At 61.5% G+C, this 57671-nt stretch carries 52 protein-coding genes (1 of these 52 only partly in view); 21 read left to right on the top strand and 31 right to left on the bottom strand.

The features are described 5' to 3' along the window. Window positions 1-79: 79 nt before the first annotated feature. Window positions 80-1093, top strand: a complete 1014-nt coding sequence (locus AC07R0_RS20535) for a hypothetical protein (RefSeq protein WP_495106226.1) — start codon at window positions 80-82, stop codon at window positions 1091-1093. A 71-nt stretch (window positions 1094-1164) separates the two neighbouring features. On the opposite strand, the gene AC07R0_RS20530 is transcribed toward AC07R0_RS20535, so the two are convergent. Further along, window positions 1165-1485 carry a hypothetical protein gene (locus AC07R0_RS20530; protein WP_495106225.1) on the bottom strand — a complete coding sequence of 107 codons (321 nt, stop codon included), beginning with the start codon at window positions 1483-1485 and terminating at the stop codon, window positions 1165-1167. A gap of 173 nt (window positions 1486-1658) precedes the next feature. On the opposite strand from AC07R0_RS20530, the gene AC07R0_RS20525 reads away from it, so the two are divergent. Then, on the top strand, window positions 1659-3170 hold the full coding sequence (locus AC07R0_RS20525; RefSeq protein ID WP_495106224.1) for an aminotransferase-like domain-containing protein: 1512 nt from the start codon (window positions 1659-1661) through the stop codon (window positions 3168-3170). 36 nt (window positions 3171-3206) lie between these two features. Here the strand turns inward: AC07R0_RS20525 and AC07R0_RS20520 are convergent, their stop codons facing one another. Then, window positions 3207-3677: a MarR family winged helix-turn-helix transcriptional regulator gene (locus AC07R0_RS20520; protein ID WP_495106223.1), complete on the bottom strand. Its 471-nt coding sequence runs from the start codon at window positions 3675-3677 to the stop codon at window positions 3207-3209. A 63-nt stretch (window positions 3678-3740) separates the two neighbouring features. Here AC07R0_RS20520 and AC07R0_RS20515 point away from each other — a divergent pair, with 63 nt between their 5' ends. Beyond that, window positions 3741-5255, top strand: coding sequence for an FAD-dependent oxidoreductase (locus AC07R0_RS20515; RefSeq protein ID WP_495106222.1), 1515 nt, complete (start codon window positions 3741-3743; stop codon window positions 5253-5255). Further along, a complete protein-coding gene (locus AC07R0_RS20510) occupies window positions 5248-6000 on the top strand; it encodes a nitroreductase family protein (protein WP_495106221.1) in 753 nt (250 codons plus the stop codon). The genes AC07R0_RS20515 and AC07R0_RS20510 overlap by 8 nt, the downstream gene beginning before the upstream one ends. An 11-nt stretch (window positions 6001-6011) precedes the next feature. Here AC07R0_RS20510 and AC07R0_RS20505 read toward each other — a convergent pair whose 3' ends face one another. After that, a complete protein-coding gene (locus AC07R0_RS20505; protein ID WP_495106220.1) occupies window positions 6012-6905 on the bottom strand; it encodes a LysR family transcriptional regulator in 894 nt (297 codons plus the stop codon). On the opposite strand from AC07R0_RS20505, the gene AC07R0_RS20500 reads away from it, so the two are divergent. The 6 genes from AC07R0_RS20500 to AC07R0_RS20475 all read left to right on the top strand — a co-directional run bounded on the left by AC07R0_RS20500 (window position 6898) and on the right by AC07R0_RS20475 (window position 14349). Next, window positions 6898-7587 carry a GNAT family N-acetyltransferase gene (locus tag AC07R0_RS20500; protein WP_495106219.1) on the top strand — a complete coding sequence of 230 codons (690 nt, stop codon included), beginning with the start codon at window positions 6898-6900 and terminating at the stop codon, window positions 7585-7587. The two genes, AC07R0_RS20505 and AC07R0_RS20500, sit on opposite strands and share 8 nt — an antisense overlap. Before the next feature lie 119 nt (window positions 7588-7706). Beyond that, window positions 7707-8798, top strand: a complete 1092-nt coding sequence (locus AC07R0_RS20495; RefSeq protein WP_495075483.1) for a branched-chain amino acid ABC transporter permease — start codon at window positions 7707-7709, stop codon at window positions 8796-8798. A 489-nt stretch (window positions 8799-9287) separates the two neighbouring features. Further along, window positions 9288-9920: a LemA family protein gene (locus AC07R0_RS20490; RefSeq protein ID WP_495097400.1), complete on the top strand. Its 633-nt coding sequence runs from the start codon at window positions 9288-9290 to the stop codon at window positions 9918-9920. After that, a complete protein-coding gene (locus AC07R0_RS20485; RefSeq protein ID WP_495106218.1) occupies window positions 9917-10780 on the top strand; it encodes a TPM domain-containing protein in 864 nt (287 codons plus the stop codon). Before AC07R0_RS20490 ends, AC07R0_RS20485 begins: the two co-directional genes overlap by 4 nt. A gap of 2 nt (window positions 10781-10782) precedes the next feature. Next, window positions 10783-11283, top strand: coding sequence for a TPM domain-containing protein (locus tag AC07R0_RS20480; RefSeq protein ID WP_495106217.1), 501 nt, complete (start codon window positions 10783-10785; stop codon window positions 11281-11283). Window positions 11284-11778: 495 nt separating this feature from the next. Next, complete coding sequence (locus AC07R0_RS20475; RefSeq protein ID WP_495106216.1) at window positions 11779-14349, top strand: PAS domain-containing protein; 2571 nt, start codon at window positions 11779-11781, stop codon at window positions 14347-14349. Between the two features lie 71 nt (window positions 14350-14420). Here the strand turns inward: AC07R0_RS20475 and AC07R0_RS20470 are convergent, their stop codons facing one another. The 5 genes from AC07R0_RS20470 to AC07R0_RS20450 form a co-directional block, all read right to left on the bottom strand. Continuing rightward, window positions 14421-15323: an SMP-30/gluconolactonase/LRE family protein gene (locus AC07R0_RS20470; protein WP_495106215.1), complete on the bottom strand. Its 903-nt coding sequence runs from the start codon at window positions 15321-15323 to the stop codon at window positions 14421-14423. Further along, window positions 15320-16081: an SDR family NAD(P)-dependent oxidoreductase gene (locus tag AC07R0_RS20465; RefSeq protein WP_495097395.1), complete on the bottom strand. Its 762-nt coding sequence runs from the start codon at window positions 16079-16081 to the stop codon at window positions 15320-15322. Before AC07R0_RS20465 ends, AC07R0_RS20470 begins: the two co-directional genes overlap by 4 nt. A 41-nt stretch (window positions 16082-16122) precedes the next feature. After that, the gene (locus tag AC07R0_RS20460) at window positions 16123-18279 is read right to left on the bottom strand and encodes an alpha-galactosidase (protein ID WP_495106214.1); all 2157 of its coding nucleotides are present in this window, start codon (window positions 18277-18279) and stop codon (window positions 16123-16125) included. A gap of 12 nt (window positions 18280-18291) precedes the next feature. Further along, complete coding sequence (locus tag AC07R0_RS20455; protein ID WP_495106213.1) at window positions 18292-20022, bottom strand: IlvD/Edd family dehydratase; 1731 nt, start codon at window positions 20020-20022, stop codon at window positions 18292-18294. Between the two features lie 79 nt (window positions 20023-20101). Next, window positions 20102-20785 carry a FadR/GntR family transcriptional regulator gene (locus AC07R0_RS20450; RefSeq protein ID WP_495097392.1) on the bottom strand — a complete coding sequence of 228 codons (684 nt, stop codon included), beginning with the start codon at window positions 20783-20785 and terminating at the stop codon, window positions 20102-20104. A gap of 157 nt (window positions 20786-20942) precedes the next feature. Between AC07R0_RS20450 and AC07R0_RS20445 the strand changes: the two genes are divergently transcribed. Genes AC07R0_RS20445 through AC07R0_RS20435 form a run of 3 tightly spaced genes read left to right on the top strand, consistent with a single transcriptional unit; the run spans window position 20943 to window position 22795 of the window. Next, window positions 20943-21863 (top strand): 2-dehydro-3-deoxygalactonokinase, encoded by a 921-nt coding sequence (locus AC07R0_RS20445; protein WP_495106212.1) that lies wholly within the window; start codon window positions 20943-20945, stop codon window positions 21861-21863. Window positions 21864-21865: 2 nt separating this feature from the next. Continuing rightward, the gene (locus AC07R0_RS20440) at window positions 21866-22483 is read left to right on the top strand and encodes a 2-dehydro-3-deoxy-6-phosphogalactonate aldolase (protein ID WP_495106211.1); all 618 of its coding nucleotides are present in this window, start codon (window positions 21866-21868) and stop codon (window positions 22481-22483) included. Between the two features lie 54 nt (window positions 22484-22537). Then, window positions 22538-22795: a hypothetical protein gene (locus AC07R0_RS20435; RefSeq protein ID WP_495075249.1), complete on the top strand. Its 258-nt coding sequence runs from the start codon at window positions 22538-22540 to the stop codon at window positions 22793-22795. A gap of 19 nt (window positions 22796-22814) precedes the next feature. Here AC07R0_RS20435 and AC07R0_RS20430 read toward each other — a convergent pair whose 3' ends face one another. Next, complete coding sequence (locus AC07R0_RS20430) at window positions 22815-23729, bottom strand: LysR family transcriptional regulator (protein WP_495075248.1); 915 nt, start codon at window positions 23727-23729, stop codon at window positions 22815-22817. A 125-nt stretch (window positions 23730-23854) separates the two neighbouring features. On the opposite strand from AC07R0_RS20430, the gene AC07R0_RS20425 reads away from it, so the two are divergent. Both AC07R0_RS20425 and AC07R0_RS20420 read left to right on the top strand, forming a co-directional pair. Beyond that, a complete protein-coding gene (locus AC07R0_RS20425; protein WP_495106210.1) occupies window positions 23855-24703 on the top strand; it encodes a DODA-type extradiol aromatic ring-opening family dioxygenase in 849 nt (282 codons plus the stop codon). Between the two features lie 51 nt (window positions 24704-24754). Next, complete coding sequence (locus tag AC07R0_RS20420) at window positions 24755-25657, top strand: NADP-dependent oxidoreductase (protein ID WP_495106209.1); 903 nt, start codon at window positions 24755-24757, stop codon at window positions 25655-25657. 80 nt (window positions 25658-25737) lie between these two features. On the opposite strand, the gene AC07R0_RS20415 is transcribed toward AC07R0_RS20420, so the two are convergent. The 5 genes from AC07R0_RS20415 to AC07R0_RS20395 all read right to left on the bottom strand — a co-directional run bounded on the left by AC07R0_RS20415 (window position 25738) and on the right by AC07R0_RS20395 (window position 29389). Beyond that, window positions 25738-26718 carry an ABC transporter substrate-binding protein gene (locus AC07R0_RS20415; protein ID WP_495106208.1) on the bottom strand — a complete coding sequence of 327 codons (981 nt, stop codon included), beginning with the start codon at window positions 26716-26718 and terminating at the stop codon, window positions 25738-25740. Beyond that, a complete protein-coding gene (locus tag AC07R0_RS20410) occupies window positions 26715-27242 on the bottom strand; it encodes an Mpo1 family 2-hydroxy fatty acid dioxygenase (protein ID WP_495106207.1) in 528 nt (175 codons plus the stop codon). Before AC07R0_RS20410 ends, AC07R0_RS20415 begins: the two co-directional genes overlap by 4 nt. Before the next feature lie 94 nt (window positions 27243-27336). Continuing rightward, a complete protein-coding gene (locus tag AC07R0_RS20405) occupies window positions 27337-28257 on the bottom strand; it encodes a lactate/malate family dehydrogenase (RefSeq protein ID WP_495106206.1) in 921 nt (306 codons plus the stop codon). Window positions 28258-28275: 18 nt separating this feature from the next. Beyond that, window positions 28276-28701 carry a TIGR02594 family protein gene (locus tag AC07R0_RS20400; protein ID WP_495106205.1) on the bottom strand — a complete coding sequence of 142 codons (426 nt, stop codon included), beginning with the start codon at window positions 28699-28701 and terminating at the stop codon, window positions 28276-28278. Between the two features lies 1 nt (window position 28702). Continuing rightward, window positions 28703-29389, bottom strand: coding sequence for an SOS response-associated peptidase (locus AC07R0_RS20395; protein WP_495106204.1), 687 nt, complete (start codon window positions 29387-29389; stop codon window positions 28703-28705). 182 nt (window positions 29390-29571) lie between these two features. Here AC07R0_RS20395 and AC07R0_RS20390 point away from each other — a divergent pair, with 182 nt between their 5' ends. Further along, on the top strand, window positions 29572-30576 hold the full coding sequence (locus tag AC07R0_RS20390; RefSeq protein WP_495106203.1) for a TorF family putative porin: 1005 nt from the start codon (window positions 29572-29574) through the stop codon (window positions 30574-30576). Between the two features lie 191 nt (window positions 30577-30767). Here the strand turns inward: AC07R0_RS20390 and AC07R0_RS20385 are convergent, their stop codons facing one another. The 6 genes from AC07R0_RS20385 to AC07R0_RS20360 all read right to left on the bottom strand — a co-directional run bounded on the left by AC07R0_RS20385 (window position 30768) and on the right by AC07R0_RS20360 (window position 37371). Next, the gene (locus AC07R0_RS20385; RefSeq protein ID WP_495106202.1) at window positions 30768-32513 is read right to left on the bottom strand and encodes a methyl-accepting chemotaxis protein; all 1746 of its coding nucleotides are present in this window, start codon (window positions 32511-32513) and stop codon (window positions 30768-30770) included. A 376-nt stretch (window positions 32514-32889) separates the two neighbouring features. Further along, entirely contained in the window at window positions 32890-33351 is a 462-nt protein-coding gene (locus tag AC07R0_RS20380) for a hypothetical protein (RefSeq protein ID WP_495106201.1), read from the bottom strand. A 72-nt stretch (window positions 33352-33423) separates the two neighbouring features. Then, window positions 33424-33825, bottom strand: a complete 402-nt coding sequence (locus AC07R0_RS20375) for a c-type cytochrome (protein ID WP_495106200.1) — start codon at window positions 33823-33825, stop codon at window positions 33424-33426. A 17-nt stretch (window positions 33826-33842) separates the two neighbouring features. Next, window positions 33843-35192 (bottom strand): hypothetical protein, encoded by a 1350-nt coding sequence (locus AC07R0_RS20370; RefSeq protein ID WP_495106199.1) that lies wholly within the window; start codon window positions 35190-35192, stop codon window positions 33843-33845. 122 nt (window positions 35193-35314) lie between these two features. Next, complete coding sequence (locus AC07R0_RS20365) at window positions 35315-35869, bottom strand: cytochrome b (RefSeq protein ID WP_495106198.1); 555 nt, start codon at window positions 35867-35869, stop codon at window positions 35315-35317. 419 nt (window positions 35870-36288) lie between these two features. Then, window positions 36289-37371: a TIGR03118 family protein gene (locus tag AC07R0_RS20360; protein WP_495106197.1), complete on the bottom strand. Its 1083-nt coding sequence runs from the start codon at window positions 37369-37371 to the stop codon at window positions 36289-36291. Window positions 37372-37561: 190 nt separating this feature from the next. On the opposite strand from AC07R0_RS20360, the gene AC07R0_RS20355 reads away from it, so the two are divergent. After that, window positions 37562-38848, top strand: a complete 1287-nt coding sequence (locus AC07R0_RS20355; RefSeq protein WP_495075234.1) for a S8 family peptidase — start codon at window positions 37562-37564, stop codon at window positions 38846-38848. Window positions 38849-38860: 12 nt separating this feature from the next. Here AC07R0_RS20355 and AC07R0_RS20350 read toward each other — a convergent pair whose 3' ends face one another. Together AC07R0_RS20350 and AC07R0_RS20345 are read right to left on the bottom strand one after the other, a co-directional pair. Continuing rightward, entirely contained in the window at window positions 38861-39514 is a 654-nt protein-coding gene (locus AC07R0_RS20350; RefSeq protein ID WP_495106196.1) for an anti-sigma factor, read from the bottom strand. Further along, window positions 39511-40185 carry an RNA polymerase sigma factor gene (locus AC07R0_RS20345; RefSeq protein WP_495075232.1) on the bottom strand — a complete coding sequence of 225 codons (675 nt, stop codon included), beginning with the start codon at window positions 40183-40185 and terminating at the stop codon, window positions 39511-39513. Before AC07R0_RS20345 ends, AC07R0_RS20350 begins: the two co-directional genes overlap by 4 nt. Window positions 40186-40325: 140 nt before the next feature. On the opposite strand from AC07R0_RS20345, the gene AC07R0_RS20340 reads away from it, so the two are divergent. Beyond that, window positions 40326-41216: an alpha/beta fold hydrolase gene (locus AC07R0_RS20340; protein WP_495075231.1), complete on the top strand. Its 891-nt coding sequence runs from the start codon at window positions 40326-40328 to the stop codon at window positions 41214-41216. 53 nt (window positions 41217-41269) lie between these two features. Here AC07R0_RS20340 and AC07R0_RS20335 read toward each other — a convergent pair whose 3' ends face one another. The 9 genes from AC07R0_RS20335 to AC07R0_RS20295 form a co-directional block, all read right to left on the bottom strand. Further along, window positions 41270-42073: a DODA-type extradiol aromatic ring-opening family dioxygenase gene (locus tag AC07R0_RS20335; protein WP_495106195.1), complete on the bottom strand. Its 804-nt coding sequence runs from the start codon at window positions 42071-42073 to the stop codon at window positions 41270-41272. Then, window positions 42070-42909, bottom strand: coding sequence for a shikimate dehydrogenase (locus AC07R0_RS20330; RefSeq protein WP_495106194.1), 840 nt, complete (start codon window positions 42907-42909; stop codon window positions 42070-42072). Before AC07R0_RS20330 ends, AC07R0_RS20335 begins: the two co-directional genes overlap by 4 nt. A gap of 24 nt (window positions 42910-42933) precedes the next feature. Beyond that, entirely contained in the window at window positions 42934-44073 is a 1140-nt protein-coding gene (locus tag AC07R0_RS20325) for an ABC transporter substrate-binding protein (protein ID WP_495106193.1), read from the bottom strand. 281 nt (window positions 44074-44354) lie between these two features. Further along, complete coding sequence (locus AC07R0_RS20320) at window positions 44355-45767, bottom strand: amidohydrolase family protein (protein WP_495106192.1); 1413 nt, start codon at window positions 45765-45767, stop codon at window positions 44355-44357. Next, window positions 45764-46555, bottom strand: a complete 792-nt coding sequence (locus AC07R0_RS20315) for an ABC transporter permease (RefSeq protein ID WP_495106191.1) — start codon at window positions 46553-46555, stop codon at window positions 45764-45766. Before AC07R0_RS20315 ends, AC07R0_RS20320 begins: the two co-directional genes overlap by 4 nt. Window positions 46556-46568: 13 nt before the next feature. Further along, entirely contained in the window at window positions 46569-47363 is a 795-nt protein-coding gene (locus AC07R0_RS20310; RefSeq protein ID WP_495106251.1) for an ABC transporter ATP-binding protein, read from the bottom strand. 17 nt (window positions 47364-47380) lie between these two features. Then, entirely contained in the window at window positions 47381-48433 is a 1053-nt protein-coding gene (locus tag AC07R0_RS20305) for an aromatic ring-hydroxylating dioxygenase subunit alpha (protein ID WP_495106190.1), read from the bottom strand. Window positions 48434-48704: 271 nt separating this feature from the next. Continuing rightward, window positions 48705-49703, bottom strand: a complete 999-nt coding sequence (locus AC07R0_RS20300) for an ABC transporter substrate-binding protein (RefSeq protein WP_495106189.1) — start codon at window positions 49701-49703, stop codon at window positions 48705-48707. 380 nt (window positions 49704-50083) lie between these two features. Further along, complete coding sequence (locus AC07R0_RS20295; protein ID WP_495099634.1) at window positions 50084-51094, bottom strand: alpha/beta hydrolase; 1011 nt, start codon at window positions 51092-51094, stop codon at window positions 50084-50086. 118 nt (window positions 51095-51212) lie between these two features. Here AC07R0_RS20295 and AC07R0_RS20290 point away from each other — a divergent pair, with 118 nt between their 5' ends. The 3 genes from AC07R0_RS20290 to AC07R0_RS20280 all read left to right on the top strand — a co-directional run. Beyond that, window positions 51213-52049, top strand: a complete 837-nt coding sequence (locus AC07R0_RS20290; RefSeq protein WP_495106188.1) for a cupin domain-containing protein — start codon at window positions 51213-51215, stop codon at window positions 52047-52049. A 523-nt stretch (window positions 52050-52572) separates the two neighbouring features. After that, window positions 52573-53430, top strand: a complete 858-nt coding sequence (locus AC07R0_RS20285; RefSeq protein WP_495099637.1) for a sulfotransferase family protein — start codon at window positions 52573-52575, stop codon at window positions 53428-53430. 17 nt (window positions 53431-53447) lie between these two features. Next, window positions 53448-57671 carry the 5' portion of an Ig-like domain-containing protein gene (locus tag AC07R0_RS20280; RefSeq protein ID WP_495106187.1) on the top strand. The gene runs 2814 nt beyond the window's last position, so only the first 4224 of its 7038 coding nucleotides appear in the window; its start codon is at window positions 53448-53450; its stop codon lies off the right edge, out of view.

The following is a 57671-nucleotide window of genomic DNA, read 5'->3' as shown; positions in this document are numbered from 1 at the left end:
TCCAAGCACAGCATTTTTTCATCAAACTGCCATACAGCCTGCCTACATTCCGAGGCTTTACCCTGCTGAATGCCTCCCCATGTTTGTCAAAAGTCTGGCCACCGCCATCGCTGCGCTGAGTCTGGTTTCCTGTGCCACCACCGGGGCATCTGCACCTGCGGGTTTCTCCTTTGGGCTGTGGGGTGACATGCCCTACAAGAAGGCGGGCGACGACCCAAAGCTGCCGGCCGTGCTGCAGAGCATCAACCAGTCTGACATCGCGTTCTCGCTGTACGACGGCGACATCAAGGACGGCAGCTCCAAATGCACGGACGACATCTATGCGGATGCGCTGAAGATGTTCAACACCCTGCTCAAGCCCGTGGTGTACGTGCCCGGCGACAACGAATGGACCGACTGCCACCGCCTGAACAACGGCGGCTACGACGGGCTGGAGCGCCTGGCCTACCTGCGCCGCGTGATGTTCCCCACCACCGCCAGCCTGGGCCAGACCCAGATGCCGCTGGAGCACCAGGGCAAGCTGGGTGAGAAGTATGTGGAGAACACCCGCTTCAGCCACGGTGGCGTGGTGTTTGTGGGCTTGAACGTGCCTGGCAGCAACAACAACCTGGTCCTGAACGCCAAGGAATGCACGGCCAAGAGCGCGCGCAAGGCCGAGCAGTGCGACGCGTCCAACGCCGAATACCTGGAGCGCGACACGGCCAACATCGCCTGGCTGCAAACCTCCTTCGCCCAGGCCAAGGCACAGAAAGCAAAAGGCATAGTGCTGGTGCTGCAGGCCGACCCCGGCTTTGACCTGCCCGAAACCGAAGAGGTAGACGAAAGCACCGCCCCCGGCTATGCGGGCTACCGCAACTTCATGGCGGCCGTGGTGAAGCAGACCGAGCAGTTCTCCGGCCAGGTGCTGTTCGTGCACGGCGACACCCACTTCTTCAAGGTGGACAAGCCCTTGTACAGCCCGACCAAGCTGCTGCCCAACCTGACCCGCCTGCAGACCTTCGGCAGCCCCTCGCTGCACTGGGTGCGCGTGACGGTGGACACGGCCTCGGACAACGTCTTCACCATCCACCCGGTGATCGTGCGCCAGCCTTGATGCCCCTGGCAATTGCTATAAAAAAAGTAGCTACTTGCGCAGGTTTTATCTGCGCCAGAGGCACAAATAGCTTATATCCTGCTCGCAGCGGCTGGCGCTGCGGGTGTGCGTATCCAGTAGGCTGCCAGCAGGCTCAGCAAGCCGCGCCGTGGCCGCATAGACAGGCAGGCTGAAGACAAGGCCTCGATCTCCAGCCAGCCACCGGCCGACACCCGATAGCGCTCGCCAGCGCCCAGGTATATCGGCATATACGCCCAGTCGTGCGCCAGGTACAGGCGCTGGTGCAGGCATATGCTGCCCTGCTCTACCCGGATTTCAGCGCCCGGCGGTACGCGCTCCCAGGCCCGCTGGTGGGCTTGCAATTGCAGAGAGGATACGGTGGCAGAGGACATGCGGCACTCCTTGTTGGGATGCCTGTAGCGTAAAAAATATGGTCCCTACGCAACAGCCACAGACCTGGCCTATCTGTTACGCAGCAGCGCAGAAATTGCGCATCTGTTATGGTCTTCGGCATGCCTGTCTGTACCTGTTCAGCCCGCCCCAGGCCCCGCATCATGCAGGGGCCATGAGCATGCCTACCACCGCACCGTCCACCGCCGCCACGCCCAAGTATCAAAGCCTGGCCGAGCACTACCGCAGCGCCATCCAGGCCGGCAGCCTGCTGCCCGGCCAGCGCATGCCCTCGCTGCGCGAGCTGATGCGCCAGCACGCGGTCAGCCTGTCCACCACCATGCAGATCTGCCGCCTGCTGGAGAGCGAAGGCTGGCTGGAGGCGCGGCCACGCTCGGGCTACTTCGTGCGGCCACGTGCATCGGCCCACCTGGCTCCCGTAAACGACCCTCCCATGCAGCGCGCACCCGACCCGGCGCAGTACGTGGGCATCCATACCAAGGTGTCGGAGTTTCTGGCGCTGGGCCGCATGCAGCGCTTCAAGACCAATCTGTCCACCGCCCGCTGCGCACCCGAGCTGTATCCGGCACAGGCTTTGCAACAAGCCGCCCTGCGCAGCCTGCGCCAGCACCCGGACCAACTGGTGCGCGCCGCACCGCCGCAGGGCTGCCTGGAGTTCCGCGAGGTACTGGCCCAACGCGGGCTGGCTGCCGGCATGCGCCTGTCGGCCAACGACATCCAGATCACCAATGGTTGCACCGAGGCACTGAACCTGGCCCTGCGCGCCGTGGCCAACCCCGGCGACACGATTGCGGTGGAGTCACCCACCTTCTATGGCCTGTTGCAAACCCTGGAGGCACTGGGCCTGAAGGCGCTGGAAATCCCCACCAGTCCGCGCACCGGCATCTCGGTGGATGCGGTGGAGCTGGCGCTGCGTAACGCACCCGGCGTCAAGGCGGTGGTGGTCATCCCCTACCTGCAAAACCCCACCGGCAGCATCATGCCGGGTAGTCACAAACAGGCCCTGGTGCGCCTGTGCCAGCAGCACGATGTGGCGCTGATCGAAGACGACACCTACAGCGCCCTGGTGGATGAATCCGTGTTGCGCATCGATCCGCTGCGGGCTATCAAGTCCTGGGACGACAGCGGCCACGTGGTGTACTGCGCATCGCTGCACAAATGCCTGGCACCCGGCCTGCGCCTGGGCTGGGTCAGCGCCGGGCGCTGGCAGGCGCGGGTGGAGATGCTGAAGTTCGCCGCCTCGCGCAGCAACGAGCGCCTGGCCCAGATGGCCGCCGCCAGCTTCATAGGCTCTGCCGCGTACGACCGCTACCTGCGCCGCCTGCGCAGCACCCTGGCCACGCAGCGCACACAAACTGCGCAGGCCGTGGCCCGCTACTTCCCGCCCGGCACCAAGCTGACCGTGCCGCGCGGCGGCCTGTCGCTGTGGGTGGAGCTGCCCGACGGCCTGTCGGCCACCGCCCTGTTCCACGCCGCGCTGGCCGAAAACATGGTCATAGCACCCGGCACCATCTTCACCAACTCGCAACGGTTTGAGAGCAATCTGCGCATCAACTGCGGCTGGCCTTTCACGTCCGAACTAGAGCATGCGTTTGCCCGCCTGGGGCAGCTGGTGAACACCTTGGCTGCGCCGCTGGTTGCAAGCAAATTGCTATTGAAAAAGTAGCTACTGGTTCAGGTAATACCTACGCTGCAGCCGGTTTTACTCCATCGCCGCCACATCGCATTTGATGGCTTCGGAAAACTTGACCATGAGCCGCACCAGATCCTCGACATCCTGCTTGTCCCATGAGGCAAATATGGCCATACCCATCTTGGCGCGGGCCTCGTCTATGCGGTCGGTCAGTGCCTTGCCCTTCTCAGTGACCACCGCCTCGCGCACCCGGCGGTCCGCCTCGCTCGCCTGCCTATCCACCAAGCCCAATGTTTCCAGCTTAGCCACCTGCCGGCTGACCGTGGTGTAGTCGCGCCCCACACGGTCGGCCAGCTCAACCACGCCGATCGGCCCCAGCCGCTCCACCAAAACCAGCAGCGGAAACAGCGCGCGGTCCAGCGATATCCCGGCCGCACGCACCATGGCCTCGTCGCGCTGGGGTCGGTTCATGACGCTGACGATCTCCAGCAAAGCCCCATGGAGTTCCCGCAGTTTCGCGTTAATGTGTGTATTTTGCATATTTCTTGACACGCACGTGCCCTTGTCGTGTAATAGGTGCATATTACACATAGTGAGGTTTTGATGAATCAGCAATGTACAGCCGATGTCCTAATTTGCGGCGCCGGTGCCGCGGGTCTAACATTGGCGATCGACCTGGCACGACGGGGCATTTCCTTTCGCCTGATCGAGAAAATGGCAGGGCCGTTCCACGGCTCGCGCGGCAAGGGCATCCAGCCCCGTACCCAGGAAATCTTTGAGGATCTGGGCATCCTGGACCGCATCGTCGCAGCCGGCGGGGCCTATCCGCCCGAGCGGAAATACCGCAGCGATGGCAGCCACACCGACGCCCAGGTCATCGAACTGCATGAGCCCACGCCCGCCGAGCCCTGCCAGCTGCCGCTGATGGTTGCGCAATTCCGAACCGAGGCCGTGATGCGCGAGCGTCTGGCGGAGCTGGGCCATGCACCCCATTTCGGCTGCGAGCTGACCGGTTTTGCGCAGGACTCCAACGGCGTGACCGCGCAGCTGGCCAGCCAGACGGGCAACGAGACGCTACGCGTGCGCTGGCTGGTGGGCGCGGATGGCGGCCGCAGTTTTGTGCGCCAAGCGCTGGATATCGGATTCCCAGGCAAGACGCTAGGCATACGCGCCATCGTCGCGGATGTGCTGCTCACAGGCCTCACACGTGATGCCTGGCATGTCTTCAACGAAGGTGACATGGCGCGGCAGATCGCGTTTTGCCCGCTGGCGGGGACCGATATGTTCCAGATACAGGGCCCCATACCGCTAGACGGCGACATCGACCTGTCCGCCACAGGCCTGCAGACCCTGGCGGCCGAGCGCACCGACCGCGCAGATATCCACATCCAGTCGGTGTCCTGGTCTTCGGCGTACAACATGAATGCGCGGCTGGCCGACCGCTACCGCGTGGGCCGGGTGTTCCTCATCGGGGACGCGGCCCACACCCATCCGCCCACCGGCGGCCAGGGCCTCAACACCAGCGTGCAAGACGCCTACAACCTGGGCTGGAAGCTGGCCGCGGCCACCCGTAAGCCGACCACCACCCTACTCGACAGCTACGAGGAGGAGCGCAGGCCCGTCGCGGCGGCGATGCTCGGCCTGGCAACCAGGCTGCTGGACGCGCAAAAGCGTGGCGAGATGCGCCGTGGCCGCGAGGTGCACCAGCTCGACATCGGCTACCCCGCATCCTCGCTCACGCTGGAACAAGCCAGCCGCGTGGACGGCCCCTGCGCCGGCGACCGCGCCCCGGATGCGCCCCTGCGCGGCGCCGCGGGCCAGGCGTTGCGGCTGTTCGACCTGTTCCGCGGCACGCACTGGACGCTGCTGGGCTATGGCGTCGAGCGCGCATCGGTTCCGCCACGCCCGGGCTTGCATGTCCATACCTTTGGCCCCGGCGGTGACGTCGTTGACCATGCAGGCCACTTTCGTGACAGCTACGCCCCCACAGACGGTGATTGGGTGCTGGTGCGCCCGGATGGCTACATTGGCGCGATCGTTGCGACACAGCATATGGACGCGCTGGAAGCCTATCTTGTGCAAGCAGGCCTGGGCCTGGAGGAGGCATCCCATGGCTGAGCAGAACACCCCGCACCCGACCACCGGTGCAGCAGCGCCAGCCTGGCTCGCCTTTCAGAAGGCGAACCGCTTTCGCCGCGCGATCCGCAAATTTGACGCAACACCCATCCCGGAGGCAGACGTTCAGGCTGTGCTGGCAGAAGCCGCCTTCGCACCTTCCAGCGGAAACCTGCAGCCTTACGAGCTGCACTGGATACGCGATCCGGCCCTGAAAGCCAGCGTCGCCTCGGCCTGCAATGGACAAAAAGCAGCAGCCACGGCGGCCGAGCTGATCGTCGTGGTCGCCAGCCCCGCGCTGGGGCAGAGCACCGCCCTGGCCCAGCTCGCCCACATTGAAACCACGGCAACACTGGAGCCCCATTCAAAAACCTACCAACGCAAGCAAATCGGCAAGTTCCAGAAGATTCTCGGCATCGGCTCCCTCGCCCTGTGGTCGCCACTGATGCAGCTGGTGGCACTGCTACGCCCCAGCCTGTCCTTGCTGCCCATAGGCCACATAGGCAGCCGCCATTGGGCCGCGCGCAATGCCATTTACGCCGTGCAGACCCTGATTCTGGGCGCCGCGGCCAAAGGGATCGACTCGTGCCCGATGGAAGGTTTTTCCGCACCGAAGATCGCCAAAATCCTAGGCCTACCCCGAGGCGCTGTGATCCCCATCGTCATCGCCCTCGGTCACCGGGCCGACGACGCCAGAGTGGAAGAGCGCTGGCGCCGGCCGATCAGCGACACGGTGGTTTCACACTGAAGGCGGGCCCTTTATCTTGGCGCCGATAGCTGCTGGTCCAAGTGATCGACGAATACGCGCACCTTGGGAGACAAATGCCGGCTCGACGGCCACAGCGCCCTGAACTGGCCGCCGCCACTGATCTGTTCGTCGAGCACGCTCTGAAGCCGGCCATCGGCGAGAGCCTCGCGAACAAGAAAATCCGGCATGCACGCGATACCCAGGCCGCGCACGGTGGCGCCAAAAATCGCCTCCATGTTGTTGCAGGCCAGCACTGTACGCAAGCGGGTCTCGGAGAAGGCCGTGGCATGCAACATCGGCCACTCCAGCAACTTCCCCGAATCCGGGTGGCGAAAGCGAATCGCGGCATGCCGCTCCAGGTCACGTGCAACCAGCGGCGTGCCATGGCGCTCCAGATAGGCACGCGACGCACACAACAGCAGCCGAAATGCACTGAGTGGCCGAGACACCAGGCGGGAATCGGGCAGATCGCCGCTGCGGATAGCCACATCAACGCCCTCATCGATCAGGTCTACGGTACGGTCGCTGAAATTGATATCGAGTTCCACCTCCGGGTAGCGGGCCAGAAAGTCCGGTATCACTGGCAACAGGAAGTGGTACCCGACGATTGGTGCGCTCACGCGCAGCCTGCCGCGTGGAGCTTCCCTCACATGCGAGAGCATCGCTTGCGCATCGTCGAGATCGTCGAGGATGCGGCGGCAGCGCTCGTGAAACAGTCGCCCCTCGTCGGTTAGCTGGATCCGCCGCGTACTGCGTTGCATCAATCGCACGCCTAACTGCTTCTCGAGTCGGGCAACCCCTTTACCGACTGCTGACGCCGATATTTCAAGCGCGCGACCCGCAGCGACGAAGCTGCCGAGATCAGCCGTCTTCACAAAGACCAGCAGACCATTGAGTTTGTCCATCTTCGTAGCTTGGGTTTATTACAGCCATTTCTTCCGTTATGAACGGAAGAAATGCTTCTTTTTGATTGATTCGATCCACTTTAACATTTGCAGATCATTTTCCGATCTCCACAACCACCGCAAGCGCATGCCAGAGCCACTATTCATTCTTGTAGATCCTGTCACGCACTACGACGCCTTCATGGGCCTTAATAGTGAATACATGTCCTGGGTCCACAGCGAAATGGAGCGATGGTTCGGAGTCGCTGCGCATGACGATGCTGGCACGACGGCCCCCGACCATGGCGCCTGCGTGATTCACCAGATTTGCGCAGAGCAAGCCCAGAAAGGCGTGTTCTATCTGATCATGGTGGACGACAGAGTTGCCGGGATGTGTGGCTTGCGTTTCGCTCGCAGTGGCGTAGCTGAGGTCAAGCGTATGTACGTTCGCCCGCAATACCGGGGCATGCACTTGGGGCAACAGGCGCTGCGACGCATCATTGCTGACGCATGCAGGCTGGGGTATGGCGGAATCTGTCTCGACACCGCTCCGTTCATGAAAACAGCGCACCGCCTATACGAGGCCCATGGCTTTGCCGACTGCCCTGCATACGAAGGTACCGAGGTCCCGCTGGAGTTTCGCGCCGGTTGGCGCTTCATGTACCGCCCCATCGCGAACACGCATGCAGGCTACCGGCCATGAAACCTTACCAGCCACTCCAGATGAGCCCCACGGCCATCCATATCGGTTTCGACGCGGGCGAAAAAGCACGGGTTCCAGACGGCGAAGCCAGAGTACCAAGGAGCGCACGGCCCAGCGAAATGCAAACCCGGCGGGCGCAAGGATCTCGGTATAGCAAACATGTGAAATGGCTATATACCCCGACACTCTTGCTGCTCCCCCTGGTATTGCAGTCCTTTGGCAACCACTGGGTTCGCATTGCCGACACCTGTCTTTTGTACATGATGCTGGCTCTGGGCATGAACATCGTGGTGGGTTTTGCCGGCCTGCTAGACCTCGGCTACGTGGCCTTTTATGCCCTGGGAGCCTACACATTCGCCCTTCTGGCTTCACCGCATCTGACCGAAAACTTTGCCTGGATCGCCACCATGTTCCCAGCCGGTCTGCATATGCCCTGGTGGGTGACCGTCCCGTTGAGTGTGGTACTGACCGCTTGCCTGGGGGTCTTGCTAGGTGCACCCACACTGAAGCTGCGTGGTGACTACCTGGCGATCGTTACGCTGGGTTTCGGGGAAATCGTGCGACTCTTGATTGTCAACATGGTCCATCCAACCAACATCACCAACGGCGCCAAAGGTGTAGGCCCTATTGATTCGATCCACATCTTTAGCCTGGATATGGGCAAGCCCTTGTTCGTCTTCGGCTACCAAATCGCCTCGGTAACCCTGCACTACTATCTCTTCCTGGCGCTGGCAGTGCTGACTGCGGCCCTATGCTATCGCGTGCAGGATTCACGTATTGGCCGAGCCTGGAAGGCCATTCGCGACGACGAAGTTGCCGCCGAGGCTATGGGCATCAACACCCGCAACATGAAACTGCTTGCTTTCGGCATAGGGGCTGGTTTTGGCGGCGTCGCTGGGGCCATGTTTGGCACATTCCTGGGTTTCATATCACCCGAAGCCTTCAGTCTGCAGGAGTCGGTCATGATCGTTGCCATGGTGGTGTTCGGCGGCATCGGCCACATTCCCGGTGTGATCCTGGGGGCCGTGCTCCTGACTGCTTTGCCAGAAGTGCTTCGCTACGTCACCGGCCCCCTTCAAACCATGACCGGTGGGCGGCTCGACGCGGGCATTCTTCGCCCCTTACTCATCGCGCTGACCATGATCATCACAATGCTGTTGCGTCCGCGCGGCCTATGGCCCTCGCCCGAACATGGCAAATCGCTGCAGTGAGTGCATTGCCGCGTTCTATGCATCCAACGAAGGTGCGTTCTAGCCAGCTGAACGACCAGCCCGGGCACAAAGCGTGACGCGAAACTGGCTTACTTGTAACGGTGTGAGGCGCAACTTACTTGCATTGACATAGATCAGTGTGCGAGCGCCATACAGTTCTAGACTCGAATCGCCTTGGAGAAAAATTCGACAGGGCAGTCATCGTGAAGTCATTCTTCCGCAGGCATGCAACACGCTGTACCGCTAACGAGGCGGTGCGTAGCCCCCTGGTATCAGACTGAAGCAACGCCAGACGAGGGGAAAGCGGACGCAAATAATGATGGATTGCTCTTCCGAAGAAACCATGCAACAAGAGGCCGGGCCACGGCCCATGAAACACGATACCGACCGCCCATTCTTTGCATTACCCAATACACCGTGGGATTGCTGGTAATGGCCAAAGGCGCTGCGGATAGCCTTGGCATTTCTCATTCATTTCAAAGGCAGATAATGCGCAAACTTCTCATCTTCATACTGTCCGTCGTGGCCCTTGGGCTATCGGGCTGTGGCTACAACACCTTCCAGAGCACGGACGAGCAAATCAAGGCCAGTTGGGCCGAGGTACTGAACCAATACCAGCGTCGGGCGGATCTGATCCCCAACTTGGTCAGCACCGTCAAGGGCGAAGCCACGTTTGAACAAGACACACTGGTCAAAGTGGTTGACGCGCGCGCGAAGGCCACCTCCATCCAGGCGTCTCCTGAGCTGGTCAACGACCCCGCTGCATTCCAGAAATTCCAGCAGGCACAAGGCGAATTGACAGGCGCCTTGTCGCGCTTGCTGGTGGTGTCGGAAAACTACCCCAATCTCAAAGCCAATCAGGCCTTCAGAGATTTGCAGGCGCAGTTGGAAGGAACCGAAAACCGCATCACAGTCGCACGCAACCGGTATATCAAAGCGGTGCAGGACTACAACGTAACGGTGCGCTCCTTCCCGTCGAACATCACGGCCATGGTGTTTGGTTACAAGGAAAAAGCCAACTTCACAGTGGAGAACGAAAAGGAAATCGCCAAACCTCCGGCCGTCAGTTTTGACAAGACACCGCCTGCGCCACTGGGTGCGGCATCCGGAGTTGCCAAATGACTTTCCATGGAGCGATACACCGCTGGTGCATAGCCGTCTGCTTAACACTTGCGTCGCTCGCTCCATGCATCGGACATGCACAGATCGCGGTACCGCCGTTGGCAGGGCATGTCACCGATCTAACCGGGACACTCACGCAGGAACAAAAGTCCGCACTCGAACAATCTTTGGCTGCCTTTGAAGCACGAAAAGGCACCCAGCTTGCCGTTCTACTGGTTCCCACGACACTGCCCGAAGCCGTTGAGCAATACGCCTTGCGCGTTGCCGAGCAATGGAAACTGGGACGCAAGAAGGTAGATGACGGTGTCATTCTGCTGGTGGCAAAAGACGACCGCACGGTGCGCATTGAAGTAGGTTATGGCCTGGAAGGCGCACTGTCGGACATCCTGAGCAAGCGCATCATCAGCGAAACCATACTGCCGCGTTTCAAGCAAGGAGATTTCTACGGTGGCGTGCAGGCCGGCACAGCGCGGATCATGCAGGTGGTGGACGGTGAGTCCTTACCCGCAGTCCAGGGCAGCAGCCCCAGAGGGGCCGACCAGAGCCTTAGGCAGTTCGTACCGTTCCTGTTCATTGTGGCATTGGGTGTCGGCGGCGTGCTGCGCAAGGTCCTCGGGAAGGTCGGTGGCTCCTTGGTCACTGGGGTGCTGGTGACCGGGCTTGCCTGGCTGGTCATTGGAACTTTGCTATACGCCATCCTCGCCGGGCTTGCGTCCATGTTTGTCACATTGATTGGTGCAGGGGCAGCGCTGCGTGGCGTTGGCGGCTACTCTGGCGGCGGTCAGGGCGGATTCGGTGGCGGTGGATTTCGGGGCGGCGGTGGCGGATTTGGCGGCGGCGGTGCATCGGGAAGGTGGTAGCCATGCAGATACAACGTTTCATGCGCCACCTGCTGTTTACCGATTGGCAGCTGCACCGAGCCTTCACGTCCGAAGACCTACGCGCTATAGAGCAGGAGATCCACCGCAGCGAACAACTGCATGGCGGGGAGATTCGGTTTGCCGTGGAGGGCGGGCTGGACGGCATGCGTCTGCTAAAAGGCCAATCTTCCCGCGAACGTGCCCTTGAAGTGTTTTCCCAACTACGGGTGTGGGACACCGAGCGCAACAACGGCGTTCTGATTTATGTATTACTCGCAGACCACGCGGTTGAAATCGTGGCCGACAGGGGCATCCATGCCAAAGCCGGCAATGCAAGCTGGAACGCTATCTGCCATGACATGGAAATGAACTTCTCAAAATCTGCGTTCCAAGAAGGCGCATTGCATGGAATCGCCGCCGTCGCAGGCGTTGTTGGTACCCACTTTCCATCCGGTGGTACACGTATCAACGAGCTTCCCAATGCCCCCGTGATACTGGGCTGACAGCTATTGCACGCGAGCCATGCCTAGCCGACTCTGATCATTCTGTATCGTTGGTGCTGTACACGGTTCAAGTACCCAATACAGCCGACAAGAAGACCACCAAGGCACCGTTCCTGGCGGTCTACAGGGCGACGGTGGAGCTGAACGCAGGCGGTTGCATCCGCTTCCACTCACCCTGACTGGCGGCCTCAAAGATAGCGACCCGGTCGCCCAACCGTTCGACTGCGCCTGTTGCACGGGCTGACAACGCTGGCCACCACACTTGCATCACTACAAAAAAAGTAGCGCCCAGCGCTTATAAAATCTGCGTCATAGCCATTTTTTGCATAAACGCCCACCAAAACACTGCCATCTGCGCGGCAACTTTCGCAAGAGCGTACGCTTCGCTTGCGGCTTTCACGTTTACCCCGAGTGGGGTATTGCCACCTCCCGGCGCCGAGTGCCCTAAGATTCAGTCCATCCGGTAAAGCTTTCAGAGCTAGGTAGAAAAAACACATGACTTCCGCCGCACCCCTGCCACGGGATGAAGACAAAAGGCTGAGCCGATTGCGTTCACTCCAGGTCCTGGACACCGGACCTGAGCCGATCTTTGATGCCCTGGCGCGCGTAGCCTCCTCGGTGTGCGGTGTACCCATTGCACTGATGAGCCTAGTGGACTCGGACCGGCAGTGGTTCAAATCCAATATCGGCATGGAAGGAGTTACGCAAACACCGCGCGACTCGGCCTTCTGCGCCCACGCCATCCTGCACGCCGAGTTGATGGAGATATCCGACGCAATGCGGGACCCGCGATTCATGGCCAACCCTCTGGTTACTGGACAGCCGCATATCCGTTTTTACGCTGGCGCTCCCATCGTCATGCCCGATGGAGAAAACATTGGCACTCTGTGCGTGATAGACCGGCAGGCACGCGTACTGACCAACGCACAACGTGCTGCGCTGACCGATCTGGCGCAGGTGGCCGCCCATTCTCTGCTGATGCGCAAGAATGCCCTGGACCTGGACCAGCTGAACGCACTCACCATACAACAGGCACAAGAGATCAGCGCTAAAGGCGCGCTGTACCACGCTATCGTGGAAGACCAGACGGATCTGATCTCGCTGGCGCTGCCCTCGGGCGAGCTGACTTTCGTCAACTCGGCATATGCCAAGCATTTTGGTGAGACACCCGCATCCATGACGGGACACAACCTGCTGGAGTACGTTGCCGAAAAAGACAAGGAATCGGTCGCAGCCCACTTGCGTGCCGTGTGCAGCAAACCAGGCACTGCGCAGGGCGAGAACCAGATGCGTTCGGCCTCGGGCAAGGAATGCTGGTTCGCCTGGTCCAACCGCGCCATCGGAAACGACCAAGGCCAGGTGATCGCACTGCATTCGGTGGGCCGCGACATTACCGAAAGAAAGCGCGCAGAGCTCGCGCTGAAGGCCAGCCAGGACAGCTTTCGCACCCTGTACGAGGCAACGCCGGCCATGCTGCACTCGATAGATGCACAGGGGCGCATCCTGTTCGTCAGCGACACCTGGCTGGCCAAACTGGGCTATACACGCCAGGAAGTGGTGGGCCGCGCGTCGGTGGAGTTCCTCTCTGCCGCATCGCGGGACTATGCGCGTACGGTAGTACTTCCAGAGTTCATGCAGTACGGCCGGTGTCACGACATCCCCTACCAGATGGTGTGCAAAGACGGTCGCACCATCGACGTGCTGCTGTCGGCCGTGCTGCAGCGCGACGCGCAGGGCCAGCCTGCGCATTCACTGGCCGTGATCCAGGACGTGACCGAAAAAAACGCCATCTCCCGGGCCTTGCGTACCAACGAGCAGCGCCTGCGGCTGATTGCGAACAATCTGCCGGTGCTGATCTCGCACATAGACACCGACTACCGCTATACCTTTACCAACGACAACTACCAGAAGTGGTTTTCGCTGCCCGGGGAAACGGCGGGCAAAACCATAGCCGAGGTATTTGGCGACGAGGTTTTCAAATACATACAGCCCCGTATCGCCGAGGCTCTGACGGGCAAGGATGTTTCGTTTGAGCTCAGGAACACACTCCCTCACGCGCCCTCCCACATGTTTGCGCACTACGTGCCTGACCGGGATGAAAGCGGCAAAGTCATAGGTGTTTTTGGCTTGGTGCTCGACCGTTCGGAGCAGCACCAGGCACAGACACGCATAGAAGCCAGCGAACGCCAGTTGCGGGCCGTGACAGACAACCTGCCGGCCTTCGTCGCCTATGTGGACACGCAGGAGCGCTACCGATTCATCAACAAGACCTACCGCGAGTGGCTGGGTTTAGAGCAGGACGCCATCCTGGGCCGGCCGGTTCAGGAGGTGCTTGGCCCCGAGCTCTACGCGCAGCGCCGGGAACCGCTGCGACGCGCACTACAGGGCGAACGTGCGGCGTTCGAAGTCTTTTCCGTGTTGGATGGCTCCGCGCGTGATCTGCAGACCATCTATGTACCGGACGTGTTGGCGGACGGAGAAATACTGGGTGCCTTCGTACTGGCCTCCGACGTCACGGAGCTCAAGCGCGTGGAGCAGGAGCTGCGCGACCTCTCGCGCACCGACACCCTCACCGGCCTGCCCAACCGACGCCAGTTTGGTGAAAATCTGGAACAGGCCCTGTCGCGTAGCCGCCGCACCGGCAGCCCCATGGCGCTAATGTTCCTGGACGTGGACCACTTCAAATCCATCAACGACTCGCTGGGACATGCCGCGGGCGACGTGGTGCTGTGCGAATTCGCCAAGCGCATACGCGCGGGCATCCGCATCACCGACGCGGCTGCACGGCTGGCCGGCGACGAATTTGTGGTCATCCTGGAAGATGTGAAAACGCTACCCGAGACGGAGGCCGTGGTGGCCAAATTGATTGAAGCCGTACGGCTTCCGATGCAGACCGAAGGCAGGGAAATTCTGGTCACCACCAGCATAGGCATTGCTTTTTTCCAGCCGGAAGGCCCGGCGGATGCACTGGGTGCCAGCGAGTTGCTGGCGCGTGCGGACCGAGCACTGTACCGCGCAAAAGCCGCCGGCCGGAACACCTTTGCAGTGGATGTCGGCACACCGTAGACACGCCCACATCACTATCAAATAAATAGCTACCAGCACAGATAGAACCTGCGCCAGCGGCTATTTTCTTATCAAACCACCGCACCCCAGGCGTGGGCCTGCAGCCCCCGCACACCGGTGCGCAGCGCAAAGGCCGAGCCGGCCAGGGGCTGCTGCGCCAGTTGCTCCGGCGTCAGGTCCACGCGGGCACTGGTGACCAGCATCAGATCCAACTCCGCACCACCAAACGCCACATTGGTGATCTGGCTGGCGGGCAGGTCGATGCGCAGCAGCTCCTCACCGGCCAAATTGAAACGGCGCAGGCAGCCGCCGCCCCACATGGCCACCCACACATGGCCTTCGGCGTCGAAGGTCATGCCATCGGGCTCGCCCTCTTCCATCGCAAAGCGCTTCCACAGCGTCTTGCTCTGCAACTGGCCATCGGCACCCAGGGTGTAGCGGTAGATGCTGCGCAGCAGGCTGTCCGTGTGCAGCATCACCGTGCCATCGGCCGAGATGGCTGGGCCGTTGGCAATGTGGATGTTGCGCTCTACCACCTCAATGCGGCCGTCCTGGTGCAGACAGGCCAGCTGGCCGCGCGCTTCTTGCGGATCGTCCGAGAACATCGAGCCGGCCCAGATGCGGCCGGCCGCGTCGGCCTTGGCGTCGTTCAGGCGCACGCCGGGCTGGTCGGGGTGCGGCGTGCCCAGGCGTTCGATGCGCAGCTCGGGCTCCAGCGTCAGGCGCACAAAACCAGAGCGGAAGCCGGCCACGAAACCCTGGCCATCGGCGCAGGGAATGATCCAGCCCACATGCTCGGGCATGGGCCAGCTGTAGCGCTGGTCGGTGCTGGGAGACCAGGCATGCACCGCCCGGCCCATGATGTCCACGAAGAAAAAGCGCCCGCTGGCCGCGTGCCACAGCGTGCCCTCGCCCAGCTGCAGGGTGGGCGTCCAGACGGGTGTGATCGTTTGGGGAGTGTCTGCCGTGCTCATGTCCACCCCGCGTCCACCACGAAGTCCTGGGCGGTGACCATGCTGCTGTCGTCGGCCGACAGGAACAAGGCCATGTTCGCCACGTCGGCACCTTTGATGCGGCCGGGCAGACACTGGTTGGCATCCAGCGCGCGTTCGCCTTCCTCATCGACCCACTGGGTGAGTTGCTTCTCGGTCATGATCCAGCCAGGGGTCAGGGTGTTGACGCGGATATTATCCGGCCCCAGGTCGCGCGCCAGGCTGCGCGTCAGGCCTACGGTGGCGGCCTTGCAGGTGGCGTACAGAGGGTAGCCCTTGCCCTTCATCATCCAGCTGATGGAGCCCAGATTCACAATGGCCCCGCCGCCGATGCGCCGCATGCCGGGCACCACGGCCTGGGCCGCAAATACGTGCGGACGTAGGTTGACGGCCACGCGCCAGTCGAAGTCTTCCACCGTCACGTCCATCAGGTCGTGGCGCTGGTCGTTGGCCACGTTGTTGATCAGCACATGGATGTCGCCATGCGCGGCCACGGCCTGGGCCAGTGCAGCCTGCAAGGCAGCCACATCGCTGGCCTCACTTTGCAAGAACAGCGGCGTGGGGCCGACCGCACTGGCAGCCGCCACCACTTTGGCTGCCGACTCGGCGTTGCGCCCGGTAAAAGCCACTTTGGCACCCTGGCGCGCAAAGGCCTCCACGATGTCGCCGCCAATGCCTGAGCTACCGCCGGTGACGAACACACTGCGGCCCTCCAGGCTGGGGTAGTTTGCGTATTTCAATCGATGTCTCCAGGTAAGGAAGAATGTAAAAAAACGGCCCGTCAGCCCTCTGATCCTGGCACGTGGGAGAAAGAATAAAGCAATGCCGATTCGGGCTGCATCACCGGCACCGGCAGGCCCATGCAGGCCAACTCGCTGCCGGCCACGCACACACCATCCGCCTGGCGCAACGCATCGCCCCAGGGGTCCAGCGCGTCGCCGCGTGCACGCGCCTGGCCGGCACTGGCCAGCAACTGCAGCTGCCATACGCCTGTGCCGGCCAAGGACGGCAGGCGCAGCGGCGGCTGGTAGGTGTAGTTGTGCGGCTGCAGAGTAAACACGCCCAGCACGGCACGGTCTGCGGCTTGTACCAACCACCAGACCAAACCATCCTCGGTGCGGCCCTGGTGGAACTGACCGCTGTGCAAGACCCCGCGCAGCGATTTGTACAAGGTGATCCAGCGGCTCAGCGTGGCGCGGTCGGCATCTGGCAGCTGGCGCACATCGGCCTCCACGCCCATATGGCCAAAGCAGGCCACGGCGCATCGGAAGTCCATGCTCTGGCTGCGGCCGGTGGCATGTGCCGGCGCCGGCCCTACATGGCTGCCCATCAGCTCCAGCGGAAACAGGCGCGCCGCCCCGCTCTGGATGGTGACGCGCGATACCGCGTCGTTGTTGTCACTGGTCCACAGGCGCTGGGTGTAGCGCAGCGCGCCCAGATCGGCACGGCCGCCACCCGAGGCGCAAGTTTCAATCTCCAGCTGCGGGTGGGCGGTGCGCAGGCGCTGCAGCAGCGCGTACCAGGCGGTAATCTGGCTGCGCATGGCGACCCGGCCGTCCAGGCCCACGGCCTGGGCGAAGGTGCGGTTCATGTCCCACTTCAGGTAGGCAATCGGGTACATGCGCAGCAAGGCATCCAGCTTGTCAAACAGGTACTGGCCCACCTCGGGCCGGGCGACATCCAGCACCAGCTGGTTGCGGCCCAGCACCAGGGCGCGACCGGCCACCTGCAGTGCCCAGTCGGGGTGGGCGCGGAAGAGCTCGCTGTCAGGGTTGACCATTTCGGGCTCGACCCACAGGCCGAACTCCATGCCCAGGCTGTGCACGTGGGCGATGAGCGGGCCCAGGCCTTCGGGGTATTTGGCCGGATCGGGCCACCAGTCGCCCAGGCCGGCGCGGTCGTCCTTGCGGGCGGGGAACCAACCGTCGTCCAGCACAAAGCGCTCCACGCCTACCGCAGCAGCGGCGCGGGCCAGGTCGAACAGTACGTCGGCCTGGTGGTTGAAATACACGGCCTCCCAGGTATTCAGGTGCACCGGGCGCGGGCGCATGCTGCCGCCGGCCCATTGCAACACCTGGCTGCGGGTGTAGCGCTGCAGGCGCGCGCTGGCGCCGTTCATGCCAGCATCGGACCAGCCCAGGTGCAGGGTGGGCGTTTGCAATGTGGCGCCCGGGGCCAGGACCACCTCGCCCGGCGCCAGCCATTCGCCGGCCTGCAGGCACAGGCGGCCGTCTTCGGCGCGGTCTAGTGCAAAGCGGTGGTTGCCGCTCCAGGCCAGCTGCGCGGCCACGGCCTCGCCCTGGTGGTCACCGGCGTCGTGCGCCAGCACGAACACCGCCGGCGGGGCCTCGTGCCCGCTGCGGCCGGTTCGGTTGTCGCGCTGCCAGCCGGCCATGGGCACGGGCTGGCGGGTCCATTGGAATTCATGCGACCACTGGCCGTGAAAGCTGCCCAACTCTTGCAGCACGGGCGGCAAGGCCACGCTGGCGCAGGCTAGGTGGTCCACCGTGAGATCGGCGGTGCCGGTATTGCGCAAAAGGCTGTGGATACTGAGCACGCCACTGCGTGTGCACAGCTGCAGGGTCACGTCCATCGCCAAGGCGGCCACGTCGTCTGCCAGCTGCAACACCAGCGTGTGGGGATCGGGTTGTTGAAAGCCGGTGGCGCGCAGGTCCTGCACGGCGTCCAGGCCGGCGCGGTGCGCACGCAGCGCGGGGGCACCGGGCTCGCCATTGCCCCAGCAGGGCAGCAGCGGCACACCGGCCAGGCGGTCCAGCGTACCGGGGGCCATGCGCAGCAAAGCGGTGGCGGGCCAGGCATCCAGCAATGGCGTCTGGCCCAGGGCCGCACCCCAGTAGCGCCATACGGGCATCTGGCCCACGGCGAACTCCAGCACCACCGCCACGCCGGCGGCCTGCATGCGCAATAACTGGCTCATCGCAAGCAGGACCTAATGTGAATCGCGCGGCACGGCGGAGCCACGGGTGCCCACCAGGAAGTCCATGTCGGCACCTTGGTCGGCCTGCAGCACATGGCGGTGGTACAGGCGCACATAACCCGACGCAGGCTCGGGTGGCGGCACCCAGGCGGCACGGCGGCGCGCCAATTCTTCGTCGCTCACATGCAGGTGCAGGCCACGACCGGCCACGTCCAACTCGATCTCGTCACCGTCCTGCACCAGGGCCAGCGTGCCGCCGGCGGCGGCTTCAGGCGCCACATGCAGCACCACCGTGCCGTAGGCCGTGCCGCTCATGCGGGCATCGGAGATGCGGACCATGTCGGTAATGCCTTTTTGCAGCAGCTTGGGCGGCAGGCCCATATTGCCGACCTCGGCCATGCCGGGGTAGCCCTTGGGGCCGCAGTTCTTCAGCACCATCACACAGTTTTCGTCGATGTCCAGGTCCGGGTCCATGATGCGTTCCTTGTAGTGTTCGATGTTCTCGAACACCACGGCCCGGCCCCGGTGCTGCAACAGCTTGGCTGTCGCGGCAGACGGCTTGATCACCGCGCCCTGTGGTGCCAGGTTGCCGCGCAGGATCGCCAGGCCGCCCTGCTCCACCAGGGGCTGGCTCAGCGGACGTATCACCTTGTCGTTGAAGCACTCGGCGTGCTCGACGTTTTGCGCCTGGGTGCGGTTGTTGACGGTGATGGCGTCGCCGTGCAGCAGGCCGGCCTCCAACAGGCGCTTCATCACCACCGGCAGGCCACCGGCGTAGTAGAAGTCTTCCATCAGGTATTCGCCCGACGGCATCAGGTTCACGATGGTCGGGATGTCGCGGCCCAGGCGGTCCCAGTCGTCCAGCGACAGCGGCACGCCCATGCGGCCGGCGATGGCGATCAGGTGGATAACCGCATTGGTCGAGCCGCCGATGGCGCCGCAGACACGGATGGCGTTTTCAAAGGCTTCGCGGGTCAGCACCTGCGACAAACGCATATCGCGCTCGACCATGTCAACGATCATGCGGCCAGAGCGCTGCGCGAGTTCCAGGCGGCGCGAATCGACGGCCGGAATCGCCGCATTGGTCGGCAGCGAAACACCCAGCGCCTCGACCATGCTGGCCATGGTGGAAGCCGTACCCATGGTCATGCAGACGCCGGCAGAGCGCGACATGCAGCTTTCGGCCTGCATGAACTGCGGCAGAGTCATCTTGCCGGCGTTCACCGCCTCGGAGAACTTCCACACATGGGTACCGGAACCAATAGCTTCGCCACGGTAATTGCCGTTCAGCATCGCGCCACCGGACACCACCAGGGTGGGCAGATCGACGCTGGCCGCACCCATCAAGGTGGCGGGCGTAGTCTTGTCGCAGCCGGCCAGCAGCACCACGCCGTCCAGCGGATGGGCACGGATGGCTTCTTCCACGTCCATGCTGGCCAGATTGCGGTACAGCATGGCGGTGGGGCGCATCAGGGTCTCGCCCAGCGAGGACACGGGGAATTCGACCGCAATGCCGCCGGCCTGCAGCACGCCGTGCTTCACGCGCTCGGCAATCTGGCGGAAATGCTGGTTGCAGGGCGTGAGTTCGCTCCAGGTGTTGCAGATACCGATGACCGGGCGGCCATCAAAGCTGTCGTCCGGCAGGCCTTCGCTTTTCATCCAGCTGCGGTGGATGAAGTTGTCCTTGCTGGTGCCGCCAAACCAATGCTGGGAACGGCGTTTTTTGGGGGATTCGGTGGTCATGGCGGCCTTAAACGGAGCAAATCGGGTTGTTCAAATAAATCATACAAATAAAGCCGAAACTAAAACCTAGTGGATACCCTTAAACCGGGGCCACGTCGTCCAGCATATTGGCCTGCTGCATCAGCTCGCGGGTGTCGGACAGCATCACCGCCATGCGGTGCAAGGCACGCTGCGGGTCACTGTCGCGGATGGCGTCCAGCACCTTGCGGTGGTCGGGCAAAGCATCGTTGAAACCGCCGGCCTGGCGCGCAGTGATGCTGAGCAGCGACTCCAGCGCGCTACTGGTAATGGCTACCAGCGGCACCAGCAGAGGGTTGTTGGTGGCCTGCAACACCGCGTTATGGAAAGACAGGTCGGCCGTCACCCATTCGCCCACGTTGCGCGCGTCTTCCATGGCCTTGAAGGCCTGCTCCATGTCGGCCAGCTGTTCGGGGCTACGGCTACGCGCCGCCAAGGCCGCCGCAGCGGGCTCGATGATTTCGCGCAGCTCCAGCAGATGGCGGTAGAACTGCGCGTCCGGCCCGGTGGCGCAACGCCAGGCCAGCACGTCCGGGTCCAACATATTCCAGCCCACACGGGGCCGCACCCAGGTACCCACACGGGGCCGCGACTCCAGCAAGCCCTTGGCGGCCAGCACCTTGATGGCCTCGCGCAGCGCTGTGCGACTCACATCCAGGCTACGGCACAGCAGCTCCTCATTGGGCAGCAAAGCGCCCACCGCATAGGTGCCGCCCACGACCGCATGACCCAAAGTTTTAACCACCTGCCCATGCCGATGGCGCCCCGCATACGTGGCCGCAAAAGTGTGTGTGGCAGTTGCCGTCATCGCATAACCCCCCGCTAAATGGTGCTGCACCTGTTCCCTACCAACCAGATCCGCAGCATAATAAATCATACAATCTAAAACAGAGACACATCCTATGACAACTACCAACCCCACCTGGATAGGCGTGGACTGGGGCACTACCCATCGCCGCGGCTACGCAATCAACCCCGAAGGCAGGTGCATAGCCGAAGCCGACGACGACCAGGGCGCGCTGGCCGCGCGTGGCCGCTATCCCGACGCACTGGCTGCCCTGCTCCCTCCTTTGCTCCCGCAGCCAGATGCCGACACCCGCGTCGTCATGTCCGGCATGGTGGGCAGCGCCTTTGGCTGGCAGGAAGCCCCCTATCTGGGCCCGGAGGTTGCACTCGAAGAACTACCCCAGCACCTGGTAGCCGTGGCCGGCCAGACAGCGCGTTACATCGTGCCCGGCTACTGCGTGCGTAACGCCCAGGGCCAGCCCGATGTGATGCGCGGCGAAGAAACCCAGCTGCTGGGCGCTGTGGCCATGGGCCTGCGCAACGGCTGGTTTGTGCTGCCCGGCACACACAGCAAATGGGTGCAGCTGCGGGATGGCCGCATTGAGCAACTGCGCACCTATATGACGGGCGAGCTGTTCGCCCTGCTGTCGCAGCACGGCACGCTGGCCGCAGCTGCCCAGCCTGCAGGCGCCGAACCTCTTTGGAGCCAGGCCGCCTTTGCCGATGGCGTGGCCGCAGGCGGGCCGGGCGCGCTGGCGCACCAGCTGTTTGCCTGCCGCGCCCGCGTGGTTACCGGCACTATGCCGGCCAGCCAGGCCCAGGCCTATTTGAGCGGCCTGCTGATTGGCAGCGAACTGCAAGACGTGCTGCGCGACCTGGGCAGCCATAGCAGCGCGGAATTCCACTTGATAGGTTCGTTCGCCCTGGCCCAGGCCTACCAGGTCGCAGCCACCCAGTTGGGCTGCAGCCTGCGGGTGCTGTCGCCGCGCGAGGTGATCCTGAGCGGCTTCCACCACATCCAAACCCACGGAGCTTGACCATGCACGCACCCCACCCACCCCTGGTCGCCATCCTGCGCGGCCTGGATACCGCCTCGGCCGAAGACGTTGGCCAGGCCTTGTTCGATGCAGGTTTCCGCATTCTGGAAGTGCCGCTGAACCGCCCGGGCGCGCTGGAATGCATACGCCTCCTGTCGGCCATCGCACCCAGCGACGCGCTGGTCGGCGCCGGCACAGTGCTGCGCACCGCCGACGTGGATGCGGTCAAGGCTGCCGGCGGCAAGCTCATCGTCTCGCCCAACTGCAACCCCACGGTGATCAGCCACAGCGTGGCTTCTGGCCTGTACAGTGCCCCGGGCATCGCCACCCCCAGCGAAGCCTTTGCCGCGCTGGAAGCCGGTGCGCATGCACTGAAGATATTTCCCGCCGAGCAGGTCGGCACGGCCGGCCTGAAGGCCCTGTTGTCAGTGCTGCCCAGCGGCACACCGATCTGGCCCGTGGGCGGCATCACGCCCGAGAGCATGGCGGCCTGGGTCAAGGTCGGTGCCACGGGCTTCGGCATTGGCGGCCAGCTGTATGCGCCAGGCACGCCGGCCGAGCAGGTGCGCACACGGGCCGCCGGCTTTGTGGCGGCATGGAAGGCCTGCCAGCCTGGATGAGCCCATGAGACGCTGGGTTTACGATCGGCGCTCCTAGACATCCGCAAGACGCATATGAACGACGACATCGCGCGTGCCCTGCACGCACTCATCCAAGCCCAGGCCGGGCAAATCCGGGCCATGCAGGTCATCAACGACGTGCTGATCACCACCCTGGGCCGGGCATCGCCCGAGCTGCTGGACGCACTGAGCGAAGGCCTGGGCACCATCACGCACTGGGGCGCTGAAAACCTGGAAGAAGGCAGCCTGGACAGCTACCACGCCATGATGGGCAATGCAGCACGCCTCATCGAGACGCTGCAGGACAGCTGAGCGCAGCTCGCAGAGCGGGTCAAGGCGCGCTTTGCACTTCCGGGCAAAGATCAGGCTGAGCAGAAAGAAAATCTATGAAAGTACGCACCTTGGCAGAAAGATATTTTCGGCTGGGGTAGACGGCGTAGAGCGTTGCACTGAAACTCACTTTGTCCGGTAGCACCAACTCCAGCCGTCCTTCAGCGATATCTGCCTGGATCATCACGGCAGGCAGAAAGACCAGGCCCATGCCTTCCAGCGAAGCCATATGCAGCATGGCCTCATTCTCGCTTCTCATCACGGGCCGAAACTTCAGTATTTCCGCGCCATCCGGGCCGCCGACAGTCCAGATACCATTGGGGTTGATGCCGCTGTACTGCAACAGCGAATGGCCATTGAGATCGGCCAGCTTCTCCGGCCGGCCAGTGCGTGCCAAATAAGCCGGCGCGCCAACGATATGAAAAACAACTTTTGTTAGTGGACGAGCGATAAGGCCAGGATCCAGCCTCTCCGGTGCCGTTACGCGCAGGGCGAGGTCGAAGCCCTCGTCCACGAGGTTTACGATCCGGCCACTGAAATCCATGTCGAGACACACCTCGGGACAGCGTTGGTGGTATTGGGCAACCAAGCGCGCAACCAAGCTGTTCGCAAGCCACACCGGCGCACTCAACTTGAGCGTCCCCCGCGGCGTCACCGTGACGTTGCTGACGGCGGCTTCCACCTCATCCAGTCCATCCAGCATTTGCCGGGCCTGGTCGAAATAAAGCACGCCACTTTCCGTCACGCTGACGTGGCGGCTGGTTCGATTGAGCAGCCGGGTGCCCAGCCGGCTCTCCAGGTGCATGACATGTTTGCTAGCCATCGCTGGCGAAAGGCCCAGACGCTCTGCTGCACCCGTAAAGCTTTTGAGCTCCGCCACCGCGCAAAAAACCCGCAAGCTCGTTAACGTGTCCATTGATCATCAACCTACAGGAAATAGTTCTTCAATATAAAGCCTATAGATCAATTATTACGAAACGCTAAGCTAAACGATCAAGAAATGCATCCGATTTCTCCCCTCCGATCCACACAGAAATACCCATGAGCACCCCTCGTCTCCCAACCTATTTCATCAGCCACGGCGGAGGCCCCTGGCCGTATCTGACGGGTGAATTCCGTCGCAACTTCGACAAACTTGAAAATTCACTGAAGAAAATGAGAAGCGAGCTTCAGGAGTTGCCCAAGGCCATCCTGGTTATATCGGGCCACTGGGAGAGCGAAGGCATCTCTATTTCGTCTGGCGCGAAACCGGGCATGGTCTACGACTATTACGGCTTTCCCGAATACCTGTACCACATCCAATATGGCGCACCCGGCTCGCCAGCGCTGGCCAAACGGATACATGAACTCTTGCGTTCAAATGACATCCGGTCACAACTGGACCCCACACGCGGCCTCGACCACGGCACCTTCAGCATCATGAAGCCACTCTATCCGGGTGAAGACATTCCAGTGGTTCAACTGTCACTGGATGCAGGGCTCGACCCCATGCTACACATCGCAGTCGGCCGGGCTCTTGCACCATTGCGGGATGAAGGGGTGCTGATCATCGGCAGCGGACTCAGCTATCACAACCTGCAAGAAATTCGCGGCACCAGCGGACGCGAAGCATCGCGGAAATTCGACAGCTGGCTTCAGCAAACACTGGTTCACGCATCTCCGGAAGCACGCGTAGAACAACTGCAGGAGTGGCAAAAGGCCCCTTCTGCGCAGGCGGCACATCCACGTGAGGACCATCTCATTCCACTGATGGTGGTCGTGGGAGCCGCCGAGAGCGAACCAGGAGCCGTGACATACCACCAGGACGACCTTTTTGGCGCAATAACCGCGTCAAGCTTTCGCTTCGGTCTTGCACCGGGAGCCAGTCCGTCTGCTGGCGAAATGCAGTAATCCCCGCCATCCAACACCGCCCCCATCGGCACAACCTCAAGGAGTTAACACATGAAAGCTGCTCTTCTCAAAGCCTATGGCGATATCGACCAGTTCGTGATCGATGAAATACCGACGCCCAAACCGCAAGCCGGCGAAGTCCTCATCAAGATCGAAGCGTCTGCGATCAATCCATTTGATCTCATCCTCCGCCAGGGTTACATGGCCCACCTCATTCCCCTGCAACTTCCCGCTGTCTTGGGCGGAGACGCGGCAGGAACCATTGCAGCACTGGGTTCAGGCGTGACCGGGCTGGCCGTGGGTGACAGGGTGGTAGCCGACTTTCCGGCCAATGGCAAGGGCGCCCATGCGGAATACGGTGTACTGCCGGTCTCGTCCGTTGCGAAGCTCCCGGCCAACCTGACTTTCGAGCAGGGCGCATCCTTGGTCAAAGCGGGACTCACCGGCCGGCAAACAGTGGATGCTCTGGGCGTCAAGTCGGGCGACCGCGTCCTGGTTTCTGGTGCACTCGGCATGGTTGGCCGCGCAGCAATCCAGTATCTACAGGAGATCGGCGCAAAACCAGTGGCAGGGGTGCGGCCCGAAAGGCTTTCCGATGCACGTGCGCTGACCGGCGAGGCTATCGATATCACCCAAACACCCACCGCGGCAATGTTCGAATTTGCCATCAGCACCGCACCTGCAGCTGCCGGAAATCTGATTGGCCATGTACGAAATGGCGGCCAGGTTGCCAGCATTGTTCCCATCCCCGAAGGGGCCAATTCCCACAATCGCGTCACTATCCACGAGATCTATCACCGCAGCGATGCACATACGCTGGATGCCGTGCTCAAAGCCGCGTCCGAGGGCAGGTTGAGCATCCCAATTGCCAAGACCTTGTCACTGAGTGACATTGGCGCAGCCCAAAACGCCATCGCCAGCGGGGTACAGGGGAAAATCGTGCTGAAGCACTAAGAACGTGTTCAAAGTCCTAGAAGACCGCATCTATCGCGTTCGATCTCTGCCATGGGCAGCCCAGATCAGCATTGCCCCACCTAGCGCCCCAGCTGCACGGCGTCAGGCGCCACCTTGCGCAGCAGGGCCGGATCGACCACGTTGAGCAGGGTGTCCGGCCGGGGCTGCACCCGCATCTCGCGGATGGCCCAGCGGGCCTGACTGTCCATGGTGTCTATCAGCGAGAAATCCAGCCCGAGGCGGAAGTCATGCTCACGCATCTGGGCTGCCGCCTGGGCCGGGGTCACGCCCAGGCGGGCCACCAGCACCTGCTGCGCCTTCAGGGGCTGCTCGGCAATGAAGCGCTCGGCCTGCTGCAAGGCGCGCAGCAGTTTCAGCAGATCCGCCTCCCGGGTCTTGATAAGCGCGCGGCTGGTGATCAAGCCAAACTGCTGGCTGTACAGCCCCGGGTTTTCAAACAGCACACCATCCGAGCCCAGGGCAGCGGCCGCATTGCTGGCCACCGGTTCCCAGATCGCAGCCGCATCAATCTCGCCGCGCTGCAATGCGGCGGCAATGCGGCCCGGCTCCATGGAAATGATGGTGCTGTCTCGCCCGCGTGGGTTATCGAGAGCCAGCCAGCGGCCCAGAAAATACGCGGCCGAGCTGCCCTGCACCGTGCCCACGCGCTTGCCGGCGACCTGTGACGGCGCCGTAATACCCGCGCTACGCCGGGCCACGATCTTGATCTGCGACGACGACGCACTGATGGAGGCGATGAATGCCAGGTCCTGGCGGGTGAAGCTGTTCAACGTGGCGATCAACTCGGCGGCGGTAGCCAGCTGCACGGTCCCCTCGGCCATCAACTTGTAGCAATCGCGGCCACTGCTGCAGCTGCGGGTGGACAGGCTCAGGCCTTCGCGTTCAAAGTAGCCATTCGCCTGCGCCACATAAATCGGCAGGGACACCGGGCCGTCGGATACCCCCAGGCTCAGAGTCTGCGCAGCTGCGCCAGCCACCAGGCCGCAACAGGCGGCCAGCGCCAGCACCCATGTCCGCATCCAGAATCTGATCTTGGTCAACTTGCGTCCTTGTCCTCGATAAGCAATGCATCCGCGCCCGCCGCAGCCGCCAGCGCGCTGCGCAGACCGGGGCGAAATCCCAGCCAAAACAGTACCTCGGCCACCACAAAGAGCGGCCCTATGGCCAGCCCCATCAAATCGTCCACAAACGCAGGCTTACGGCCCTCAATCAGGTGGCCCACCCCTTGCAGCACCCAGCCCACAACGAATCCCCCCAGGCCCATGGCCAGCCAAGTCGGCGTGGGCAGGGCCGCGCTCCAAGCCCCGAACCACACGGCCAATCCCAGCAGCAGCGCCATCAGCAAGCCCAAACCAAGGTCCAGCCAAAGGTAGTAGGCCGTAGCACACACCGCCACGGCCAGCGCGGGTGTGAACGCCCAGCCCATGGCAAAGATCGAAGGGCGTGACAACAGTACCGCAGTCGCCACAACAATCAGCGGAATGCCCACGCAATGGATCAGGACATTGCGCGGATGCCGGTGGTATGCGGCATAGGCGGACAACTGCTCTACCAGATTTCGCATCGCTCGCTCCTGCACTTCAAAATTAATAGCACCCTGCGCTTGCAGAATCTGCGCTGCAGGTGCAAAAGATGATAGATGAACACTGCGGCACGGGCTACGCCACGGAGGCCCGGGCAGCCCGCAGCACCTCGGCCGAATGCGCCAGCGCCGCACGCTCCACCGCATCCAGGGCCGGCTCCAGCACCTGCAGCGCGCCGCCTGCGCCCACGATGCACGGCAAGGACAAGGCCACGCCGTGCAAGCCCAAGGCCCCGGTCTGCACCCGCGACACGGTGAGCACGCGCCGCTCGTCGCGCAGCATGCCCGCCAGCAGAGAGGCTGTCACCAGGCCAATAGCATGGTTGGTCGAACCCTTGCGCCGAATCACTTCGTAGGCAGCCGTGCGCACGGCGTAGGCCATGCGAGGCTCGTGCTCGGTCTGCCAGCCGCTCCATTGGCGCAGCGGCACACCGCCGATGTCCGCACCAGACCACAGCACCACCTCCGAGTCGCCGTGTTCGCCCACCACCTGGGCGTGGATGGAATGCGCGTCCAGCGACAACTGCTGGCCCAGCATCTGGCGCAGCCGGGCCGTATCCAGCATGGTGCCGGTACTGATGACGCGCTCGGGCGGCAGCCCCGACACCTCGGCAAAGTCGTACACCAGCACATCTACCGGATTGGTGACGACCACCACCACACCCTGGTAGCCGCGCAGTTGCACGGCGATGCCCCGCAGAATGGCCAGGTTCTCCTTCAACAGGTCCAGCCGGGTCTGGGTGGGGCTGCCGTTCTTGCCAGCCGCGATGACGATGGCGCGGGTGCCGTGCATGTCCTCGATCGCCGCCGCCCGCACAGCGGCAGAAGGGTAAAAGGCCGAGCCCTGGGCCAGATCCATGGCCTCGCCCTCGGCCAGGCCGGGCCGTGCGTCATGCAGCAGCAGCTCCTGGGCCGCACCGCTGTGCAACACCGACATGGCCACGCTGGTGCCCACCCAGCCAGTGCCGATGATGCCGATGGAAGAACGCTCAGCCATGGTCTGCCCCCAGAGTGATTACGCAGGCCAACGGTAACCCAGCACCGTGTCCACGGAGTAAAAATGTTCACGCACCGCGTCCAGCTGATTGCCGCCCAGCAAGTACACATGCTCGGTATCGGCGCGCAGGAAGAAACCCACATGGCCCTTCCAGCCCGCCGGGTCCTCGCGCGACAGCACGGCAATGCAACCCGGCACCGGTGCCTCCAGCGGCACACCCCAGTCCAGCCAGGAGCGCGCCAGCGCCGAACCTGTGCCGGCAATACCTACCTGGGCCAGGCTCCAGTTCACAAACGACGAGCACCACGAGGCCTTGTCGTCATAGCCCGCGATATTGGTGTGGCCGTGGTATTCGGTGACACGCGGGTTGCTCTGGCCCGGCGGGTAGGTCTGCACCCCCATCTCGGCCCAGGCCACCGGCATCCAGACAGCTTCGGGCTGCATATCAAAACAGGCCCTTGGGTACTTTGTCGGCCTTGCTTTCCACCGGGTTGGCCGCCAGCCAATTCGCCGCGTATTGGCGCATGAACTCCTTGGACTTGTCCACGCGCGCACCCAGCCAGGCGTCATACGCGCCCTCGTTCAGGATCACCGGCATATGCTTGTCGGCACCCGGTTGCTGGTAGCGGCGCAGCAGCGCGTGGTTGTTGGCATTCACCGTCAGCAGGGCATAGCTGAGCAGGACGGTGCCGTCCGGGCCAGTCCATTGGGCCCATAAGCCTGCCACACCCATGGGCAGCCCATCGACCCGCGCGACGCGCGTCGCCACGGCCTTGCCGCTGCGCCAGTCGTCCTCAAAAAAGGCCTGCATGGGCACGATGCAGCGCTGCCCGTTCAACCAGGCGTCGCGGAAGTTTTGCGAGGTGGACGCCGTCTCAGACCGCGCCACCACCAGCTTGGGCGCACGCAGCTTGCCGTCCGACGCCGACTTGACCCAGTGCGGCACCATGCCCCATTGGGCGGGCAACAGCTCGCGCTGGGGCGGTGCACCGGCCTCGGTAGGCACGGCGCGGATGCAGAAGCCCGGCTTGCGCGGCCACATATGGCGCTCCCCCAGGTTGGTGGGTGCTTCGACATTGAAGGCATCGCCGTAGGCGGAAGCTTGCTGCAGGGACTCGTAATGGGTGCTCATGCCGGGATGGTAGCAAGGGCGCCCTGGCCACAGCATCGAAGCCAAGGCTCTTTACTGGCTAACTTTCTACAATCTGCGAAGCATTGCATCCAATGCGGGATGTCTCAGCGCAATGCAATTTGCGTTGCTCTAGCACGAGGCACAAAATGAGAAGGCCGCGTAATCGAACGCCTGAGCACGACATGAAACAAGGGCAAGGTCAAAGAAATGGCAGCTGCAAGTGGCAAAACCTCGTCGAGAATGACGAGAGGCCAGCAATGAGCGCCCGGACGAACCATCTGGCGGCCTTCGTCAAATACAAACTGATCAATACGAAAAATCCCAAGCTTGCAACATGGCAATTTCTCGGCCTGACCAACGGACCACTGGACTGGTTCCGCGTCGGCGGCTCCATTGCGCAGTTCACCGGCCGGGGAACAATCTCGCTATGCAGCAGGCCGTGGATACATTCTTGGTTTTCTACTTTGCGAAGCCATAAGAACAGCGCTATATGCCGGGGATTGCTCCCGATCTTGGCCTCGCTACTCCCCAGCTACGCCTGTGCCGGCGCCGAAAATTGGCACTTTAAGCTCAGTGCAGCAAGTGACAAGGTACTGCGCGGCCTGGAGTTGAGCGATGGGCATCCATACACAGAAGCCGCAGCCAGCTGGAATGCGGGTTCAGGCGCATTTGCCGATGTGGCGCTGTCCAGGTTTGCTGGGTTTGGAGAAGGTAGTCCGGCAGGCGCACAGTTCGTTGCCGATGCGGGATACGGCTGGCGCATCGAGCCAAACTGGAGTGCGCAGGTTATGGTGTCGCACTACCAGTCTTTGGGTAGCCCAATCACCCAGCGTATGGACTACCAGGAGTTTGCACTGACGGCGGGTTGGCGGGATAGCCTGTACGCTTCGATTGCCATGTCGCCGCACGCAACCCTGGGGACGCTTCAATCCACGCGCACACTGGCGTACGACCTTGTTGGCCGACTGCCACTAGCACATGGATTCACTGCCAGCGCAGGCATTGGCTACTACGATCTGCAAGCATTCGCAGACGACTCTCGCACATACGGAAATGTTGGGCTGTCATACCAGCTTGGTGAGGTGCAGTTCGACGTTATGTATATGGTTGCCACCAGCCCCGCCAAGGAACGCCTGAAAGGCGCGCTGAACAGCCGCTGGGTAAGCCAGATCACCTGGCACTTTTAACCAAGCTCCGCCGGGATACCACCAAACACCGGCAATAAATACCGCCAGTGTCAAACCACGATTTTCTTACCACTGGCCAATATCAATCCGCCCGCACGCAGCAAAGTGGAAATCATCTGACACTGAATGTGATGAAATTAAAACGAGGGTACCCGATGTGCACTGCAAGACATCGAAATGGGGCTAGCACATCAGAAGCTATCCCACTCACCTTCACTTTGCAATGATGCAGTTCTTGGTAATACCTTGGACTTCACTGTTAGCTGGCGGCTGCTGGCGACGGTGTGTTGCGCAGAGCCATTCAGACCTCGGTTAAGAGATGCCATGTGGGCTGTCCCGGCAACAGGTTCAACCGAGCGAGGACGGGGTACACCACCGTTGGTGCCAGCGGGTAGCTTGAACACCGCTACCGTGCTGACCAACTCCTCGGCCTGGGTCTTCAGGCTGCCAGCCGCCGCCGCCATTTGCTCCACCAGCGCCGCATTCTGCTGCGTGGCCTGGTCCATCTGCACCACCGCTTCGCCAACCTGTGACACACCGGTACTCTGCTCAGAACTGGCTGCGCTGATTTCACCCATGAGGTCCGTGACTTGTTTGATAGATCCCACCACCTCGGCCATGGTGACACCCGCCTGGTCCACCAGCACCGTGCCCTGCTCAACACGCGCCACACTGGCGCCTATGAGTTCCTTGATTTCTTTGGCCGCTTGGGCGGAGCGACCTGCCAAGCTGCGCACTTCAGATGCCACCACCGCGAAGCCCCGTCCCTGCTCGCCCGCACGGGCCGCTTCCACCGCAGCATTCAGCGCCAGGATATTGGTCTGGAAGGCAATACCGTCGATCACACTGATGATGTCAGAGATCTTGCGCGAAGAGTCGTTGATCTCTTTCATAGTGTGCACCACCTGGGCGACAGCATCACCACCTTTGACAGCCACCGTGCTGGCCTTCAGCGCCAGTTGATTGGCCTGCCGTGCATTGTCCGCGTTGTGCTTGACGGTGGAACTGAGTTGCTCCATCGAGGCCGCCGTTTCTTCCAGGGCACTGGCCTGCTGCTCGGTACGGGCCGATAGGTCGTGGTTCCCCTGTGCGATTTCAGCGCTGGCTGTCGCCACGCTATCTGACCCTTGGCGCACATTGGCCACCACAAGCATCAAACTAGCGCGCATCGCTTCCAGCGCTTGCAGCAACTGAGCGGTTTCATCCGTCCCATGGGCATGCAATGCCATCGTCATATCACCTTGGGCAATATTGTTGGCAGCCTGGACGGCATCTCCAATCGGACGCGCAATCGCGCGTGCAATCAAAATGGCCAAGACAACAGCCATGACCACAGCGACAGCGATACTGGCAAGCACCATCAGGCGGGCGTTACCGTAGGTGGCCTTCGCCTCTTCCCACGAGGAGTCGCTTTCTTTTTTGTTGTAGTCACTCAAGTCTTGGATATCTTTGAGCGTGGCATTTACGGCATTTAGCGAATCGCCCTCGAATATCTTTATGGCTTCCTCTGCTGCTTCAGGGCCTTTGCGGGAAATAGGGCGCAACTTGTCCCACTGTGCATACCATGCATCACGGTGCTCTTTGTAGCTAGCCCACGCCTTGGTTTCGAAGTCGGAATTGAATAGTGTCACCGCTAGGGGCTCCAACTCCACCAGCTTTTTGCGAATGCCAGTTATATCCGCTTCTCTTTCGTCTTTTGCTTTGGTATCGAAAGAGAGGACATGGCGTGCTTCAAGGCGGCGGAGCTGGCCGACCAAATTTCCTATTTGCCCCGACACCTGGACACTGGGCAAGTCATTGGTTGCAAGCTGCTCTGCAGTTTGTGCCACGTTTGCGAGTTGGATCAACGCCATCGTACCCAGCGCAAAAACCAAGGCCACGATGATGCCAAAGCCCATTCCAATCTTGGTGCCGATCTTAAAGTTGGATAGATTCATTTTTTACATTTCGTGTGGGTATAGGAGAGACGTCGAGCTTCAACCATCAACAGCAATAATGCGGACTACGAACAGCCAGTAAAAGCCGTCGTAGCCAATCACCCCTGCTTCGTTTGGCGAGCCAAAGCGAGATTAGGAAAACCAGCACCACGCTTTAGGGATAGACCAAGCCGTTGCTGCCAGAAGCACCCCTTTTCCCAAAAACAAGAGACCTCGGTTGGCTTCCGGCACAGTGCGTTAGGTATCCAAGATCAGTTTGACTGTGAAAACATCGAGGGCCATGACGGGCTCTGGTGCCACCGTCAGCAACAGAACGACAAAACCATCTAGGATCGCGACCGCCCAGGGTCGCCGGAAGTACCCCATCATCGTTTTCTCAGCCATTTGAAGGCCCGGACTGAAGCCTACGAATTTGATCAATTAAATCCAACGATTGCCGATTTGTTTTGTCGCGCAATTCGCAGCCCAACTTAAATCGCGCATCTTGCAGGGAGAGAGAAAGCTCTACAAGCAAGTCCCTGACATTGGCCAACTCCCGAGACAGCCCCAATAGATCGGCACTAGACGTACCTCGAACGGGTTCATGTTCCATTAGTTTTGAATGGGAAAAAATTGTGAAATGTGACTGACGGTCTGTGCCTCCGCAGTGAACAGCCGCCTGGCTGTGAAGCCCCCAAGAGACAAGCCCACTACGAGGCTGGACTCGCTCAAGCCGCAACTTGATTAAACCGCCCCTCTGCTTCATCGCTCGCCGCTCGACAACTTTGGCTATCAGTTTTTTGGCCAAAGCTCCTACCTCTTTAATCATGCAGTCATCGAACTCTTTGGCGATGCCCATCTCATTTCCTCAAAGGTAAGGATGAACACCCCCTACGATGTCTTGTGACGCAGCAAGAACAGCCCGCGTCCGTCACTTGCATGTACCGAGATAGGAAATGAGATCCTCAAGTTCTTTCGAGTCGGACAAGCCTTCATACTTCATCTTGCTTCCGGGGTTCGCTTTTTTCGTTGGTTGCGATAGATAACTACGCAGCGCTTCTTGACTCCAGGTCCATCCCGTGCGGCGCAACTCGTCCGAATACTCGAAACCAGGCTGGGTCGCTGCTTTGCGCCCCAGCGTGGCGAATAGAGTTGGCCCCTTCTTATTTTTACCTTCTTTCACGCTGTGGCATTCAGCGCATTCAGCCGAGAAGACTTTGGCGCCGAGTACAGCGTCGCCTGCAGCAAGCACAGGCTGTGTCGACGCAACCAGTACCGATCCGAAAACAATGCCTCTCACGCCAAGGGCCAAGACGGTCAATGCATAGTTCATTGCTAAAGTCTCCTGGTCTAAAACGCGACTCGTGCAGTCAACGAAAACTGATTCAAATCCTTGGCATTCGTCAATGGCGCCCCGGACCCGAAATTAGTACCAAAAATATCGGTGCTACTGCCATTGAACTTACTGAATCTGAACCACCCGGCAGACAGTCGCAAGTTCGCCCAAGGCGCGCCCCAGGAGTCCTCTTTTCCGAATGGAATCCAGGAGGCCTCCACCAACGTGCTGTGCGTGTCTGGCTTGCCATAGGGCAAGAAACGAACGGCGTCTTCCTGGGCCGTGCCCATGAGGCGAGCCACCGTGAGCCCATAGGTTTGCTTGTACACATAGGTAAGGACCAGTGTTTGATCCCGGCTGCGCCCGGTGGAACTGGCAAGCAAACCAGGTATGAATGGGCTGGCCGGTGTGCTGCCGTAGTTGCGCTTCTCCAGAATGTTGGCATAGCGTACCTGCACCATGTGGTCACGGTTTCCCAGGTACTGGTAGTTCAGGTCGATGCCTATGTCCTTGATGCCGTCCGATGGTCCGCTGCGATCGAGTTGGCGCGTGGCGTTAAACCCCACCAAGCCCATCGAAAAGAATTGCGTCTTCAGATCTTTCATGTAAGCCAGTCGCCAATAACTGGTACCGCTGAGTTTGCCTGGGTCGCCGGCCGGATCAAAACCAAGACGATCCTGGGTAGACACCGACATGGAGCGATAACTGCCAAGTTCGCCATACCAGGTCTGGTCATAGAGTCCATAAGCGGTTAAGCCCAGCACCCGGTTAGCCAGATGGTGGGTGCTAGCCGGATTGAGCAAAGTTCCATCGGTACTGGGAGCAGAAAATCCACGGCCAGGCAATACGGAAACGGGGTCCTGCACCGTCGGGCTATTGTTCAGGCTCAGCCCCACAACAGCTTCTTTTTCGCCCCATTTGACGTCATGCGAATACCGTAGGTCCACATTCTCAAGTGTCGTCTTAACGGTGGTTCCGTCATCACGCCGGCTCAGGCGGGCAATACCTCCAACATGGTCAGACAACCGGCCCGCAAAATAGAGATCCGCTTCTGACAAGCGGGTTTGTGTGGGCCCTCTTGCGGGGTTCACTTGTTCGGCCAGGAGCTGCACGGACAACGGGACTTTGGTCCCATTCCCATCGGAATCAACAAACCCACCAGCCTTGAAACGGGCACCAAAAGGCGTAAGGTTCAGGCCATATGAACCCATGTGGCAGGCAGCGCATTCTGAACCCGTTTGTTGGCTAAAGCTGGGTAAGGCATGTGCTGTATTGCTGACAAGCAGCAGCACGGCACCAACTCCACTGGAAATAGTAAAGGTCATGAACAGACGCTTCAGGTGTCGACGCAGAAATATCAGCATGGGCAAATCCTTGTTCTTGGGAAATTACGTTAAAAGATCAGGGGTCAGTAGTAATTGGTAATGCGTGGCGTTCTGCGCAGACCTTTATGCCGGGGTCAGCTACAGCCCCGAACGCAGGACCTCTATCGCCGTCGCCGTGGCAACATCGCCCGCAGCAAGGCATCGCGCATCACAAAGTGGTGCCACAGGGCGGCCGACGCATGCACGATGCCAAAGGCCAGCAGCATCCAAGCTGTATTTACGTGCCAAGTCAGCAAGTCATCGCCCAGGTCATCGTCAGAACCCACGAGGGACGGCAAAGGCAAACCAAACAGGTCAACCGTTTTGCCGTGCGCATTGATCGAGGCCCATCCCAAGATAGGCAATGCCAACAACCATGCATACAAACAGACATGGGTGAACCCCGCTGCAACGCGAACGACAAGGGACTGGGAACCAATAACGGGTAGCCGCGAAAACCTGATGCGCACTACTATGCGAGCCACCCACAAGCCCAGTACGAGCAACCCAATATGGGTATGTGCTTCCATGAGCCAGAAACGCGCCGCGCGCCCATCGGCCACGTCACGTATCCAGATAATTGAGACACCTGCGCATAAAGCCAATAGAGTGGCCCAGTGCAGCATCACCACGAGCCATGGCCGTGTTGTGACGGATGTCGGAGTGTGGTTTTTCATACTAAAAACAAATGAACGTTGCTTGCTGTACCTACAGTGCTGCAGGTCATGCAACGGTGACATCCCAAAATCCCTTGCACATCATCTTCATTCACACCCCATCTCAATGAACTGCCAATGACCGAAATAGAACCATGCTCTGAAGTGCAGCTATCCACTCTGGGATTGAAGGCCTGACCAGGCACGCTTTCGCGTGAGTGCAGACATGGCACAAAAAAGTTACAGCAGGCGCAAAGAAAATTTACACATGCTTAAATCAAGGGGGGCGAAGCATGCGCGATGGCAAGAGGTAGGGATTGCACTGCTCACATGGACTGATCGCATGGCACTCCCAACCAGCCACCAAGATACCGCCGGACACCGGCGATGAACGCCGCAAGTGCCCGGCCGCGAAGCTGCTGCAGCAGCCGCTCGGAATATCACTGGCCGATATCGATCCGACCGTAAATACCATTGACACCGCGATTCGGACCTGCCGCAAAGAACAGGGTGTTGGTCGGCTGTGCGTTCACGCCATTACCAAAAGCAATACCCCACAAACCCGGTATGGTGATCGGTGTACCGCCGCTCTGGGTGAGCGTGCCTACCAATGCTCCGCTTTGCTGGTCATACGCGTGGATCGTGCCATCACCGAAATTGCCGACCAAAAGCGTGTTGCTGAATCGGCCGAAGTTAGCAGGCGCCAAGGCGATGCCCCACGGCGCATTAAGTGCCCCGCCACTGGCAAGACGCTTCTTCAGATTGCCGCTGGCGTCATAGACGTCGACAAAACCCAGGCCGGTGCCATGGACGGAGAAGCGAGCCGTACTATCTTGCTGGGCATACGAAACAACGATGTTGCCACCAATCGCCTGGATACCGAATGGAGCAAAACCCGCAGGCAACGCCGGATCCGTAAAACGGCCGGTGGTCGCCAGCTTCTGGAATCCACTATCGAAAACATCCACCTTGTTATTGTGAAAGTCCGCCGCATAGATCCGGGCCGCACCACTGTCGCTACCAATGGCCAGGCCGGTATATTCCGCCCCGCCTGTCGCATCGTCATAGGCAGTCACTGCATTGGTCAGATTGACAGTGGGCGACCACGCGGCAATGGTGCCAGCAAGCGTAGCAAAAATAAAAGCACTGGAGCCCGTCACGCCGCTCTGGCTGACGGGAAAGCTGCTGGCGCCACTGAACACGATGCCGGTCGGACCCGCGGGGCCATTGGCACCGTCAGGAATGGCAACCACCAATTGCTGCGGCGCACCGTTGCCATCATAGAGCGTGGACTTCTTCGAACCAGCATCAGCCACCCACACGAATCCTGTCGGGTTGAAGGCAATACCCCAGCCGTTCTTCAGGTTCACATCTGTATTTGCCGCAGAGGTGCTGCCATCTGACACAAGAACGGTCGACTTGAACGGTGTTGTATCACCGTCGCCACCGCCGCACGCAGCCAAGCAGGCCGCGACCGCAGCAGAAAGCGCAAATTTCAAAGCTATCGAGCGCAGGGAAACCATGGTGCCATTCCTCCTTGAATAATATGAATGCGGCCGTAGGTACCACGGATTCAGGAAAAGGTTGCAAAGGCATTCAAATCGAACTACGACTTGAAAATGCCCCGCATGTCAGACAATGCAGTCGCAACTTATCGACGCAAAAAACCCACATACTGAACATGCAGCAATGCACCACAACAGGGTTCTGTCCATGAAACGTCTCGCCTATTTATTGCTGCTCTGCGCAGCTTGCACGCTGCCGGCTTGCGCACTGGTGGAGTCCATACCAGATCCGAGTTTGGCAATGCCAAAAATGCAAGCGCATCCCGACCGCATGGTCGTAGTGACGGTAGCTAACCCACGACAATCGTTCGCGTTGAGCGCAGGTTCGACGGGCAACGGGTACAGCAACACCTATGACACCAGTGGCAGCGCGCGCGCAACGCTGGCTGCAATAGCCCACCAATATGAGTTAACGCATGTGATGGCATGGCCAATTTCCGCGCTCGGCGTGCACTGCGCGGTGCTCGAAATTGAAGATGGAAGGTCACGGAAGTCCGTGCTCGATAAGCTCGCCGCGGACCCGCGGGTGCAACTGGCAGAACCTCTACAGACCTTCGAGGCCCAGGCAGAAGCATCACCCGAAAAGCGCTATACATCGCTGCAGAAAACGGTGCATGAAATCGGCGCAGATGCGGCCCATCGGGTCGCGTTAGGCGATTCGATCCGCATCGCACTGATCGATACGGGTGTGGACACCGAACACCCAGACCTGCGCAGTCGAATTGCATCCACGCGCAACTTCGTCAACAGCGACTGGGCACAGTTCAACCGTGACGAGCACGGCACCAAGGTCGCCGGCGTCATCGCAGCCGACGGCGGCGGGCAGTCCTCGAGCAGTATTACGGGCATTGCACCGCGCGCTCGCCTGGTTGCCATGAAGGCCTGCTGGCAAAACGCCGGTTCGGGTGCCACGTGCAACTCGCTGACGCTGGCCCAGGCCATCCAGGCCGCCCTGGATGCCCGGGCCGACGTCATCAACCTCAGCCTAGGCGGCCCCGCTGACCCACTACTTTCCGCCCTCGTCGAACAAGCCATCAAAAAAGGCGTGGTTGTCGTTGGCGCAGTGTTGCCGAGCGGCGACCTGAAAGCATTTCCCGTAGGAATCCCAGGAGTTATCGGTGTCGCCACAGCAACATTTGCCAACCGCGCGCCAGCATTGCAAGCATCCACGCTGCTCTACGCACCGGGACACGACATCCTGACACTTACCCCCGGGGGGCACTACGACTTCGTCTCCGGCTCATCTTTTGCCGCCGCACAGGTGACAGGTTCCGTAGCACTGCTGCTCGCGGCCACGCCCGGCGTAGACCCGAGCGCTATCCATGGCGTGCTTGAGCGAACGAGTGGTCCCAACCAACACTACGCACGCCTGATCAATACCTGTCGTGCGCTGGCCGCTTTGCGTAGCGGTTGCAATGAATCCTTAGCCCCCTAAGCAAACAAAGGCTCAAGCCCCCTCGCGATTCTGTACCACCGGTTCAGCAAAACGCACCACTGGAGCAGCACGCAGCGCATCAATCTGCCGCTTGATATCCGCATGGGGAGAGTCTCCACCTTGCTCCAAAGCACGTGGCCCAAGGGAATAGACCCCGCTGTCGCTCGGGCCTGCCACGATTTGCAGGTTCAGCGGCGCGAGCAGCGCTTGCAGCTGACCGACCGATGCAGCCGGATCAATCACCAACCGAATCGTGGCGCCCATAGAAGCATTCTCCGCCGCAGAGAGCGTGCGATAGGATGGCGTATCATTGGCCCCCATCTTCATGCCAAGCACGGTCAAAACTCCGCTCTGCAACAGAACCAGCGCACCAAGACCGTAGACCACCGCCAGCAGCCGTGGACGTGACACAGGACGCGGCGTATCGATACGCTGCGAGAGACGCGAAAGTCCCGCCTCAACATCAGGATAGACAGCGCCCTCGCTCACGTTCAGTGAGTTTTTCCAGTCTTGTTGTAGCGCCAACTCGGAACGGCAAATCTCACAGTGGTGCAGGTGGCTTTCTACTTCCGCCTGCTCGCTCACAGAGGCCGTCTGATTCACAACCCATGGGATCAACTGCCATATGCGTAAATGGATACGGTCGTCGTAGGTAGATTCGTTCATTGTGTGGTCCCCGTTGGCCGGCCAGAAAGCGCCGGCATCAGGTTACGAAGTTTGACGCGTGCATGGAACATCCTGGACTTGACAGCGGTGACTGGTACAGAAGTGATCTCCGCAATCTCTTCAAGAGAGTGTCCCATCACATAGGCCAATTCCAGCACCATTCGGTGCTCGGGCGACAGCAGGTTCAGCCCCTTCTCGATCCAGTCCTGTGTTTCAAGATCCTGGAAAGGTTCGACGACCATCTCCTCGATATCCGATGGCAGCGGCGCATGGTCCAGCCCCTGCTGCCGCAATGCCTTCAGCGTCACACGGTAAGCAATCCCCATGAGCCAAGTAGAGACGCGAGAGTCCCCTCGAAATTCCGCCGCTTTTTGCCAAATGATCATGAATGTATCGTTGATCACTTCTTCTATCAGGGCCTCGCTGCGCGTGAACCGATTCAGAAACCGGGCCAGTCTGCGGTGGTAGCTGCGATACAACGCGGCAAGTGCAGCCCTGTCGCCATAACCGACACGCTGAAGCAATGCGCTTTCACTAAGGAGGTCGGGCGAATGTTCTATCAAGGGACAAGAGCGATTAAAGGTTTTTGCGTTAGCCTGCCTGCGCTGAAATAGCGATGTCAGTATGTGCTGCACACGGCTAAAAAGGTTGCAAAACAGTGGAAATTCCATTTTGATGTCGTCGTAACTCCGTCCTCCGCACCCATTTTCCGAACGGGGAACCAGGTGCATTGAAGCGATGCTTGCAGTAACGGGCGCCGGCACGGGCGATAAACTGCCAGACCACTAGCCAAACCGACAAAAGGCCATCCATGGACGTGACATTCACCCGCAATTGCCACGCCTGGGCCGATGACCTGGCCATCGTCTCCTACACCGCCGGCCAGGGACCTGCACTGGTACTGCTGCACGGCTACCCCGAAACCCACTTGGCCTGGCTACCCGCAGCCCGCCTGCTGGCCGCGCATTTCACGGTGGTGCTGGTGGACCTGCGCGGCTATGGCGACAGCACGGGGCCGGCGCCGGATGCGCAGCACCACAACTACAGCAAGCGCGCGCTGGCCGACGATGTGGCCCGTGTCATGCGCGAGCTGGGGCACACGCACTATGCGGTGGCCGGCCATGACCGGGGTGGCCGCGTAGCGCACCGCCTGGCGCTGGACCACGCCGAGCACGTGCGCGCCCTGGTATCCGTCACCGTGATCCCCACCGTCGAGGTATGGAAGCGCATGAACCTGGCGTTCGGCCTGCATGCCTACCACTGGCTCATGCTGGCCCAGCCCGCACCCCTGCCCGAGACGCTGCTGGCCGCCGACCCCGACATGTTCCTAGACAACACGCTGACGCGCATGACGCACGGGCGCCAGGTGATAGACCCGGTCAGCTACGCCGAATACCAGCGCTGCTTTCGCCAACCCAGCGTGCGCCTGGCCATGATTGAAGATTACCGCGCAGCCGCCGGCTATGACATTGCCCTGGACACCGCCGACCAGGCCGCCGGACGCAGGCTGCAATGCCCCGTGCTGGTGCTGTGGGAAAGCCGGCGCTATACCGAAGGGGAAACACCGGTCGACATCTGGCGGCGCTGGGCCGGCCAGGTGCAGGGGCAGACACTGGACACGGGCCACCTGATGATGGAAGAAAAGCCGCTGGAAGTGGCCCAGGCGATCCGCTCCTTCCTGCAGAACCTCAAAGCCTTTTAGGCCTGCAGCGCAGCTAATACCTGCGCAAGCAGCTATTTATTCAATAGCACAACCTAGTCAAACGCCCAGGCAGAGGCCACAGACGGCCCTACCGGACCGCGCCATAGCCGACGCCCAGGCGCATCGCCACCCGCGCCGCTGGCCACCATCAAGGGCAGCAAATGCTCCTCGCGCGGATGCGATGCGCGGCCACCCGGAGCCGCGCTCCACTGGCTGAGTTGCTGTGTGCGTTCGGCCCAGCTGCCGGCCAGCGCGGTCTCCAGCCAGCTGTCAAACGCAAACGAAGCGGGCGCCGCAGCCTGGAAGTTGCGCAGATTATGGAAACTCATGCCGCTGCCCATGATGAGCACGCCCTCGTCGCGCAGGCTGCGCAAAGCCTGGCCCAGGGCGCAGTGCAAGGCCGGGTCCAGGCTGTGGTGCAGCGACATGGCCAACACCGGCACCTGGGCCTGCGGGTACATCACCTTCAAGGGAATGAAAACGCCGTGGTCCCAGCCATAGCCCGGGTCCACCTGGGCCGGCAAACCCGCCGCCTGCACAAGCGCAGCCGCACGCGCGGCCAGATCGGGCTGGCCAGGTGCCGGATAGGTGAGCGCATAGGTCTCGGGAGGGAAGCCGAAGTAGTCGTAAATCAGCTCCGGCTGCGCCGCGCCGGCAAAGCTGGGCACGGCCGCCACCCAATGGGCGGTAATGATGAGGATGGCCGTGGGCGTGGCCGGCAGCAAGGCCGGCACGCCGCGCAGAAAGTCCTCCATGGGCTGGTACAGCTGCTTGCGCTCCCCGGTCATGAAGAACGAGGGCCCGCCGCCGTGCGGCAGGTACACCGCCGGCATGCGGCCGGTGGCAGACCCGCTCACAGCGTGGCTTCTATGGATTGGCGCAGCTCGGTAGTGATCTCCGGCAACACGCCAAACCAGGCCTGGAAGGCCGGGCGCGCCTGGTTCAGCAGCATGCCCAAGCCGTTGACTGTGGGGTTGCCGCGTGCGCGGGCAGCGGCCAGAAAAGGTGTTTCCAGGGGCACGTAGATCACGTCCGACACCAGCGCATGCGGCGGCAGTTGGGCCAGATCCAGGTCCAGCGCGGGGCTGCCGTGCATGCCCTGGTTGGTGGTGTTCACCAGCAGGGCGATATCGGCCAATGCCTCGTGGCGCTGCGACCAGGGCAGCACGCGCACCGGGCTGCCAAACTCCCGGGCCAGCTGCTCGGCCTTGTCCTGCGAGCGGTTCAGCAAGCGGATCTCCTTGGCGCCACGCTCGGCCAGGCTCAGCACCACGGCACGCGCTGCGCCGCCCGCGCCCAGCACAGTGATGGGGCCGGCATCGGCGCGCCAATCGGGCTGGGCGTCCAGCAGGCACTGGATGTAGCCATAGCCGTCGTTGTTGAAGCCCTTCAGCGAGCCGTCGGGCTGCACCACGATGGTGTTGATGGCGCCCATGCGGCGGGCCATGGGGTCCAGTTCGTGCATCAGCTCCATGGCCGTGACCTTGTGCGGAATGGTCACGTTGCAGCCTGCAAAGCCCAGGGCCGGCAGGCCGGCCAGGGCCGTAGCCAGGTTTTCCGGCTGCACCGGCAGCAGCACGTAGGAGCCGAGCAAGCCGTATTTCTGCAGCCAGTAATTGTGCAGCTTGGGGGAACGCGAATGCGCCACGGGCCAGCCCATAACGCCGGCAAGACAAACTTTGGAGGTAGACATGCGATCGGTATGCGTGGTTGAAAACTATTTTTTGCCTGCGGGCGGGAGCACGCTGATGATGACCTGTTTGCCGTTCTCGACCTTGGTCATATAGCTCTCCCGGTCCAGGTCGCCATTCTGGTCAAAACTGACGTCCATCAGAATGCCGGGGTTATCTTTGACCGACAGGCTCACGCCCTTCATGGCCTGGGCAAAGGCCTTGGAGTCAAACTTGCCGATCTTCTCGGTCACGGCCTTCACCACGTACATACCGGAATAGCCCTTCAGGCCGTTGTGGTCCGACTTGACCTTGTACTCGGCCAGAAAGGCGTCGCTGAACTTCTTGATCAGCGGCTGCGGCGCATCGGCAGTCAGGCCCACATGGGCGATGGCGCCGTTGGCGGCATCACCGGCCAGCTCGATCACCTTCTGGCTGGTCAGCACCGTCTCGCCCATCAATGGCTTGGTATAGCCCTGCTTGCGGAACTCGCGCAGCGCGCGGGCGGCCTCTTCTTCGTTGGTGTAGACAAAGGTGGCGTCGCTGCCCGACTGCTTGGCCTTGATCACGGCCGCGCTCATGTCCAGCTGGCCGGGGTCTACCGAGATGGCGTTGCTGACCTTGATGCCGCGCGCCTCCAGCTCCTTGCGCACCAGGTCCAGGCCGCCCTTGCCAAAGTCGTTGTTCACATAGATCACATCCACGCTCTTGGCCTTGACCGCATCGCGGATGTAGTTGGCCATCTTGGGCATGGCCGTGGCCTGGGTGAAGCTGGTGCGGAAGATGTAGGGGTTGCCCTGCTGGGTGATGGAAGCCGCTTCGCCGCCGGTGAAGTTGGGAATCTCGGCGCGGCGGGTTTCCGCCATGCTGACCATGATGGAGCCCGAGAACACCGGGCCCATCACCACATAGGCCCCCTGGTCCACCGCCTTCTGAGCCAGCGCCTTGGCCACGCCGGGGTTGGACTGGGTGTCTTGCGACACGTAACTGATCTTGCGCCCCAGAATACCGCCCGCTGCGTTGATCTCCTTCACCGCCAGCTTGATGCCATTGTCGAAATTGCTGCCCGACGTGGCGCCGGTGCCGCTGAGCTCCACCAGCCCATAAATCTGCACCGTTTGGGCATAGCCCGTGGCGGCCATAGCCAATGCCACACTGCCAATGGCGGCCCCGATAAAGCGGTTCATGTTGTCTCCAGTTTTGTAGTAGTAAACGCCCGCCCAGCCCAGGCACTGGCAAGCGCCGCACATTGTGGGAAGAACGCCAGCATTTGGGGAGATAGCAAAACACCATGCGCGATAACCGCAGGTGATCGCATGGCAGCGGCGGCTACACCTCGTACACCATATGCATAGGCCAGGGCATCGCGCTGGTGCAGGAGGGGGCCTGAAAAAACTATATTTTTAATAGCAGCTTACGCAGTTATTACCTGCGCTACAGGCCTATTTCCTATAAATACTGGCGGCGCTTACGACGCCATCAATTGCCGCACGGCAGCCCGCGCCTGGGCCCGCAACTCGGCTACATCCACGCCCTGCAACAGGTCGTCCGCCACCACCCTCTGCCCGGCCACGAACAAGACCTTCAGCCTGGGCCGGCCACCGCTAACCACCGGGCCCAGCGCCACGTCGTGCAGGCCGAAGTAGCGCGGGTCGTCCAGCGCGTAGATGGCCAGGTCGGCGGCCATGCCGGGTGCCAGCGTGCCAACATCGCCCAGGCCCAGCACGCCGGCACCGCCCGAGGTGCCCCAGGCGACCACGTCGTCGGTGCTCAGCGCCAGGCGCCCACCCTCGCCCGCGCCGCCACGGAATAACGGTTGGTTGCGGTCGCCCTGGGCGGCGCGCTGCATCAGCCAGGCGGCATGCACCTCAGAAATCATGTCGGCGGCTTCATTCGACGCCGCGCCATCGACGCCGATAGAGATCGGCACGCCGGCGGCCTGCAGCGCCATCACCGGTGCGGTGCCACTGCCGAGGCGGCCATTGCTTTGCGGGCAGTGGGCGATGCCGGTGCGGGTGCTGCCTAGCAAGGCGATTTCTTCGGCGTCCAGCTTCACCAGATGGGCAAACCACACGTCGGAACCCAGCCATTCATGCTCGGCCACGAAACGCACCGGCGACATGCCGTGCATGGCGTGCACCGAGTCCTGATAACCCACCGTTTCCGACAGATGCGAATGCAGGCGGATGCCCAGGCGCCGCGCGGTGCGGGCGCACTCGGCCAGTTCGCTCGGGGCCAGCGAATACGGCGGCGTGGTGGGCGCCATGACGACGCGGCGCATCGCGTCAGAAGCCGGGTCGTGGTAGCGCGCGGTAAGGCGCTCCACATCGGCCAGGTAGGCGTCCAGCGACTCGGGCCGCATCGCCTGTGGCAGCTCGGCCTCCAGCTGGCGCGTGCGGGTGGCACCGCCACGGCACAGCACAAAGCGCAGGCCCATGCGCTCGGCCTCTTCGAACAAGATCGCCGAACTGTCGAACGGCATGCCGGGGTAGTACAGGTAGTTGTGATCCGCCACCGTGCCGCAGCCGGACAGCGCCAGCTCCAGCAAGCCAATGCGCACGGCGATACGGAACAGGCGCTCATCAAACGCAGCGCGGAAGCGGTACGGCGTGGCCGCCAGCCAGGCTGTCAGCGGCAGGTCGATGCCGTGTGCATCCCCTTTCAGCAGCGACTGGAACAGGTGGTGGTGGGTGTTGACCCAGCTCGGGTAGATGACGCAATCGGTGGCGTCGATCACGGCCTCACCGGGCTTCGGCGCCAACTGGCCGATGGCCTCGATGCGCGTGCCACGCAAGCGGATATCGGGGCCGGCGATACGCGAAGCGGCGCAGGGTTGACCGCTGAGGATGGCAGCGGCGTTGCGGATCAAAGTGGTGGTCATATCGTGCTTTCGTGCCAGTGGCCTAGAGCCTTATTGGAGAGCCAAACCATGCTGATGAACAGCAATACGCCGGTGACCGAAATCAGTACCAAGGCCGCAAACAGGCGCGGGATATTGATCTGGAAACCGGCCTGCAAAATCTCGTACGCCAGCCCGGCGCCGGTACCGCCGGTGCCGGCCACAAACTCGGCCACCACCGCGCCAATCAAGGCCAGGCCGCTGGAGATGCGCAGGCCGCCAAAGAAGAAGGGTAAGGCACTCGGAATGCGCAACCGCACCAAGGTCTGCCAGCGGCTGGCGCCATTCAGCTTGAACAGGTTCAGCAGGCCCGGGTTCACACTGCGCAGGCCCAGCACGGTGTTCGACAAGATGGGAAACAGCGTCACCAGCGTGGCGCACAGCACCAGCGCGAAGGTGGGGTTCTTCACCCAGATGATGATCAGCGGCGCAATCGCCACCACCGGCGTCACCTGCAGCAAGATGGCATAGGGGAACAGGCTGGCCTCGATGAAGCGGTTCTGCACAAACAGAAAGGCCCCGGCCACGCCCAGCACCACGGCCAGCGCAAACGCCAGCACCGTGACTTTCATGGTCACGCCCAGCGCCCGCAGCAGCGAGGGGCCATCGCTCAGCAGAGTCTGGAAGATGTCGCTGGGCTTGGGCACCAGGTACACCGGCACCTGCCAGGCACTGCACAGCGCCTGCCAGATCAGCAGCAACACGATGCCGAAGCTGATCGGTGCCAGCCAGTTGAGCACGCCGGGGCGTTGCAGCCAGGGGGTTGTCATGGTCATCACTCCTTCAGTGCGCAGACATCAGCAAGGCCGAGAGTTCGCGGCAGTGGTCGGCGAATGCGGGGGACAGGCGGTAGCTCTCGGAACGGTCCGATTCAATCAGCGGCACATCGGCCATCAGCCTGCCCGGCCGGGCCGCCATCATCACCACCCGGCTGAACAAAAACACTGCCTCGTAGATGCTATGGGTGACGAACACCACCGTCAGCCCACGCGCCGCCCAGAGCGCCCGCAAGTCGGCATCCAGCTTGTTGCGGGTGAACTCGTCCAGCGCGCCGAAGGGTTCGTCCATCAGCATCACATCGGGCTCGGTGACCAACGCCCGCGCAATCGAGGCGCGCATCTGCATGCCGCCCGACAGCTCGCGCGGGTACGACTGGCCAAACGAACCCAGCCCTACCTGCTCCAGTGCCGTGGCGACGCGGGCATCGGCCTCGGCGCGCGGTACGCCGTGCAGGTCCAACGGCAGGCGAACGTTCGCGGCCACCGTGGTCCAGGGCATCAGCGTGGCTTCCTGGAACACCATCGCCGTCTTCAGGCCAGACTTGGCCGGCGCATCGAAGCCGGCCCAGCGCACATGGCCGTGCGATGGAGATTCGAGTCCGGCAAACATCTTCAGCAGCGTGCTCTTGCCGCAGCCGGATGGCCCCAGCAGTGAGACGAAATCGCCGCGCTGGATGCGCAAGCTCATGCACGACAAGGCATGGGTGCCGTTGCCATAGGTTTTCTCGACCTGGTTGGCGTGGAGCACGGTGGCGGCGTCCGGCGGCAGGGACTGCACAGGAATGGGAAGGGCTTGCATCAGCATGGTGCAGCTCCTTATGCAGCCACTGGCAGGATGGGAATGCGCCGGTTGCCCTGGTGCACTTCTTCCTCGCCATGGGCCTTCAGCAGGTCCAGCAGCTGGCGGCGCACCATCAGGCCCGGGCGGTCGCTGGGCATGTGGAATTCCTGCCGGCGCGTGGTGTCGATGCAGGCGTCGAAGTCGGTGGCCTCCAGGATGTCGCGGTCTTCGGCGGTGATGGCCGCGTCCCAGTCAATCAGCTCCTGCGTGCTGCACTGTTCTTCGCTGTCGTTGCGGTACAGCCACTGCACCAGCATCAGCCGGTCATCGCTGATCGGCGTGGCGCAGTTGTAGATGATGTGGTCGATGCCGCTGTCCGGGTACTGGCAGCCAAAGCGGCGCGCGAACGGCAGGTAGTAGCGGTTGGTCAGGTGCCGCTGCGTCATGGGCGCGGTGCTGCCGGTCACGCGGTGGCCAGCCGGCGGGTTCTTAATCGGCACCAGGGTCTCGGCCTCGAAGCCGTAGTCGGTGTCATGGATCTCGTACTTCTGCGGCACCGGCTGGTCGATGTTGCCGAAATTCGCCTTGTGCACGAAGCTGAAGTGCGAGTTGTCGAAGGCGTTTTCCATCACCCGGACCGGGCTGGTTTTCCATTCCTCGTAGAACTGGAAGATGCGGCGGTAGCTCGGCACGCCGTCTTCCGGGAAGTGCGGAATATCCCGCAGCGGATCTTCCAGCGCCACCCACACATAGCCGTAGCGCTCCTGACAATGGAAGGCCGGCACCTTGGCTCCTGCCGGGATATTGCCGTCGGGGTTTTGCGGAATGCGTACGCAGCTGCCGCTGCAGTCATAGGTCCAGCCGTGGTAGCCGCAGACGATGTTGTCGCCTTCGACAAAGCCTTTGGACAGCTTGGCGGTGCGGTGGCAACAGCGGTCACGCAGCGCGGCCGGCGTGCCGTCCTGCTTCTTCCAGAGCACCAGGTTTTCACCCAGCAAGGTAAAAGGTTTCGGGCCGTCGTCGAGCTGGCTGATGGGCATCAGCGCGTACCAGAAGCGGCGCAATACGGGTTGTTGGGTGACTAACATTTCATCTCTCCTCCATCGGCGCAGAGCTTGCATTGCAGCGGCTCTGCGCCACCGGCCGGCGTGCCAGAATGGTCGCCTTCGCCAGGTTCTCATCGTCTAGAGCATCTAACTACTTACCACCCAACGACGGGCATACCGGCTTTCAAGCCAGGGAACCCGTGGAACCGGCTTTGCCGGGCCACTGGGTTCGCCCCCTGCAATGCCTGTCCTGAGCTGGCCGAAGGAGGGGTTGGCGGAAACACGCAGTGTGGAGCCTGGGGGTGAGCAATCATTACGGCATGACCTTCAGGTCTTTCACGAACTGCGTGGTGTAGGCCTTTTTCCAGTCCACACCCGGCTTCAGCAAGCCGGCGGAGAGCATGAATTTATAGGTCTGCTCCCAGCGCGCATCGGTCATCACGCCAACGCCTCGGGTGGCTGCGTCGCCGCCGTCAACGGCCTTGACTTCCTTCAGACGTTTCACCGCGAAGGCGAGCAGGTCGTCTTCCATCTTCGGGTTGTCTTTCTTGATCAGCTCATTGCCAGGTACCGGGTTGGCCAGATAGCTTTTCCAGCCCTCCATCGAGGCACGGACGAAGCGCGCCACCACGTCGGGTTTGTCGGCCACCATCTTCTGCAAGGTGACGATGGTGGTGCCGTAGGGCGGGTAGCCCTGGTCGGCCAGCAGGAAGAAGTTGGCGGGCACATTGCTCTTCATCGCCATAAACGGTTCGGACGACAGGTAGGCGCTTTGTGCCACGTTCTTGTCGGCAATGAAGGGCTGCAGATTGAAGGTGTAGGGCCGCACCTGGTCCATGCTGTAGCCATACTTGCCCAGCAGCCAGGGCAGCCAGCTGGTCTGGGCCGAGGTGTTGGCCAGTATCGTCTTGCCCTTCAGGTCGGCCAGGCTCTTCACGTCGTCGTGCGCCATGATGCCTTGCAGGTCTTTCTGGAACGAGGCCGCTACCGTGACCACCGGCAAGCCTTTCTCGATGGAGTTCAGGGTCTGGATGTCGTAACCCATGATGAAGTCGGCCTGGCCCGCCGCCAGCAACTGGATGCCGTTGATCTGCGGGCCGCCCATCTTGATGGTCACGTCCAGCCCGTACTTTTTGTACAGGCCGGTGGCTGCTGCCTGGTAGAAGCCGCCATGCTCGGCCTGGGCGTACCAGGAGGTCAGCAAGGTGACCTTGTCTTGCGCCCAGGCAGTGCTGGCCAGAGTGGCGGCGGCCAGCGCCAATGTCAGGCGGGCACACCAGTGAACGGTGGGGAATGCTAGGTTGCGCTGCATGTCGATCTCTCCTAAAGCTACTTGCTGTGGAAAGACGAAAGCACCGCGCGGAGCCGCCAGGCGGGCTGCACACGCTGTGTGCAGCAAGCTGTTCTCCGTTGCGCCCCGCCATAAAACGGAGCACAAATGTCCAAGCCATCAGGCCTGGGCATGCGACGGTGCTGACGTCGCCGGAGCAATGACCGACAACCAACGCCTGGCTTGTATTGAGGCGGGTTGCTGACAGCTTCTACTCCAGTACCGAATGTGCAAATCCTGTGCCAGGAAAGTCGCACGGCTTTGGTGCGAAGCCCGCTGCCCCTCGGAAAAGTCAGTCCCAAAAAACTGCGGGCGCGCGCAGGTGACCGGCGTCGCAGCCGGCCACACCACTAGGCACTAGGTCACCGCAAACGCGCCTTCAACTCTTCGCTAGCCTGGTGCAAAGCGGCCTTGGTCGCGGGGACCGACGACAGCACATTCAACAGCCCGAAGTCATGGATCATGCCGTTGTAGCGGGTTGCCACGACGCTCACGCCCGCTGCGTCCAGCTTGCGGGCATAGGCCTCGCCTTCATCGCGCAGCACGTCTTTCTCGGCCGTCTGAACCAGGGCTGGTGGCAGTCCCTTCAATTGCTCTGGAGTGGCCTGCAGCGGCGAGGCGTAGATTTCCTGGCGTTGCTTTGGATCGGTCGTGTAGGCGTCCCAGAACCACTTCATCATGCCCTTGGTCAAGAAGTGGCCGTTCGCAAACTCGTCATACGAAGCATTCTCGAAATTGGCATTAGTGACAGGCCAGAACAGTACCTGTGCGCGCAACGCCGGGCTGCCCTTGGCCTTGGCCATCAGCGCTACCACCGCCGCCATATTGCCACCCACGCTATTGCCGGCTACCGCGAGACGCTTGCCATCCACGTCGATCTGGGCGCCGTTCTCAGCCACCCACTGGGTGGCGGCATAGGCCTCGTTGATGGCCACGGGGTAGCGCGACTCGGGCGAAGGCGTGTAGTTGACGAACACCGCAGCAGCACCAGAATCGGCCACCAGGTCGCGCACGAAACGCTCATGGGTTGGGAAGTCACCCAATATCCAGCCGCCACCGTGGAAGAACATAAACGCCGGCAGCACGCCCTTGGCTCCTGCTGGGCGCACGATAGTGAGTTTCAACGGTTTGCCGTCAATGTTGACTGTCTTCTCGCTTACATCGGCGGGCGGCAGCTTGGCGCCCTGCTGTGCCCCGACCAGCACCGCGCGTGCATCTGCCGGAGAGAGGCTCTCCAGAGGCTGGCCACCGCCCTTGGCGACCGCCTCCAGAAATGCCTGGGTATTGCGTTCAACCCCAGGGCTACCAGCAGCCAGCGCGACGCTGGAAACAAGAGCTGCGACGGACGCTACAAAAACTTTGGATGAGGACATGAGCTACTCCTATGTGACTAAATCGGTAGAGATATATGCCGTTTGGCAACACTTACTGTATCGACGTAAAAATACTTTTAATCACATAAAATACGTGTAAATTGATCTAGAGTATTTCATGGATACCTGTAACGACCGCTTGGATGCGTTGCTGCACCACTTCCCCGTGCGGGCCCGCATGTTCCACTCGGGCGCCCTGTGCGGCATTACCGAATTCACAGAACAGGGAGACGGCCAGTTGCACCTGGTGAAAGCGGGGGCCTTGGACGTGATCCACCCAGGACTGCCTGTGCTACATGTGACGGAGCCCAGTCTGCTGCTCTACCCAAGGCCCTTGGCGCGCCAGTTCATCACGGACACCGAGCACGGCGCGGACCTGGCCTGCGCGCACCTGCACTTCGAAGGCGGCCTGGCCAACCCTATCGCGGGTGCCCTGCCCGACGTGGTCTGCCTGCCCCTGAAAGAGATTGACCGCGCCGACCACGTTCTGGCACTGCTTTTCGAGGAAGCGTTTGGCAGCAACTGCGGTCGCCGCGAGGTGGTGGACCGGTTGTTTGAAATCGTCCTGATCCAGATCCTGCGGCATCTGATGGAGACGGAGCGCATCCACGGTGGCCTGCTGGCAGGCATGTCGCACCCCAAGCTGCGCAAAGCCCTCACGGCCATGCATGAACAACCTGCAAAGGAGTGGTCGCTGGAGAGCCTGGCCGATATCGCGGGCATGTCACGCAGCATCTTCGCCAACACCTTTCGCGACACGGTGGGCTCTACGACCGGGGTCTATCTGCAGGCGTGGCGGGTGCGGCTGGTGCAAAAGGCATTGCTGCAAGGGCAGCAGTTGAAAAACATCGCAAGCGAAGTCGGGTACGGCAGTGAGGCCGCATTGTCCCGCGCATTCAAAGCCCAAAGCGGACTGACACCGCGTGAGTGGAAGCAGGCTCGCCAATCCACTTGAGTGCGGAGGCTGCATCTCCACAAACTTTTAGAACGTGTCTACGTTCTAAAAGCCTGTTCAGACAAAAAGTCGGACATCCCAATGGTGCTCAATGGTGCTGCCACATGGCGGCGGGCATAGGCCATTGCAATGTCGATCGGTATATGACTTTTGCCCCGAATGCATCCTCCAATTGAGGTAAGTTTCTTGTTCGAAAATTTACCAAAGGTTTACAGTCAAAACACAACCTGACAGCTAAAGGCTCACGCAGAAGCCTCGCAGGTGATTACGAATCGATACCCAGCGGCGCATGCCCTATTGCATGTTTTGTCGCCCATGTATGGAGACAAGCTATGCATTTCTTCAACCACTTGCTGCACCAGCTAGCTAAAGCCATGGCTGCCAACGGCACGTACCAGCATACCGTTTGCTTATCTGCATTTAGCGTTATCTCTAGCTCGCTTAAAGAAGCCAATGGAGGCTCCATACGCAAAACGCTTTAACCCGGTGCGAGAACCCCATGAACGCAAAGAGATAAGCCATCTTGTCCAGCCTCCATACATTTCATTTTATTTCCGGCCTGCCCCGCTCAGGCTCCACGTTGCTAGCGGCCCTTCTGCGCCAGAACCCGCGCTTTCACGCAGGCATGACCAGCCCGGTCGGCACTTTATTGTCTGGAATGCTGAACCAGTTCAGTGCTGGCAGCGAATTCGGTGCAACCATCGATCAAACCCAGCGCCAGCGCCTGCTGCGCGGATTGTTTAAAACCTATTACGAAGATCAGTCCGACAAAGAGGTCATTTTCGACACCAACCGCATGTGGTGCGCACGCATGCCTGCCGTGCTGGATTTATTCCCCACAGCCAAAGTCATTGCCTGCGTGCGCAATGTCGCCTGGGTCATGGACAGCATTGAACGCCTTTACCGCGCGAACCCGTACGAAAACACCAAACTCTTTACGGACGACAGCGAGCGCAGTACGGTGTACAGCCGTGTAGACACACTCGCATTGCGCAACCGCCTGGTCGGCTATGCCTGGACGGGATTGAAGGAGGCCTATTACGGAGAGCACGCAAAGTCACTCTTGCTCGTCGATTACGACTTATTGGCCCAAGCACCGGAAAAATGCCTGCGCCTTGTCTACGATTTCCTGGAAGAACCCTGGTTCAGGCATGACTTCCATCAGGTCAGTTACGACGCACCCGAATTCGACCAGGCTCTCGGCGTAAAGGGACTGCACAGGGTCAGATCCAAAGTGGAAATCCAGGCCCGCACCACCCTGCTGCCGCCAGACCTATTCAAACAGTATGCAGCCCTGTCCTTCTGGCAGGACGGTGCTGCAAGTGCCGCCAATGTCATTCGAATCACTGGCAACAAAGAACCAATGGGGTTGAGCCCATAACACCACCGGAATACGCTATGAAAAACATAATGGCGAAATGGTTCAGGCCTGAAGCACGCACGACTTTGGCGGCTGCCGCCAAGCCGGCCCGCTCCCGGCCAGCGTTGATGATGCAGCTTGAGCCACGCATTATGTTTGACGGCGCCGCAGTGGCCACGGCCGAAGCCACAGTGATCACCCACGCCGTCCCCCATCTGGATGCACCGTTAGCGGTTGCCATGGAGAAAAGCCACGTTGTTGCAACCCCACCCGCGCCCGACAATGCTGTTCCCGCGAACACCAACGCTGTCGTTTTTATCGATGCGCGCGTTGTCGATGCGCCCAGCCTTTTGCGCGATGTGGCGGCCGGCACCCAGATTGTTTACTTGCAAGACGGACAGGACGGCTTGCAGCAGATCGCCAATTATCTGGACCAGCACCAGGGTGTGAGCTCGGTGCAGATCATTGCCCATGGCAACGCCGGCGATCTTTGGCTAGGCAATAGCTATTTGTCGGCCGATAACCTGCAGGCGCGCAGCGACGTGCTGGCCGACATCGGCAAGGACATGAAAGTCGGCGGCGACATCCTGATCTACGGCTGTTACACCGCCGAGGGTGAGCGCGGCCTGAGTTTTGTCGACTCGTTGGCGCAGTTGACCGGCCGTGATATCGCCGCCTCAAACAACCGCACCGGTGTGGGCGGAGATTGGGACCTGGAAATTGCCACCGGCAGTATCGAAAGCGCCAACGTGCTGTCGAAAACCGCCATGAGCGAGTACCAATGGGGGCTGGCGACCTGGACCGCCACCAACAATGCCAACACGGGCGTCGGTTCGTTGCGTGCCGCCCTCGCCTCGGCGCAAAACGGCGATATCGTCACCTTCAGCAGCAGCATGACGGTGCAGCTCACCTCCGAGTTGCTGGTCAACAAGAACATCACCATCGATGGCGACCTGAACAACGATGGCGCAGCGGATGTGACCCTGGATGGTCAGTACAAGACCCGGGTGATCGAAATCACATCGGGCAGCACCGTCACCCTTGACGGTCTGGTGATCACCCGGGGCCTGGTCTCGGGTACGGGTGGCAATGGTGGATATGGCGCGACCGGGTCCATGGGTGGCGGTATTTTCAACGCCGGGATCCTGACCCTGAACAACGTCAGCGTGACCTCCAACGCCGCTTCCGGTGGCGGTGGGGGTGGCGGTGTCACAGGCGCTTTTTACGGCGGTGGCGGTGGCGGTGGCGGCGGTTTGGGCGGCCAGGGCGGCGGGCATGGCGGTTTGGCAGGGCCGGGCACCGGCACCTTGGGCGGTCAGGCGGGCGGCGGTAGCGTCGGTGGTTACGGCGGCGGTTATGACGCCACCCACATGGGTGGTCGCGGCGGCACCACCACTGGCGGGGCTGGCGGCATAGGCGTTTCCTATTACAGCAACGGCGGCAACGGGGCGACGGCGACCAATGGCACGATTTCCATTGGCGGCGGCGGCGGCGGGGCCGGTTGGGACAAGGTGGGTGGCGCCGGCGGCAACGCGGCAGGCGGGATCTACAACGCCTCGACCGGTACCATGACCATCATCGGTACGTCGCACATCACCAACAACATCGGCGCCGGTGGCGGCGGTGGTGGCGGTGGCGGCTACGGCAGCAACGCCAGCAACGGCGGGATCGGCGGCAGGGGTGTTGGTGCGATCTGGAACAAAGGCACGCTACAGATCACGGCAGCCAACTTCGCGGCCCTGGCCGGTAATGCCGCGGCCAGTGGTGCGGGTGGTGCCGCGCTGGGCGGAGGTACGACCGGCACCTCGCCAACCTCCGTCGCGACCATCTATAACAACGGTGGTGTACTCAACACCGCGTATTCACCGCCGCCGACCGCGACCATTGTGGTCGCCGACACCACACTGAGCATCGGCGAAACCTCCTCGGTGACGATCACCTTCTCCGAGGCTGTGACCGGTTTCACCAACGCAGACCTGACCATCGCCAACGGCAGCTTGAGTACTGTCAGCAGCGGCGATGGCGGCGTCACCTGGACGGCAACGTTCACGCCGTCCGCCAGTATTTCCGATACGACCAATGTCATCACCCTGGACAACACCGGCGTGATCAACGGCCTGGGCACCGCCGGCGTCGGCACCACCAACTCCAATAACTACGTCGTCGATACGGCACGGCCAACCGCCAGCATCGTGTTTACCGATACTGCCCTCAAGGTCGGCGAAACCTCGCTGGTGACCATCACCTTCAACGAAGCGGTCACAGGGCTCACCAATGCCGACCTGACGATTGCCAACGGCACCTTGACTTCGGTGAGCAGCAACGACGGCGGCATCACCTGGACGGGGACCTTCACGCCGACCGCGAGCATCACCGACGCGACCAACCTGGTCACCCTGGACAACACCGGAGTCAGCGATCTGGCGGGCAATGCCGGCAGCGGCACCACCGATTCGAACAACTATGCCATCGATACGGTACGGCCAACGGCCGCTATCGTGGTCGCGGACACGGCGTTGAAAATTGGCGAAACCTCACTGATGACCGTCACCTTCAGCGAAGCAGTCAGTGGGTTCACCAATGCCGACTTGACGATTGCCAACGGTACACTGACCGCAGTCAGCAGCAGCGATGGCGGCATCACCTGGACCGCGACCTTTACGCCCTCGGCCAGCGTCAATGACACGACCAACCTGATCACCCTGAACAACACCGGGGTCAGCGACCTGTCGGGCAACACCGGCAGCGGCACCACCGATTCCAACAACTATGCCGTCGACACCGTCCGTCCGTCCGCGACCATCGTGGTCGCGGACAATGCGCTGAAAATCGGCGAAACCTCGCTGGTGACCATCACCTTCGCCGAGGCGGTAACCGGTTTCACTAACGCCGACCTGACCATTGCCAACGGCACCTTGACGTCAGTCAGCAGCAGCGACGGCGGCATCACTTGGACCGCGACCTTCACCCCGACCGCAAGCACCACCGATGCGACCAATCTGATTACCCTGGACAACACCGGAGTCAGCGACCTGGCGGGCAATGCCGGAAGCGGCACCACCGATTCGAACAACTATGCCATCGATACGGTGCGGCCAACGGCCACTATCGTGGTCGCGGACACGGCGTTGAAAATTGGCGAAACCTCGCTGGTGACCATCACCTTCTCCGAAGCTGTGAGCGGCTTCACCAACGCCGACCTGACAATTGCCAACGGCACCTTGACCGCGGTGAGCAGCAGTGACGGCGGGATCACCTGGACCGCAACCTTCACCCCGAGCGCCAGCACCACCGACGCCACCAACCTGATCAGCCTGGACAACACGGGCATAGCTGACCTGTCTGGCAATGCCGGCACCGGCAGCACCGATTCAAACAACTACGCTATCGACACCCAGCGTCCGACCGCCACGATTGTGCTGGCCGACTCGGCGCTGACAGCGGGGGAAACCTCGCTGGCAACCATCACATTCAGCGAAGCGGTAACCGGCTTCACCAACGCAGACCTGACGATTGCCAATGGCACATTAACCGCGGTCAGCAGCAGTGATGGCGGCATCACCTGGACAGCTACCTTCACGCCCACCGTCGGCGTGAATGACTCCAGCAATGTCATCACCCTGGCCAATACTGGTGTGACCGATGTGGCCGGCAATACCGGCAGCGGCACCACCAACTCCGGAAACTACACGATCGATACCGTGCTGCCGACAGCAACTATCGTAGTGGCAGACAACGCGCTGAAAATCGGTGATACGTCTCTGGTGACCATTACCTTTAGTGAAGCCGTCAGCGGCTTCTCCAACGCCGACCTCAGCATCGCCAATGGCACGCTGACCGCCGTAAGCAGCAGCGACGGTGGCATCACCTGGACGGCGACTTTCACCCCGACGGGTGCAATTACCGACACCAGCAACGTCATCACCCTGGATAACAGCGGTGTACAAAACGCATCCGGTAATGCCGGCAGCGGCACGACGGACTCCAACAACTACGCCATCGATACCGTGCGGCCCACTGCAACTGTCGTGGTGGCAGACAATGCTCTGAGCATCGGCGAGACCTCGCTGGTCACTTTCACGTTCTCTGAAGCCGTGAGCGGCTTCACCAACGCCGACCTGACAATTGCCAACGGCACACTGACCGCAGTGAGCAGCAGTGACGGCGGCATCACCTGGACGGCAACCTTTACGCCGACCGCCAGCACCACCGACGCCACCAACCTGATTACCCTGGACAACACCGGCGTGGTGGACCTGTCC

Source organism: Rhodoferax sp. GW821-FHT07F03, from assembly GCF_059418745.1.
The sequence above is the reverse complement of the archived record's forward strand: the minus strand, read 5'-3'. Positions and strand labels throughout refer to the sequence as shown.

Excerpts from the sequence above, each read along its gene's own strand:
- AC07R0_RS20370 (WP_495106199.1), bottom strand. The coding sequence starts at position 35,192 with ATGCTGATATTTCTGCGTCGACACCTGAAGCGTCTGTTCATGACCTTT.
- AC07R0_RS20365 (WP_495106198.1), bottom strand. The coding sequence starts at position 35,869 with ATGAAAAACCACACTCCGACATCCGTCACAACACGGCCATGGCTCGTG.
- AC07R0_RS20440 (WP_495106211.1), top strand. The coding sequence starts at position 21,866 with ATGCACGCACCCCACCCACCCCTGGTCGCCATCCTGCGCGGCCTGGAT.
- AC07R0_RS20340 (WP_495075231.1), top strand. The coding sequence starts at position 40,326 with ATGGACGTGACATTCACCCGCAATTGCCACGCCTGGGCCGATGACCTG.
- AC07R0_RS20330 (WP_495106194.1), bottom strand. The coding sequence starts at position 42,909 with ATGTCTACCTCCAAAGTTTGTCTTGCCGGCGTTATGGGCTGGCCCGTG.
- AC07R0_RS20425 (WP_495106210.1), top strand. The coding sequence starts at position 23,855 with ATGAGCACCCCTCGTCTCCCAACCTATTTCATCAGCCACGGCGGAGGC.
- AC07R0_RS20470 (WP_495106215.1), bottom strand. The coding sequence starts at position 15,323 with ATGAGCACGGCAGACACTCCCCAAACGATCACACCCGTCTGGACGCCC.
- AC07R0_RS20495 (WP_495075483.1), top strand. The coding sequence starts at position 7,707 with ATGCAAACCCGGCGGGCGCAAGGATCTCGGTATAGCAAACATGTGAAA.
- AC07R0_RS20455 (WP_495106213.1), bottom strand. The coding sequence starts at position 20,022 with ATGACCACCGAATCCCCCAAAAAACGCCGTTCCCAGCATTGGTTTGGC.
- AC07R0_RS20290 (WP_495106188.1), top strand. The coding sequence starts at position 51,213 with ATGGATACCTGTAACGACCGCTTGGATGCGTTGCTGCACCACTTCCCC.
- AC07R0_RS20400 (WP_495106205.1), bottom strand. The coding sequence starts at position 28,701 with ATGCAGCCCGAAGCTGTCTGGATGCCGGTGGCCTGGGCCGAGATGGGG.
- AC07R0_RS20510 (WP_495106221.1), top strand. The coding sequence starts at position 5,248 with ATGGCTGAGCAGAACACCCCGCACCCGACCACCGGTGCAGCAGCGCCA.
- AC07R0_RS20320 (WP_495106192.1), bottom strand. The coding sequence starts at position 45,767 with ATGACCACCACTTTGATCCGCAACGCCGCTGCCATCCTCAGCGGTCAA.
- AC07R0_RS20405 (WP_495106206.1), bottom strand. The coding sequence starts at position 28,257 with ATGGCTGAGCGTTCTTCCATCGGCATCATCGGCACTGGCTGGGTGGGC.
- AC07R0_RS20490 (WP_495097400.1), top strand. The coding sequence starts at position 9,288 with ATGCGCAAACTTCTCATCTTCATACTGTCCGTCGTGGCCCTTGGGCTA.
- AC07R0_RS20360 (WP_495106197.1), bottom strand. The coding sequence starts at position 37,371 with ATGGTTTCCCTGCGCTCGATAGCTTTGAAATTTGCGCTTTCTGCTGCG.
- AC07R0_RS20485 (WP_495106218.1), top strand. The coding sequence starts at position 9,917 with ATGACTTTCCATGGAGCGATACACCGCTGGTGCATAGCCGTCTGCTTA.
- AC07R0_RS20345 (WP_495075232.1), bottom strand. The coding sequence starts at position 40,185 with ATGGAATTTCCACTGTTTTGCAACCTTTTTAGCCGTGTGCAGCACATA.
- AC07R0_RS20295 (WP_495099634.1), bottom strand. The coding sequence starts at position 51,094 with ATGTCCTCATCCAAAGTTTTTGTAGCGTCCGTCGCAGCTCTTGTTTCC.
- AC07R0_RS20350 (WP_495106196.1), bottom strand. The coding sequence starts at position 39,514 with ATGAACGAATCTACCTACGACGACCGTATCCATTTACGCATATGGCAG.
- AC07R0_RS20395 (WP_495106204.1), bottom strand. The coding sequence starts at position 29,389 with ATGAGCACCCATTACGAGTCCCTGCAGCAAGCTTCCGCCTACGGCGAT.
- AC07R0_RS20385 (WP_495106202.1), bottom strand. The coding sequence starts at position 32,513 with ATGAATCTATCCAACTTTAAGATCGGCACCAAGATTGGAATGGGCTTT.
- AC07R0_RS20520 (WP_495106223.1), bottom strand. The coding sequence starts at position 3,677 with ATGCAAAATACACACATTAACGCGAAACTGCGGGAACTCCATGGGGCT.
- AC07R0_RS20310 (WP_495106251.1), bottom strand. The coding sequence starts at position 47,363 with ATGCAAGCCCTTCCCATTCCTGTGCAGTCCCTGCCGCCGGACGCCGCC.
- AC07R0_RS20505 (WP_495106220.1), bottom strand. The coding sequence starts at position 6,905 with ATGGACAAACTCAATGGTCTGCTGGTCTTTGTGAAGACGGCTGATCTC.
- AC07R0_RS20515 (WP_495106222.1), top strand. The coding sequence starts at position 3,741 with ATGAATCAGCAATGTACAGCCGATGTCCTAATTTGCGGCGCCGGTGCC.
- AC07R0_RS20305 (WP_495106190.1), bottom strand. The coding sequence starts at position 48,433 with ATGTTAGTCACCCAACAACCCGTATTGCGCCGCTTCTGGTACGCGCTG.
- AC07R0_RS20375 (WP_495106200.1), bottom strand. The coding sequence starts at position 33,825 with ATGAACTATGCATTGACCGTCTTGGCCCTTGGCGTGAGAGGCATTGTT.
- AC07R0_RS20430 (WP_495075248.1), bottom strand. The coding sequence starts at position 23,729 with ATGGACACGTTAACGAGCTTGCGGGTTTTTTGCGCGGTGGCGGAGCTC.
- AC07R0_RS20300 (WP_495106189.1), bottom strand. The coding sequence starts at position 49,703 with ATGCAGCGCAACCTAGCATTCCCCACCGTTCACTGGTGTGCCCGCCTG.
- AC07R0_RS20390 (WP_495106203.1), top strand. The coding sequence starts at position 29,572 with ATGAAACAAGGGCAAGGTCAAAGAAATGGCAGCTGCAAGTGGCAAAAC.
- AC07R0_RS20480 (WP_495106217.1), top strand. The coding sequence starts at position 10,783 with ATGCAGATACAACGTTTCATGCGCCACCTGCTGTTTACCGATTGGCAG.
- AC07R0_RS20435 (WP_495075249.1), top strand. The coding sequence starts at position 22,538 with ATGAACGACGACATCGCGCGTGCCCTGCACGCACTCATCCAAGCCCAG.
- AC07R0_RS20475 (WP_495106216.1), top strand. The coding sequence starts at position 11,779 with ATGACTTCCGCCGCACCCCTGCCACGGGATGAAGACAAAAGGCTGAGC.
- AC07R0_RS20380 (WP_495106201.1), bottom strand. The coding sequence starts at position 33,351 with ATGGGCATCGCCAAAGAGTTCGATGACTGCATGATTAAAGAGGTAGGA.
- AC07R0_RS20460 (WP_495106214.1), bottom strand. The coding sequence starts at position 18,279 with ATGAGCCAGTTATTGCGCATGCAGGCCGCCGGCGTGGCGGTGGTGCTG.
- AC07R0_RS20315 (WP_495106191.1), bottom strand. The coding sequence starts at position 46,555 with ATGACAACCCCCTGGCTGCAACGCCCCGGCGTGCTCAACTGGCTGGCA.
- AC07R0_RS20325 (WP_495106193.1), bottom strand. The coding sequence starts at position 44,073 with ATGAACCGCTTTATCGGGGCCGCCATTGGCAGTGTGGCATTGGCTATG.
- AC07R0_RS20535 (WP_495106226.1), top strand. The coding sequence starts at position 80 with ATGTTTGTCAAAAGTCTGGCCACCGCCATCGCTGCGCTGAGTCTGGTT.
- AC07R0_RS20445 (WP_495106212.1), top strand. The coding sequence starts at position 20,943 with ATGACAACTACCAACCCCACCTGGATAGGCGTGGACTGGGGCACTACC.
- AC07R0_RS20530 (WP_495106225.1), bottom strand. The coding sequence starts at position 1,485 with ATGTCCTCTGCCACCGTATCCTCTCTGCAATTGCAAGCCCACCAGCGG.
- AC07R0_RS20525 (WP_495106224.1), top strand. The coding sequence starts at position 1,659 with ATGAGCATGCCTACCACCGCACCGTCCACCGCCGCCACGCCCAAGTAT.
- AC07R0_RS20410 (WP_495106207.1), bottom strand. The coding sequence starts at position 27,242 with ATGCGAAATCTGGTAGAGCAGTTGTCCGCCTATGCCGCATACCACCGG.
- AC07R0_RS20420 (WP_495106209.1), top strand. The coding sequence starts at position 24,755 with ATGAAAGCTGCTCTTCTCAAAGCCTATGGCGATATCGACCAGTTCGTG.
- AC07R0_RS20355 (WP_495075234.1), top strand. The coding sequence starts at position 37,562 with ATGAAACGTCTCGCCTATTTATTGCTGCTCTGCGCAGCTTGCACGCTG.